This is a genomic window from Sediminibacterium sp. GW821-FHT12F12 (genome assembly GCF_058806635.1).
This window is the reverse complement of record NZ_JBXAPW010000001.1, coordinates 10195-67865: the sequence shown is the minus strand read 5'-3', so window position 1 is coordinate 67865 and position 57671 is coordinate 10195. Positions and strand designations below refer to the sequence as shown.

At 45.8% G+C, this 57671-nt stretch carries 46 protein-coding genes (1 of these 46 running past the window's edge); 17 read left to right on the top strand and 29 right to left on the bottom strand.

The annotated features are described in order from the left end of the window. The 3 genes from ileS to hemH all read right to left on the bottom strand — a co-directional run. Positions 1–2920, bottom strand: the 5' portion of a protein-coding gene (gene ileS, locus AC1RNB_RS00275) for an isoleucine--tRNA ligase (RefSeq protein ID WP_493079683.1). 581 nt of this gene lie to the left of the window's left edge; only the first 2920 of its 3501 coding nucleotides appear in the window; it begins with the start codon at positions 2918–2920; the stop codon falls past the left edge of the window. Positions 2921–3097: 177 nt separating this feature from the next. Further along, on the bottom strand, positions 3098–3643 hold the full coding sequence (locus tag AC1RNB_RS00270) for a CopD family protein (RefSeq protein WP_493079682.1): 546 nt from the start codon (positions 3641–3643) through the stop codon (positions 3098–3100). A gap of 127 nt (positions 3644–3770) precedes the next feature. Beyond that, positions 3771–4829 carry a ferrochelatase gene (gene hemH / locus AC1RNB_RS00265; protein ID WP_493079681.1) on the bottom strand — a complete coding sequence of 353 codons (1059 nt, stop codon included), beginning with the start codon at positions 4827–4829 and terminating at the stop codon, positions 3771–3773. A 236-nt stretch (positions 4830–5065) separates the two neighbouring features. Here hemH and hemA point away from each other — a divergent pair, with 236 nt between their 5' ends. The 10 genes from hemA to AC1RNB_RS00215 all read left to right on the top strand — a co-directional run bounded on the left by hemA (position 5066) and on the right by AC1RNB_RS00215 (position 15279). After that, positions 5066–6268, top strand: coding sequence for a glutamyl-tRNA reductase (gene hemA, locus AC1RNB_RS00260; protein ID WP_493079679.1), 1203 nt, complete (start codon positions 5066–5068; stop codon positions 6266–6268). 3 nt (positions 6269–6271) lie between these two features. After that, a complete protein-coding gene (locus AC1RNB_RS00255; protein ID WP_493079678.1) occupies positions 6272–7252 on the top strand; it encodes a hydroxymethylbilane synthase in 981 nt (326 codons plus the stop codon). Further along, complete coding sequence (locus AC1RNB_RS00250; protein WP_493079676.1) at positions 7245–7946, top strand: uroporphyrinogen-III synthase; 702 nt, start codon at positions 7245–7247, stop codon at positions 7944–7946. Before AC1RNB_RS00255 ends, AC1RNB_RS00250 begins: the two co-directional genes overlap by 8 nt. 153 nt (positions 7947–8099) lie before the next feature. Next, positions 8100–9131, top strand: coding sequence for a uroporphyrinogen decarboxylase (gene hemE, locus AC1RNB_RS00245; protein WP_493079675.1), 1032 nt, complete (start codon positions 8100–8102; stop codon positions 9129–9131). A 25-nt stretch (positions 9132–9156) separates the two neighbouring features. Next, positions 9157–10074, top strand: coding sequence for an oxygen-dependent coproporphyrinogen oxidase (gene hemF, locus AC1RNB_RS00240; protein WP_493079673.1), 918 nt, complete (start codon positions 9157–9159; stop codon positions 10072–10074). Between the two features lie 10 nt (positions 10075–10084). Beyond that, the gene (hemB, locus tag AC1RNB_RS00235; protein WP_493079672.1) at positions 10085–11059 is read left to right on the top strand and encodes a porphobilinogen synthase; all 975 of its coding nucleotides are present in this window, start codon (positions 10085–10087) and stop codon (positions 11057–11059) included. 127 nt (positions 11060–11186) lie between these two features. Further along, positions 11187–11546, top strand: coding sequence for a four helix bundle protein (locus tag AC1RNB_RS00230; protein WP_493079670.1), 360 nt, complete (start codon positions 11187–11189; stop codon positions 11544–11546). 38 nt (positions 11547–11584) lie between these two features. Further along, complete coding sequence (gene hemL, locus AC1RNB_RS00225; protein ID WP_493079668.1) at positions 11585–12862, top strand: glutamate-1-semialdehyde 2,1-aminomutase; 1278 nt, start codon at positions 11585–11587, stop codon at positions 12860–12862. Positions 12863–13188: 326 nt separating this feature from the next. Further along, a complete protein-coding gene (locus AC1RNB_RS00220) occupies positions 13189–14184 on the top strand; it encodes a 2-hydroxyacid dehydrogenase (protein ID WP_493079667.1) in 996 nt (331 codons plus the stop codon). Positions 14185–14214: 30 nt separating this feature from the next. Further along, on the top strand, positions 14215–15279 hold the full coding sequence (locus AC1RNB_RS00215) for a hypothetical protein (RefSeq protein WP_493079666.1): 1065 nt from the start codon (positions 14215–14217) through the stop codon (positions 15277–15279). Between the two features lie 83 nt (positions 15280–15362). On the opposite strand, the gene AC1RNB_RS00210 is transcribed toward AC1RNB_RS00215, so the two are convergent. The 5 genes from AC1RNB_RS00210 to gldF form a co-directional block, all read right to left on the bottom strand. Then, the gene (locus AC1RNB_RS00210; RefSeq protein ID WP_493079665.1) at positions 15363–16040 is read right to left on the bottom strand and encodes a lipoprotein signal peptidase; all 678 of its coding nucleotides are present in this window, start codon (positions 16038–16040) and stop codon (positions 15363–15365) included. 115 nt (positions 16041–16155) lie between these two features. Next, positions 16156–18648 carry a bifunctional UDP-N-acetylmuramoyl-tripeptide:D-alanyl-D-alanine ligase/alanine racemase gene (locus tag AC1RNB_RS00205; RefSeq protein ID WP_493079664.1) on the bottom strand — a complete coding sequence of 831 codons (2493 nt, stop codon included), beginning with the start codon at positions 18646–18648 and terminating at the stop codon, positions 16156–16158. Between the two features lie 15 nt (positions 18649–18663). Then, complete coding sequence (locus AC1RNB_RS00200) at positions 18664–19680, bottom strand: TerC/Alx family metal homeostasis membrane protein (RefSeq protein WP_493079663.1); 1017 nt, start codon at positions 19678–19680, stop codon at positions 18664–18666. Positions 19681–19730: 50 nt separating this feature from the next. Then, on the bottom strand, positions 19731–21479 hold the full coding sequence (gldG, locus tag AC1RNB_RS00195) for a gliding motility-associated ABC transporter substrate-binding protein GldG (protein WP_493079662.1): 1749 nt from the start codon (positions 21477–21479) through the stop codon (positions 19731–19733). A gap of 10 nt (positions 21480–21489) precedes the next feature. Continuing rightward, positions 21490–22212, bottom strand: a complete 723-nt coding sequence (gene gldF / locus AC1RNB_RS00190; protein WP_493079661.1) for a gliding motility-associated ABC transporter permease subunit GldF — start codon at positions 22210–22212, stop codon at positions 21490–21492. Between the two features lie 104 nt (positions 22213–22316). On the opposite strand from gldF, the gene AC1RNB_RS00185 reads away from it, so the two are divergent. After that, on the top strand, positions 22317–22655 hold the full coding sequence (locus AC1RNB_RS00185; protein WP_493079659.1) for a hypothetical protein: 339 nt from the start codon (positions 22317–22319) through the stop codon (positions 22653–22655). A 445-nt stretch (positions 22656–23100) separates the two neighbouring features. On the opposite strand, the gene AC1RNB_RS00180 is transcribed toward AC1RNB_RS00185, so the two are convergent. The 3 genes from AC1RNB_RS00180 to AC1RNB_RS00170 all read right to left on the bottom strand — a co-directional run bounded on the left by AC1RNB_RS00180 (position 23101) and on the right by AC1RNB_RS00170 (position 25195). Continuing rightward, positions 23101–23451: a HesB/IscA family protein gene (locus AC1RNB_RS00180; RefSeq protein WP_493079657.1), complete on the bottom strand. Its 351-nt coding sequence runs from the start codon at positions 23449–23451 to the stop codon at positions 23101–23103. A gap of 68 nt (positions 23452–23519) precedes the next feature. Next, entirely contained in the window at positions 23520–23936 is a 417-nt protein-coding gene (iscU, locus tag AC1RNB_RS00175; RefSeq protein WP_490834645.1) for a Fe-S cluster assembly scaffold IscU, read from the bottom strand. A 41-nt stretch (positions 23937–23977) separates the two neighbouring features. Next, positions 23978–25195, bottom strand: a complete 1218-nt coding sequence (locus tag AC1RNB_RS00170) for an IscS subfamily cysteine desulfurase (RefSeq protein WP_493079654.1) — start codon at positions 25193–25195, stop codon at positions 23978–23980. A 127-nt stretch (positions 25196–25322) separates the two neighbouring features. Here AC1RNB_RS00170 and mce point away from each other — a divergent pair, with 127 nt between their 5' ends. Next, positions 25323–25724: a methylmalonyl-CoA epimerase gene (gene mce / locus AC1RNB_RS00165; RefSeq protein ID WP_493079652.1), complete on the top strand. Its 402-nt coding sequence runs from the start codon at positions 25323–25325 to the stop codon at positions 25722–25724. 135 nt (positions 25725–25859) lie between these two features. Here mce and rnc read toward each other — a convergent pair whose 3' ends face one another. From rnc to AC1RNB_RS00150, 3 genes are all read right to left on the bottom strand, one after another. Then, positions 25860–26570: a ribonuclease III gene (gene rnc, locus AC1RNB_RS00160; RefSeq protein WP_493079650.1), complete on the bottom strand. Its 711-nt coding sequence runs from the start codon at positions 26568–26570 to the stop codon at positions 25860–25862. Positions 26571–26574: 4 nt separating this feature from the next. Continuing rightward, entirely contained in the window at positions 26575–27828 is a 1254-nt protein-coding gene (gene fabF, locus AC1RNB_RS00155; protein ID WP_493079648.1) for a beta-ketoacyl-ACP synthase II, read from the bottom strand. A gap of 94 nt (positions 27829–27922) precedes the next feature. Beyond that, entirely contained in the window at positions 27923–28159 is a 237-nt protein-coding gene (locus tag AC1RNB_RS00150; protein WP_026751146.1) for an acyl carrier protein, read from the bottom strand. Between the two features lie 168 nt (positions 28160–28327). On the opposite strand from AC1RNB_RS00150, the gene AC1RNB_RS00145 reads away from it, so the two are divergent. Then, the gene (locus tag AC1RNB_RS00145) at positions 28328–28756 is read left to right on the top strand and encodes a GNAT family N-acetyltransferase (RefSeq protein WP_493079645.1); all 429 of its coding nucleotides are present in this window, start codon (positions 28328–28330) and stop codon (positions 28754–28756) included. 114 nt (positions 28757–28870) lie between these two features. Here AC1RNB_RS00145 and AC1RNB_RS00140 read toward each other — a convergent pair whose 3' ends face one another. The 4 genes from AC1RNB_RS00140 to AC1RNB_RS00125 all read right to left on the bottom strand — a co-directional run bounded on the left by AC1RNB_RS00140 (position 28871) and on the right by AC1RNB_RS00125 (position 33260). Beyond that, positions 28871–29347: a YcxB family protein gene (locus AC1RNB_RS00140; protein ID WP_493079643.1), complete on the bottom strand. Its 477-nt coding sequence runs from the start codon at positions 29345–29347 to the stop codon at positions 28871–28873. Between the two features lie 582 nt (positions 29348–29929). After that, positions 29930–30970 carry a DUF6807 domain-containing protein gene (locus AC1RNB_RS00135; protein ID WP_493079641.1) on the bottom strand — a complete coding sequence of 347 codons (1041 nt, stop codon included), beginning with the start codon at positions 30968–30970 and terminating at the stop codon, positions 29930–29932. A gap of 41 nt (positions 30971–31011) precedes the next feature. Further along, complete coding sequence (locus AC1RNB_RS00130) at positions 31012–32595, bottom strand: MFS transporter (protein ID WP_493079639.1); 1584 nt, start codon at positions 32593–32595, stop codon at positions 31012–31014. A gap of 2 nt (positions 32596–32597) precedes the next feature. Beyond that, positions 32598–33260: a beta/alpha barrel domain-containing protein gene (locus tag AC1RNB_RS00125; RefSeq protein ID WP_493079637.1), complete on the bottom strand. Its 663-nt coding sequence runs from the start codon at positions 33258–33260 to the stop codon at positions 32598–32600. Positions 33261–33461: 201 nt separating this feature from the next. Here AC1RNB_RS00125 and AC1RNB_RS00120 point away from each other — a divergent pair, with 201 nt between their 5' ends. Beyond that, positions 33462–34487, top strand: coding sequence for a PfkB family carbohydrate kinase (locus AC1RNB_RS00120; RefSeq protein ID WP_493079635.1), 1026 nt, complete (start codon positions 33462–33464; stop codon positions 34485–34487). Between the two features lie 43 nt (positions 34488–34530). Then, a complete protein-coding gene (locus AC1RNB_RS00115) occupies positions 34531–34983 on the top strand; it encodes a NanQ anomerase/TabA/YiaL family protein (RefSeq protein ID WP_493079633.1) in 453 nt (150 codons plus the stop codon). A gap of 67 nt (positions 34984–35050) precedes the next feature. On the opposite strand, the gene kduI is transcribed toward AC1RNB_RS00115, so the two are convergent. The 8 genes from kduI to AC1RNB_RS00075 all read right to left on the bottom strand — a co-directional run bounded on the left by kduI (position 35051) and on the right by AC1RNB_RS00075 (position 48053). Next, a complete protein-coding gene (kduI, locus tag AC1RNB_RS00110; RefSeq protein ID WP_493079631.1) occupies positions 35051–35881 on the bottom strand; it encodes a 5-dehydro-4-deoxy-D-glucuronate isomerase in 831 nt (276 codons plus the stop codon). A gap of 190 nt (positions 35882–36071) precedes the next feature. Further along, a complete protein-coding gene (locus AC1RNB_RS00105; RefSeq protein ID WP_493079629.1) occupies positions 36072–36836 on the bottom strand; it encodes an SDR family oxidoreductase in 765 nt (254 codons plus the stop codon). Positions 36837–36940: 104 nt separating this feature from the next. Then, positions 36941–38365, bottom strand: coding sequence for a glucuronate isomerase (gene uxaC / locus AC1RNB_RS00100; RefSeq protein ID WP_493079627.1), 1425 nt, complete (start codon positions 38363–38365; stop codon positions 36941–36943). 127 nt (positions 38366–38492) lie between these two features. Continuing rightward, positions 38493–40142, bottom strand: a complete 1650-nt coding sequence (locus AC1RNB_RS00095; protein ID WP_493079625.1) for a UxaA family hydrolase — start codon at positions 40140–40142, stop codon at positions 38493–38495. Further along, a complete protein-coding gene (locus tag AC1RNB_RS00090; RefSeq protein WP_493079623.1) occupies positions 40139–41665 on the bottom strand; it encodes a tagaturonate reductase in 1527 nt (508 codons plus the stop codon). The genes AC1RNB_RS00095 and AC1RNB_RS00090 overlap by 4 nt, the downstream gene beginning before the upstream one ends. 3 nt (positions 41666–41668) lie before the next feature. Further along, entirely contained in the window at positions 41669–43777 is a 2109-nt protein-coding gene (gene pelA / locus AC1RNB_RS00085) for a pectate lyase (RefSeq protein WP_493079621.1), read from the bottom strand. After that, a complete protein-coding gene (locus tag AC1RNB_RS00080; protein ID WP_493079620.1) occupies positions 43774–45711 on the bottom strand; it encodes a glycoside hydrolase family 88 protein in 1938 nt (645 codons plus the stop codon). Before AC1RNB_RS00080 ends, pelA begins: the two co-directional genes overlap by 4 nt. A 5-nt stretch (positions 45712–45716) precedes the next feature. Next, the gene (locus tag AC1RNB_RS00075; RefSeq protein ID WP_493079618.1) at positions 45717–48053 is read right to left on the bottom strand and encodes a glycosyl hydrolase family 28 protein; all 2337 of its coding nucleotides are present in this window, start codon (positions 48051–48053) and stop codon (positions 45717–45719) included. Between the two features lie 527 nt (positions 48054–48580). On the opposite strand from AC1RNB_RS00075, the gene AC1RNB_RS00070 reads away from it, so the two are divergent. Then, the gene (locus AC1RNB_RS00070) at positions 48581–49621 is read left to right on the top strand and encodes a LacI family DNA-binding transcriptional regulator (RefSeq protein ID WP_493079616.1); all 1041 of its coding nucleotides are present in this window, start codon (positions 48581–48583) and stop codon (positions 49619–49621) included. On the opposite strand, the gene AC1RNB_RS00065 is transcribed toward AC1RNB_RS00070, so the two are convergent. From AC1RNB_RS00065 to AC1RNB_RS00055, 3 genes are all read right to left on the bottom strand, one after another. Continuing rightward, positions 49610–50041: a nuclear transport factor 2 family protein gene (locus AC1RNB_RS00065; protein WP_493079614.1), complete on the bottom strand. Its 432-nt coding sequence runs from the start codon at positions 50039–50041 to the stop codon at positions 49610–49612. The genes AC1RNB_RS00070 and AC1RNB_RS00065 overlap by 12 nt on opposite strands. A gap of 156 nt (positions 50042–50197) precedes the next feature. After that, positions 50198–52018, bottom strand: a complete 1821-nt coding sequence (locus AC1RNB_RS00060) for a RagB/SusD family nutrient uptake outer membrane protein (protein ID WP_493079613.1) — start codon at positions 52016–52018, stop codon at positions 50198–50200. Between the two features lie 24 nt (positions 52019–52042). Continuing rightward, positions 52043–55414 carry a SusC/RagA family TonB-linked outer membrane protein gene (locus AC1RNB_RS00055; RefSeq protein ID WP_493079611.1) on the bottom strand — a complete coding sequence of 1124 codons (3372 nt, stop codon included), beginning with the start codon at positions 55412–55414 and terminating at the stop codon, positions 52043–52045. 255 nt (positions 55415–55669) lie between these two features. Between AC1RNB_RS00055 and AC1RNB_RS00050 the strand changes: the two genes are divergently transcribed. Further along, complete coding sequence (locus tag AC1RNB_RS00050; RefSeq protein WP_493079609.1) at positions 55670–57010, top strand: MFS transporter; 1341 nt, start codon at positions 55670–55672, stop codon at positions 57008–57010. The last annotated feature ends 661 nt before the right edge of the window (positions 57011–57671 follow it).

Here is a 57671-nt window from a genome sequence, read left to right as displayed (position 1 = left end):
CCTGTCTAAATTTAAGATCAAAATCATCAGAATTCATTGTCTGAATAAATTCGACATTGGTTTCATGCATGACAATCTCACGTACTTCTTTTTTCAATTGATATTTAATTTCTGAAGAACCCAATACCTGAGTAGGTTCAAAAAACTTCATTTTAGGATCAGATTCACCTGATACTAGTATTAATGCACTATAAAGTGGTTGTCTAACTTTGATGTTTTTGTCCTTCCGGATTGATAGAACCAATGAACAAACATCCTGAGCAAACATCATCATTTCTTCCAAATTCTTATCAATAACAGCTTCATTGGCCACCGGAAAATCGGCATGGTGTACAGAACTTACCTGAAACTTACCGGTTACCGCATTCAGGTTACGGAATACCGCGTCGCTGAAGAACGGAGAAATAGGGGCCATCAGTCGAACGATGGTTTCGAGACATTCGTACAGGGTCTGGTAGGCACTGATCTTATCCTGCTCATATTCTCCCTTCCAGAACCGGCGGCGGCAGAGACGCACGTACCAGTTACTGAGGTGTTCATCTACAAATTCTTCAATGGCGCGACCGGCCAGTGTAGGCTCATACTCATCCATCGAACGGGTAACCCTTTTCACCAATGTGTTCAGGGAAGAAAGGATCCAGCGGTCGATCTCCGGACGTTCTGCCAACGGTACCGGTGCCTGCTCAAAAGCAAAACCGTCAACATTGGCATAGAGGGCAAAGAACTGGTAGGTATTGTATAAGGTTCCGAAGAACTTACGCTGTACTTCCTGTATCCCTGCCAGGTCAAACTTGAGGTTATCCCAGGGTGATGCATTGGTGATGAGGTACCAGCGGGTTGCATCGGCCCCGTATTTTTCAATGGTCTCAAAAGGATTCACCACGTTGCCGAGGCGTTTACTCATTTTGTTGCCATCTTTATCGAGTACCAGTCCGTTACTAACTACCGCTTTATAAGCCACACTGTCGAACAGCATTACGCCCAGCGCATGCAGGGTATAAAACCAACCACGGGTCTGGTCAACACCTTCTGCAATAAAATCTGCCGGAAATGCCTGTCCCTTATCTATAAAATCTTTGTTCTCGAATGGATAATGCCATTGTGCATAAGGCATGGCGCCGCTGTCGAACCATACATCGATCAGGTCAGGCACCCGCTTCATCGGTTTGCCGGAAGTGCTTACGAGGATAATATCATCCACAAAAGGTTTATGCAGGTCAAGAATACCTTCGTGTAGGTAATTTTTATTGACATCACCGCCCAATACTTCATTTGCTTTGCGGATGCCCTCGTTCAGTTCTTCGATAGAGCCGATACAAACTTCTTCCTCTCCATCTTCTGTTCTCCATACCGGTAACGGCGTTCCCCAGTAGCGGCTGCGACTCAGGTTCCAGTCTACCATATTCTCTAACCAGTTACCAAAACGGCCTTCGCCCGTAGAGCGGGGTTTCCAGTTGATGGTTTTGTTCAGTTCCACCATCCGGTCTTTTACGGCTGTGGTTTTAATGAACCAGGCATCCAGCGGATAGTAGAGGATCGGTTTATCTGTTCTCCAGCAATGCGGATAACTGTGTTCGTATTTTTCTACTTTGAAAGCGCGGTTCTCTTTTTTGAGTTTTACGCTGATGTCTACATTCACATCCACGTAATCCTTCTCGTCTTTGTAATTTTTTACATAGCGGTTACTGAACTCGCCCAGACCATCCACAAATTTTCCCTGCTTATCTACCATGGTCAGGATCCCGATATTGTATTTCTTTCCTACGCGATAGTCATCTGCACCAAAAGCCGGAGCAGTATGTACGATACCGGTACCATCTTCTGTGGTAACAAAATCGCCCACAATCACCCGGAAGGGTTGCGCATCGGGAGTGATTTCTTTGATGGCTGCCAGTGAGTTGGCTTCATAAGCCAGCAGTTGTTCGTATTCACAGTTTTCAATCTGTGAGCCTTTGAATTCGGTCAGTATTTTCCAGGGCAGCAGTTTTGCTTTTTCGTCATACCCCGCAAAATCCCCGTTCTCTCCTTCCGGCTTGAAATACTTGCCCAGCAAGGCTTTGGCCAAAACCACATTTACGGGAAGATGGGTGTAGGGATTGAATGTGTTGACCAATACATAATTGATATTGGGGCCTACCGTCAGACCGAGGTTGGAGGGCAAAGTCCATGGCGTAGTGGTCCAGGCCATAAAAAATACCTCACCCTGGCCCTCTCCACTGCGTGGAGAAGGAGTGATTTCTTTGAAAAGAAATTCACTCTTCTCATTTCTGATGGCTTTGAACATGGCCACCGCACTGGTATCTTTCACATCCTTGTACGTACCGGGCTGGTTCAGTTCATGCGAACTTAAGCCGGTACCGGCTGCAGGTGAATAAGGCTGTATACTCACACTTTCGTAGAGATACCCTTTTTTATAGAGTTCACTCAGGATCCACCAAAGGGTTTCGATGTATTTGTTATCGTAAGTGATGTAGGGATCGTTCAGGTCTACCCAATAACCCATTTTCATGGTCAGCTCATCCCATTTGCCCTTGTACCGAAGCACGGCTTCGCGGCATTTCTGGTTATACTCTTCTACCGATATTTTTTTTCCGATATCTTCTTTGGTGATACCCAGTTCTTTTTCTACACCCAGCTCAATCGGCAAACCGTGCGTATCCCATCCGCCTTTCCGTTTTACCTGAAAACCCTGCATGGTTTTATAGCGGCAAACCATATCCTTCAGCGTACGCGAAATCACGTGGTGAATACCGGGCATACCGTTAGCGCTGGGAGGCCCTTCGTAAAACACGAACGGGGTCTTACCCTCGCGCAGCGAAACACTTTGCTCAAATGCCTGTCCATCCTTCCATTTGGCCAGGATCTCCTGTTCTATGGCCGGGAGGTTTAATCCGGAAAATTCTGGGTATTTAACACTCATATCCTGAAAATCGCTTGAAAAGTCCTACCCACCGGGTAAAAGGCGGGTTTTAAAGGGTGCAAAGGTAAGAAATATAAGGACGTGAATCGTGCGTCGTGAGTGGTCAGTCGTGAGTCGTGAGTCGTGAGTAGAAATTTCTTTTTAGAACACGAACCACTCATTACTGCCTACTCACTACTACCTGTCTCTCAACAGTTTATAAATGCGGATCGCGCTCATAAGTAAGCCGATGAACAGAACCAGTCCCACCACTCCCCAGACCAGGCTGATGCTCTGTTTTACCACTACCAGCATTACGATAGCGATCAGGAGAACGGTAGCACCTTCATTCCAGATGCGGAGTTGTTGGGAACTGTATCGGTAGATGCCCCTGATCTCCTGATGCAGGATCACCTGGAGTGTCCAGTGGTAGGCGTAGAGTAAAACCACAAATGCCAGCTTGATCAGCAGCCAGCGGCCTTCTGGGGCAAAGAGCTGCAGGTACCAGTTACCATTGATGAGCACCCAGGTTCCGAAAATAAGGGTAAGGATAGCCGAAGGCCAGGTAATACCGTACCAGAGCCGTTTCATCATGATGGTAAATTGGTCGCGCAGCACTTTCTTTTCTGCCTCTGGTTTCTCACCCGCTTCGGTTGCATAAATGAACAAACGAGGCAGGTAGAAAAGGCCCGCAAACCAGGTTACGATGAATATAATATGAAGGGCCTTGATATAGGAGTACATAGGGGGAAATTAAAAATTAAAAATTAAAAATTAAAAATTTCCCGGAGAACAGGCATCTTCAGTTCTGTGTTCTGGGTTCTATGTTCTTTGTTCGATGTTCAACATTCGGTGTTCGATATTCCTCTGTTCATCTGTTCAATATCATCTCTCTGCTACCTTGCTTAAACTCATTCATCCAGTTGGCCAGGGTATCTACCCACATCGGATGGGTATTCAGGCAGGGGATCATTTCGTAGGATTCGCCGCCGGCTTCCATAAAAGTTTCTTTTCCTCTTTCGGCGATCTCTTCCAGGGTTTCGAGGCAATCACTGATAAAAGCAGGACAGATGACGAGTAATTTTTTGATGCCTTCTTTCGGCATCTGTTCCAGACGGATATCTGTAAACGGTTCCAGCCAGCCTTTACCCAGTCTTGACTGGAAAGAAATGCTGTATTTGTCTTTGGGTAGTCCTAATTTTTCTGCTACCAGACGGGTAGTGGTAAATACCTGGTGACGATAACAGGTAGCATGGGCCACCGTATTTACTTCGCAACAGTTGGCTATTTTCATACAGTTACAACCATTACTGCCACCGGTTTTACGGAGATGGCGCTCGGGTATGCCGTGGTAACTGAACAGGATATGATCGTAGTCTTTCTCCAGCCAGGGTTGCATGCTCGTTGCCAGTGCGTTCAGGTAGTTTTCTTCGTTATAAAACGGTTTGACGAAAGAAATGCTGAACGGATAATTGCCCGCTTCATATTGTTCCTGCGCCTGCACCAGGGCTGTTTCGTAACTGCTCATGGCATAGTGTGGATACAAGGGTACTATCAGAATTTCTTTCAGGTCGGGATTGTTCTGCAGCAGCTCATCATAAGCCTGTTTGGGCGATGGGGTACCATAACGCATGGCAATGGATACCGGTTCTTCTACCTGCTGCTGCAGGGCCTGTTGTAATTCTTTGGTGAGCACAATCAAAGGAGAACCTTCGTTGGTCCAGATAGTACGATAGGCTTCTGCCGATTTGGGTGCCCGGAAGGGAACTATGATGCCCCTTACGAGCAAAGCCCTGGCAATGAACGGAATATCGATGACACGGCCATCCATTAAAAACTCATTCAGGTATTTTCTGACATCTTTTACTGAAGTGGAATCAGGTGAACCGAGGTTCATTAGCAGGATGGCTCTTTGGGCTGACTGTGGCATATCTTTATTGTGTTGGCAAAGGTATAGTAACAATCTACATACGGGAAAGTTTTGCAAAACGATTGCCCGGTGGCCGCAAATAGGCATGAACAAAGGGTTTGATCGGTTTGTCAGGAATTGTCATGCAAAAACATGACAGAGAAATGACAATGGAATGACGAATCTCATGTTTTAGAAGAAACCATGGAAGATACCTTTGCGTAAGTTAAAAGTGAATACCGAAAAAGAGCCGTTACATGCAGATCAATCATTTTTTCACAGCGGGGATCAACTACAAAAAGACAGATGCGGCTATCCGCGGTGAATTTGCGATCGGTGCAGCGCAATATGCTTTCCTGCTGGAAAAAGCGACTGGGGCAGGTGTAAGAGAAATGTTCGTATTAAGCACCTGTAACCGTACCGAGATTTATGGTGTAGCAGATAATGTAAATGTGCTGATAGACCTGCTCTGCAGCGAAACGGCCGGCGAGGCGGATACTTTCCGCCAGTTATGTTATACCAAACAGGGTAATGAAGCTATCCAGCATATTTTTGAAGTAGGCGCCGGCCTGGACTCACAGATCCTCGGCGATTATGAAATTGTGGGCCAGATGAAGCTGGCAGTGAAGTTTGCACGTGAGAGAGGATTTATCGGTGCTTTTATGGAGCGGTTGTTCAATACCGTATTACAATCATCCAAAGCCATTAAAAACGGAACTGCCCTGAGTGGCGGTACCATTTCGGTATCATTTGCCGCCATCCAGTTTATCAGGCAGCAGTTACCAGACACAAAAGATAAAAAAATCGTTTTACTCGGCACCGGCAAGATCGGCCGTAATACCTGTAAGAACCTGATCGATTACCTCGATACGACACAGATCACACTTATCAACCGTACCGACGAAACGGCCCGTGAACTGGCGGCAGAACTCGGTATTCAATCCGCTCCCTTTACAGACATGTATGCAGCGGTAAACGAAGCTGATATTGTGATTGTGGCCACCAATGCCAACAAACCCATGCTTACCAAAGCGGATCTGCTGCATAGTGGTCCGAAAATACTGATCGACCTCTCTATCCCCAATAATATAGAGCCGGCAGCCGGTACATTACCGCAGATCATCCTCGCCAATGTGGATGATCTGTCGGTAATCAATGATCTTACCCTGCAGAAAAGAAAAGCAGAAGTGCCCAAAGCACGCCAGATCATCCAGCAACACCGGCAGGAACTGGCAGAATGGTGGTTGCTGCGCAGTCATGTACCGGTATTAAAAGCCGTAAAACAGAAACTGCATGACATGCATTCCTGCAATATGTTCCTCGCTACTACCCAAAATACTACCATCGATCAGGTAGCGATTCAGAAAGTAGTGAATACAGTGGCCGTAAAAATGCGTAGCCAACATCAGCCCGGATGTTATTATATTGAGGCTATCAATGATTTCATGACCATCAATTAATCCATGACACAACAGCCCTTACGAATCGGCACACGCGACAGTCAGCTGGCAGTGTGGCAGGCTACTTTAGTTCAGCAGCAGCTCCACCAGAAAGGTGTAGCGGCAGAACTCATCTATATTAAAAGTGACGGGGATATTGACCTGGTTACACCATTGTATGAGTTAGGTGTACAGGGTATTTTTACCAAAACACTGGATGCCGCTTTACTGAGTAACCGGATTGATATAGCCGTACACTCTATGAAAGATGTGCCCACCCAACTGGCAAAAGGATTACAGCAGGCAGCCGTATTACCCAGAGCTTCTTACAAAGACATTCTGGTGTATAAAGGGGATAAGGATGCATTACTCGAATCATTAGGCTACGCGAATGGAAAGTGGTCCACGGCCGGCAACAATAGTTCTCTCACCACTCACCACTCACCACTCACCATTGCCACCAGCAGTGTTCGCCGAAAAGCACAATGGCTGAACCGTTATCCGGATCATGTGCTGGATAACCTGCGCGGTAATGTAAATACCCGGCTGCGCAAACTGGAAGAGAGCCATTGGAATGGTGCTATTTTTGCCGGAGCAGGTCTGGAAAGAATTGGGCTTCGTCCGCAGAATTCCATAAACCTCGATTGGATGTTGCCCGCCCCCTCACAGGGAGCGATCATGATTACCTGCCGCGAGAATGATACCGCCAGTTTTGAAGCAGTGTATCCGCTAAACGATGACCATACGGCTATCTGTACCCGGATAGAAAAAGATTTTCTGCGTGTGCTGATGGGAGGTTGTACAACACCTATCAGTGCATTGGCAGTTATTAATAACGACAAATTATTATTCAGAGGTAATATCCTTTCACTGGATGGAAAAGAAAAAGCAGAAATAGAATCAGAAGTACCAATGTCAAAAGCAGAAGGACTGGGTGAAAGATCTGCCCGAACCTTATTAGAGAATGGTGGCGAAAAAATCATCGAATCCATACGCAATGCCTGATAAGCGTATCCAGATATTATCTACCCGGCCCATAACCGCTGCGCAACTGGACAATGCCCGTAAAAAAGGCATTGACATTACCGTGCAGTCATTCATAGAAACCACCGCCCTGCAGGATGTTGCCGTACAGCAGGAAATAGAATGGGCTTCTGTGCAGGAAACCGTTGTGGTGTTTACCAGTATGAACGCCGTAGTGGCCGTTACTGATATGCTGGATGGCCATATACCTTCCTGGCGTATTTACTGCATGGGATATGCTACCCAGAAACTGGTAACCGAATATTTCGGCGAAGCTAGTATTGCCGGAACCGGTGCCAGTGCAGCGGAACTGGCAGAAACCATTATCGAAGAAGAAGAACCTGATGAACTGATCTTTTTCTGCGGCAATATCCGGAGAGATGAATTACCGGTCAAACTAAGCAGACAGGCTATTACAGTACACGAGATCTGTGTATATGAAACCCTGGCCACACCACATAAAGTAGAAAAAACATTTGATGGCATTCTGTTCTTTAGTCCAAGTACTGCCGAAAGTTTTTTTTCAAACAATACTGTAGCGCCGGATACCGTGCTGTTTGCCATCGGACAAACCACACGCGACACAATAGCTCGTTTTACCAATAACAAAATTCTGGTAAGCAAAGAGCCCGGAAAGGATGAGATGGTGGAGCAGGCGGTGAGGTATTTTTCGTGAGGCGTGAATCGTGAGTGGTGAGTAGTGAGTAGGTAGGCAGATCATCAAGATAGAATTAACATAAGAACTATAATCGTTATTAAAAAAGAGAGAGAAGTTGTAGTGTTTTACTACGTAACTCACTACTGACTACTCACCACTCACTTACACGCTATGTTACAGAATGACCTCTTACTCAGAACCCTCCGTGGAGAAGCTACAGAAAGAACCCCTGTTTGGATGATGCGCCAGGCGGGCCGTTACCTGCCGGAATACATGGTGCTGAGAGAAAAATATGGTTTCTTCGAAAGATGCCAGACACCTGAACTGGCTTGTGCCATTACCTTACAACCGGTAGATATTATAGGGGTTGACGCAGCTATCCTTTTCTCGGATATATTGGTGGTGCCACAAGCCATGGGACTGGAAGTACAGCTCATCGAAAGCAAGGGTCCGGTATTGCCCGATCCCATCAAAAATAGTAATGACCTGAATCGTGTGCGTGTGCCAGATGTGAATGAAACACTGGGGTATGTATTTGATGCCATCAAACTTATTAAACAGGAATTGAATGGCCGTGTGCCGCTGATCGGTTTTGCAGGCGCCCCCTGGACACTGCTCTGTTATATGGTACAGGGCAAGGGTTCCAAAACCTTCGACGAAGCCAAAGCATTCTGCTATACCCAACCCGAACTGGCTCACCATTTATTACAGATGATCACCGATACTACCATTGCTTACCTGAAAGAACAGGTAAAAGCCGGTGCAGATACGGTGCAGTTGTTTGATAGCTGGGGCGGTTTATTGAGTCCGGGTGATTTTGAGAATCTTTCTTTACAGTATATGCGCCAGATTGTAGCGGCATTAAAAGACAGTGTACCCACGATTGTTTTTGCCAAAGGTGCCTGGCATAGTCTGGATGCCATGGCCGCCACAGGTGCGCAGGGTTTAGGCATTGACTGGTGTATCAAACCAGTACTGGCAAGACAGTTCGCTGGAAATAAGGTAACCCTGCAGGGTAATTTTGATCCGGCTAAATTATTGTCGCCCATCCCCGTTATCAAAAAAGAAGTGACCGCTATGCTGGATGCATTTGGTCCGGGACGACATATTGCCAATCTCGGTCATGGCATTTTACCCAATGTACCGGTTGATCATGCAAGGGCTTTTGTAGATACCGTTAAAGAATACAGGCACAAAAAATAATCACTGACGATTCACGCATCTGTATATGGACAGTATTAAAACACAATGGATCAGTCTTATTCATCAGTTACAGGATCAGATCTGTGCCGCACTGGAAGGATGCGATGGAAAAGCGGTGTTTGCAGAAGACAAATGGGAAAGACCTGAAGGAGGCGGTGGAAAAACAAGGGTGATCAGTCAGGGCGATGTGTTTGAGAAAGGAGGCGTAAATACATCGGTGGTTTTTGGAAAAGTAACAGACACCATGCGGGCACAACTCAAGATCAACGGCGATCAATGGTTTGCCTGCGGGATGAGTATTGTAATACATCCGCTGAATCCGTTTGTGCCTACGGTACATTGCAACTACCGCATGTTCGAACTCTATGACGCAGACAACAACGTAATCGATCGCTGGTTTGGTGGCGGTACGGATCTGACGCCTTATTACCTGTTTGAAGAAGATGCCCGTCATTTTCACCAGACCTACAAAGCCGTATGTGATGGTTTTGATCAAAGCTTCTATCCCCTCTTCAAACAGGAATGCGATGATTATTTTGTGAACCGGCACCGCAACAATGAACGACGTGGCATTGGCGGCATTTTTTATGACCACCAGCGGCCCGATGCCACCAAAGATGTTCAATGCTGGATCAGTTTTGCCAAAGCCTGCGGGGAAGCTTTTATTGATTCGTATATTCCGATAGCAGAAAAAAGAAAACAACTTCCCTACCAGCCCGAACATAAATACTGGCAGGAGATCAGGAGAGGAAGATATACAGAATTCAACCTTGTACACGATCGCGGAACTATCTTTGGTCTGAAAACCAATGGCAGAACAGAAAGCATTTTAATGAGCTTACCCCCTACGGTAAGATTTGAATACAATCATCAACCAGCCGAAGGAAGCGCAGAAGCCGCATTGTTAGATGCCTGTCTGCATCCCCGCAACTGGGTTAACTAAAACAGTTCCTATGTACCTCCAGAGAAGAAACAGGATCTTACGCCAATCACCCGCTATCCGTTCCATGGTGGCTGAGACCATTTTACACCCTGCTGATTTTATTGCACCCTTATTCATTGATGAAGGTGAAAATATACAAACAGAAATCGCTTCTATGCCCGGTTATTACCGCCGTTCGATTGATCTGACAGTGAAAGAAGTGAAAGAACTCTGGAGCATGGGCATCCGTTCTGTTTTGATTTTCATCAAATGTAAAGACGAGTGGAAAGACAATACCGGCAAAGAAGCCTGGAACCCGGATGGACTGATGCAGAGAAGCATCAAAACTATCAAAGATGCTGTTCCTGAAATGGTGGTGATGACCGATGTGGCGCTGGATCCCTACTCTTCTTATGGTCATGACGGCATTGTACTTAATGGCGAGATCGTGAATGATGCAACAGTGGAAGCACTGGTGCAGATGAGTATCAGTCATGCAAAAGCCGGAGCCGATTTTGTTGCCCCCAGCGATATGATGGATGGTCGTATTGGTGCCATCCGTAAAGGACTGGAAGAAAACAGGTTTACACAAACAGGTATCATGAGTTACAGTGCCAAATATGCTTCCTGCTTTTACGGACCCTTTAGAGATGCCCTGGATAGTACACCGGGATTTGGTGATAAAAAAACGTACCAGATGGATTATGCCAACCGCACCGAAGCCATCAAAGAAACTCTGATGGATATAGAAGAAGGGGCCGATATCGTAATGGTAAAACCAGCACTGGCTTACCTCGATATCATCCGCGAAATCAAAAATGCAGTAACGGTTCCGATAAGTGCTTACCAGGTAAGTGGCGAATATGCGATGATCAAAGCTTCTGCTAAAATGGGGTGGCTAGATGAGAACAAAGCAGTGCTGGAGACATTAACCTCTATCAAAAGAGCAGGTGCAGATCTGATTGCTACTTATTTTGCGAAAGATGTGGTGAGGTTGCTGGGGTAGAGCGTATTTATACGGTGGAAAAGAAGGGTGTTAAAACGGAATTTATGTGAATGGGCAATGGTGAATGGTGAATATGATTTGTTTTGCATAATGGCAGTACAATTCATATTCAATCAAAACCATTTATATGTTCCTTTCATTAAATCACCAGAAACTCGATATTTATGGAACATCCAGGTTATTTGTTCGTGAGTGTTATCGATTAACAAATTGTTTACCTGCTGAGGAAAGATATGGAATGATTTCACAGATCAGAAGAGCTGCTTTATCCGTTCATTTGAATATTGCTGAGGGCGCTTCCAGAAAATCGAATGCAGAGAGAAAAAGATATTACGAGATTGCAAGAGGGTCTGTAATTGAGATAGATGCAGCACTCGACGTTGCACAGGATTTATCGTATTTACAAAATACACAAACCGACAAGCTGGGAACATTAATGATAACTTGTTTTAAAATGTTATCAGGAATGATAACAACAAAAAAATAAACCTATTCACCATTCACCATTGCCAATTGACAAAAACCATGTACGAAAAAAGCAAAGCCCTCTTCGAACGCGCACAAAAATCTATCCCGGGTGGCGTAAACTCACCGGTACGGGCATTTAAAAGTGTTGGCGGAACACCTTTATTTATTGAGAAAGCAAAAGGTGCTTATCTGTTTGATGCAGATGGCAACAAGTATATCGACTTTATTGCCTCATGGGGGCCGATGATCTTAGGACATGCATACGAACCTGTTGTAAAAGTCATCCAGGAAAAAGCTTTGCTCTCAACTTCTTACGGTGCTCCTACCGAGTTAGAAATAGAAATGGCCGAGCTGATCAAAAGCATGGCGCCCAATGTAGACCTCATCAGAATGGTGAGCAGTGGTACCGAAGCCTGTATGAGTGCTTTGCGTTTGGCGAGGGGGTATACCGGTAAAAATAAATTCATCAAGTTTGAAGGATGTTATCATGGACATGCAGATGCGTTCCTCGTAAAAGCCGGTAGCGGACTGGCTACTTTTGATATACAAACGGTACCTGGTATTACAGCCGGTGTGGCCAATGATACACTGACCTGTGCCTTTAACGACCTGGCCGCGGTTGAACAGCTGGTGGCCGAAAACAAAAACCAGATCGCTGCCATTATCACTGAACCGGTGGTAGGTAATATGGGTTGTATTTTACCGCAACCCGGTTTTCTCGAAGGCCTGCGTACCATCTGCAACAGGGAAGGTATCGTATTGATTTTTGATGAAGTGATGACGGGTTTCCGGCTGGCAGCCGGTGGTGCCCAGGAGCGTTTACAGATCAATGCCGATCTGGTTACCTATGGCAAAGTAATTGGGGGGGGTATGCCCGTGGGTGCTTTTGGTGGAAAAAGAGAGATCATGGAAAAGATCGCTCCACTTGGCAATGTTTACCAGGCTGGTACCCTTAGTGGCAATCCCATTGCCATGATAGCTGGTTTTACCATGCTGAACGAATTAAAAAACAACCCGCAGATCTATACAGAACTGGATGCCAAAACCGCTTACCTGCACGATGGCCTCGCAACAGTACTCAAGACTTCCGGTATTCCTTATGTGATCAATCGCCTCGGTTCTATGATCAGTCTGCACTTCAGCGATCATGCTGTTACCGATTTTGCATCTGCCGCTTCGGCCAATAACCAGTTCTTCAATACCTTTTTCCACGCCATGCTGCAACGCGGTATTTACCTGCCGCCTTCTGCCTATGAAAGCTGGTTTTTGAATAACGCATTGTCGTATGCCGATCTGGACAAAACGATTGCGGCAGCGGCAGAGAGCTTGAAGTAATAGCGTGAGTTTGTGAATGGGCAATGGTGAATTGTCAATATAAGACCTGATTGGAGTTTCTCGGCTTACTGATTGCGCAGAGAATCAGCAATTCAAAAAACTGAACATCTCTGCGATTCTCTGTTGCTCCAAGCCTCTGTGTTAAAAAATAAAATAGATGCCATTAGGTAATTTTGATATAGTAGTGTTTTTCAACACAGAGGCTCGGAGATAGGGAGTTACACAGAGAAAGGCAGCTGTTTTCACCACACAACAATGGTTAACAATTCACCATTGCCCATTCACCATTGCCAAGTTTCCCCCCGCCTCCGTATCTTTAATCCATTATGAAAATCATCTTCTTTTCCGCCCAGCCTTACGATAAAGAGTTCTTTAACCGTTTTAACGATAGTGTCGGTTTTGAACTGGTGTATCATAAATCACAGTTGAATGATCAAACGGTAGGTTTGGTAGATCAGGCCGAAGCGGTTTGTGTATTTGTAAACGATAAAGTAACCGCACTGGTTTGCCAGCAACTGGCCGATAAAGGCGTAAAAGTAATTGCACTCCGCTGTGCGGGTTTTAATAATGTGGATCTGGAAGCTGCCAAAAAACTGGGACTGAAAGTATGCCGCGTTCCCGCTTATTCGCCCGAAGCAGTGGCAGAACATGCGTTGGCCCTGATGATGACGCTGAACCGGAAAACACACAAAGCCTATAACCGGGTACGGGAGCAGAATTTTGCCCTGAACGGATTGCTTGGGTTTAACCTGCATGGTAAGAGCGTTGGCGTAATTGGTACCGGAAATATTGGCCAGGCTTTTTGCCGGATGATGGTTGGCCTGGGCTGCCAGGTAAAAGCCTTTGACCTTATCGCCAATAAAGACCTGGAAGCGATGGGTGTTAGTTATCACCCATTGACAGAAATACTGCAAACCGATATCATTTCTCTGCATTGTCCGCTGAACGAACAGACCAAACACCTGATCAACGATACCACCATTGGTATGATGAAAGATGGGGTAATGCTGATCAACACCAGCCGGGGCGGATTGGTGGATACCAAAGCCGCTATTAAAGGACTGAAAGCCGGCCGGATCGGTTATCTGGGCATTGATGTGTATGAGCAGGAAGAACACCTGTTTTTCCGCGATTTATCGGGTGAAGTGATACAGGACGATGAAATTCAACGCTTAATGAGCTTTCCCAATGTACTGATCACCGCTCACCAGGCCTTTTTTACCGATGAAGCCCTGTCGCAGATAGCTACAACAACGTTAAATAACGTAGATCAGTTATTAAAAAACAGTATTTTGACTAACCGGGCAGCGTTATTAGTATAAATTTTATCTGATATTCGTATAAGCGAGAAAATGCGAAAAACAAACATGATCAAATTAACCCTACGTTTTGGCCTCATCTTAGCTGTATTCTTTGCCTTCCAGGCCTGTAAAAAAGAGTTCAGTGTGGAAAGAGGTGGCTTTAATGGTACGGCCCAGGGAGAACTGGTTGATTCGCTGGGAAACTGCAAATCGGCAGAAGTGAAGGGTGACTACAAAGTAGATACTGCATTAGTGCCTACCTATAACTATGTAAACATCAATGTCAACTTTACTGCACAGGGTAAATACAAGATCTATTCAGATACCGTAAATGGTATGTGGTTCCTGGATTCCGGTTTCGCTGTAAGTACCGGCCCGGCTGTGATCAAGCTGAAAGGATATGGCACCCCCATCCTTCCCAAAACAACCGATTTTGTGCTGATCTTCAATAACAATATCTGCAGTTTCTCTGTTCCCGTATCCGGCAGCGGCACAGGTGGTTCAGGGGGCGGCACCGGTTCTGGCGGCGATTATTTCCCTACTACAGAAGGATCCAGCTGGGTATACCAATACGTTCCCAAACTGGGCACCATTGACACTTTTTCTGTGAAAGTAGCAGCCGGACAGATCGTACGCGATACCCTCAGTTATGCACAGTTCGCTACCCGCCTGCAGGATACTTTCTATTTTGCCAAAGATGGTAAAGGCACCTATTATGCCTTAAGCACGGTAGACTTTGATTATACCCTGATATTTGACACGATCCCTAATTTCTTCATCAGTTACCCATTCCTGAAAGAGAGTGCCAATGTGGGCGAGAGCTGGTCGTCTACGGCACAGCCCGGCTACTGGACGGGAGGTCAGAAAGGAACTGCCAAAGCCGTATTCACTATCATATCCAAAAACACGAGTAACTATACCATTGGTGGAAAACAATATTCCAATGTGATCAATGTGAAACGGGAGATCATGTTCCTGCCCGATAATGGAACCAGTTACCAGACACTGATGTCGGGCAACAGTTATTACGCAAAAGGATATGGCCTCATAGACCAGGTATTCAATACCACTCCTGCACAAAGCTTATCGCTGTTTAATGTGCCGGTGATCAAATAAATAATATTACACTATCATAAAGAGAAGCCCCGGCAATCACTGTCGGGGCTTCTCTTTGATAGTAGTGTATAGTTACAGTACAATTAGAATATCTGCGTTTTATCATTCACCACACTATCTGTTTCAATGGTATGGTGTTGTACTGCTTCCTGTTTTTTGAAATAGCGGTTCTGAAATAAAAGAATCACGATCACACCGGTAGAAATGGAAGCATCCGCCAGATTAAATACAGGACGGAAGAACTCAAACTCTTCACCACCATATAAAGGAACCCAGGAGGGGAAATGCGCATTGGTAATGATGGGGAAATAAAACATATCTACCACTTTTCCGTGCAGGAAACCTGCATACCCACCTCCGGGCGGAAAGAAACGGGCCACATTCTGTGAGAAAGGATTGCTCTGCTCAAAAATGATCCCGTAAAACAGGCTATCAATCAGGTTGCCCAGTGCACCTGCGTAAATCAGGGCCGCACAGATGATAAAACCTTTGTGGTATTTTTTACGGATAAAATCGCGCAGCAGAAAACTACCCCAGATCACCGCTACCAGACGGAACAGGGTCAGAATGATTTTTCCGAACCCACCGCCGAATTTCCAACCCCAGGCCATGCCCTCGTTCTCTACAAAATGCAGTCGGAACCAGCTGCCCAGCACCTGGTGTTCTTCACCGGCATAATAATTCAGTTTGATATAAAACTTCAAAGCCTGGTCGGCAAAAATGATCAGTAGTATCAGGAATATGATTTGTCTGGCTTTCACTGCATGTTTTTTATGGTGGGCAAAGATAGGGCTTTGTGGTATTTTGGAATTTGAGGGTCGGGAATTTGGGAAATCTTTGGAGGATGGTATGCCATTACCCAGCGCGGAGAGGGTCTTATTCTTCGAGATACACCCGCTTTACCCGCTGGCTGATACCCGTCATGATCTCATAAGCAATGGTTCCGGCCCATCTGGCCATTTGCTGCACAGGAAGGTGTTTGCCAAAAATCTCTACTTCCATGCCCTCTTTTACACCGGCAATCCCGGTTACATCAATCATGGTCATATCCATACAAACATTGCCTACCACGGGGGCTAACTGGCCATTCACATACACAGAAGCCCTGCCATTACCCAGCTCCCGGCCAAAACCATCCGCATACCCGATCCGGATAGTGGCTATCAGGCTATCGCGCTGCAAAACACCTTTCCGGTTATACCCCACACTCTCCCCGGCTTTTACCGGACGTAACTGTGCAATAGTGGAACGGAGGGTAGCTACTGTCTGAAGCGAAAGGGTATCGCCATCGGCACTGTCTACCCCATATAATCCAATACCGAGACGTACCATATCGAACTGGTATTGCGGGTAACGGAAAATAGCGGCCGTATTGGCGATATGACGAACAAAATGATAACCCAGTATTTGCTGCAAACTGGTACAGGCCTCGTTAAAACGGCTCACCTGTGTTTCGGTAAAATGATCATGGTCGGCGGCTTCACTGGCTACCAGGTGACTGAACACCGTTTTCACGGCCATTGTTTGTTGTGTATGTAAAAGTTTTGCCAGTGCCGCTGCCTCCTCTACTTCAAATCCCAGGCGGTTCATGCCTGTATTGAATTTGATATGAACAGGAAACTGTTGTATCCCCTGCTGATCCAGGTAATGATGAAAAGCCTGGTAAATCGGAAATGAATAGATCTCCGGTTCCAGGTCGTAACTAACCAGTGAATCAAAACCGGCGGCATCTACATTCATCACCATAATAGGCAGGCTTATACCGGCCTTTCGCAGTTCAACACCTTCGTCTGCATAAGCTACTGCGAGATAATCCACTTTGTGAAACTGCAGGATGCGCGCTACTTCTGCACTACCGCTGCCATAACTGAACGCTTTTACCATGGCCATCAGTTTGGTGGCGGGTTTCAGCTGCTGCTGGTATTGTTTCAGGTTATGCACCATGGCCGTGAGGTTGATCTCCATCACCGTTTGGTGAACCTTCTGCTCCAGCATGGCCGAAATGCGTTCAAACGCAAATACGCGGGCGCCTTTCAGTAAAATATATTCGTTCGAAAAATCGTGTGTGTTTGCCTGCTGCAGAAAAACTTCTGTAGATGGATATATCTCAACCTTATCCAGTACAGCAGAAGTATGAAACAGTTCCTTACACCGGCTGATAGCAGGACCAATTCCGATAAACCGATGAATACCCCGCACAGTCAGCTGTGCGGCTATATCGCGGTACAAAGCTTCTTCGTATTGTCCCGACTGCAGAATATCAGATAGTATAACCGTAGTACGATGTTTGCCCGCCTGCTGCTGCAGGTGTTCGATAGCCAGATCAAGGGAGGAGAGATCATTACTGTAACTATCGTTGAGCAGGTAACAGTTATTACTCGCTTTTTTCAGCTGCATACGCATATCTACCGGTTCAAGCAACAGCATTCGTTCGCTGATAACCGATGCCGGATAATTCATCTGCAGCATCACAGACCAGCAGGTAATCGCGTTATCAATAGAAATACGGTCTGTGAAGGGAATACTGATGGTTATTGTTTCACCGCGATACACGGCAGTGATAAGGGTACTGTTCTCAGTTCTTTGTTCTGTTGTTACAGAAAGCGTAGCCGCTGATTCGCGGCTCCAGGAAAAGAAATCCTGAGTAGCAGCAAAAAATTGTTTGTCTGCCCCATCCGGATCCAGCTGGTTCTGCAAACCATCTCTGCCAAATACAAGTGAACGACAATTCCGGAACAGCATGGCTTTCTCCATGGCTTTCTGCCGCAGGTTTTCAAAACCTTCGCTATGCGGATCTGCGAGATTAGTAAACACGCCGATTGTAGGTTGTATAATAGCAGCCAGTTGCTCCATCTCGCCGGTGGTGGAAATACCCGCTTCAAAAATGCCGAGCGTATGCCGCTCATGCAACTGCCAAACACTCAGGGGTACACCAACCTGCGAATTATAGCTTCGCGGACTTCTTACAATTACATGGTCATGTTGTAACAACTGGTAAAGCCATTCTTTAACGATGGTTTTCCCATTACTACCGGTAATACCAATGACGGGGATGGAGAAACGACTGCGGTGATGAGCTGCCAGTTGCTGTAAAGCCTGCAACACATTCTCTACCTGTAAAAAACTGGCATCGTTGTAAGGTGAATGATCAAAGCCCTTCCGTACCACAAAATTTCTGACACCACGTTCATATACTTCTTTGATGAACTGATGCCCATCGCGACGGGGACCGCTGATGGCGAAGAAAAGTGATGTGGCCGGGAAAACGATCTTACGGCTGTCTATCAGCAAATGTTCCATCGGGGCATCAGCCTGTATGATTGCTTCTGCCCGGAGAATCTGTGCAATATCCTGAATACGATAAGCCAAGTATATACGTAGGTTTTATAAAGTACCGTCATTCACTTCTTCGGGTGTTCCTTTTTTGGTCTTGAACATGGAATAAAATATGGACCCCGAAATGCAAATCATGATCACACCCAGCGAAAGAAATACCTGTGATGATTTAGACATCCACATGCTCAGGTAATGCTCTCCCAGCATTTTTACACCAATAAATACCAGTACAATGGCAATTCCCTGTTGCAGGTAGTCGAATTTACTTACCGCACCCCTTAAAAGGAAGAACAGGGAGCGAAGTCCCAGCACTGCAAAAATATTGGAAGTATAAATTACCAGCGGATCTTTGGAAATACCCATTACCGCAGGAATAGAATCCAGTGCAAACACCAGGTCAATGGCAGCCAGTAATACCACTACCACGAACAGGGAAGTATACACGGGTTTACCATTTTCACGCATCACATATTTGCCATCACCATCGTGGTTTACCAGCGGAAGGAATTTTTTCAGGAACTTATATACTTTGGAATCATGCGGATCAAATTCTTCCTCTTCATTACTCGTAAACATTTTATATCCCGTATATACCAGGAAAACACCAAAAATGTAAAGGATCCAGGAGAACTTGGCTACCAATACCACTCCAACCGTAATGAATATGATCCGGAACAGGATCGCCATCAGGATCCCCACGAGCAATACACGGGGATAATGTTTTTCTTTCACACCAAAGGATGAGAAGATGAGAATGAACACGAAAATATTATCAATACTCAGGCTCCACTCCATCAGGTAAGCACTCAGAAATTCCAGTGCCAGTTGCGAGCCTGTAACAGCCAGTCCGGTCTTTGTATCAACCGATTCAGCAGCCAGCGAAGGACCTTCTATCCACATGAATACAAAAAATACCAATGCCAGTCCCACCCAGAAAACCGTCTGGTAAAAAGCCTGTTTAATGGTTACGCTTTGGTTTTTTTTACTGAGTAATCCCAGATCAAATACCAGTGCTATAACCAATACAATCGCAAATACTAAATAAACAAGTTGGTGGGTAGACATGCAAAGGGTTTAATGCGTAAGTGTAAATATAGGCAGACTGGCCCAATCCATCAGGACTGGTACTGCTTTTTCCGGCGCCATTGAAAAACAAGACCGAATGCGATAATAACAAGCAGGGGCAGTACGATGTTCAGGAATTGCCAGAGGCTTTTCTGTTCGGTTACTTTGGTTTTATCGAGCAGGCGCAGCACAAAATCCTTGTTCCGGCTTTCAAAGAGGTTGTTTCTGCTAACGAGGTAATCGATGGAGTTGAGAAAGAACTCCCGGTTGGCAAAACGGTAATTTTCCAGCGGCAGTAACCCCATGGGCAAGGGGCCCGCCGTTTGGCTGATGGAATTGGTTACAATATCCGCATCGGCCACCACGATCTGTTTGCCTTCTTTGCCGGCATGCGCCAGATAAGGTTTTCCGGTAACACGTTGTACAGAATCCATTACCTGTTGACTGAGACGGTTACTGTACAGAGAGTTGAACTTACCTTCCAGCAGAACGGCTACGGGCACATAACTTTTGGTGAAAGAGAGCAGGTCGTTATCATCTTTTACACTGTTGATGGAAACGATAGCGGGTGAGCTGATGCGCCGACTATTGGTATCGCTGGTCAACAGAATGGTTTTGCGGATGCCGGGTGCTTTTACTGTATCAATACTTGAGGGGAAAACAGGCAATACCCGCTCCAGGTTTTTGCTGATGGGATTATTATCTCTGGAAGAAAGAAACGGATAATAGGGCCAGGGTACCCGCTGCATCTTAGGGCTGCCATCTGCATTCGTACCGATCACGATCGGGATCTTGGAGCAGTTCAGATCCTGCAGCAGGTCGGGGTTGATGCGTACGCCATATTTGAAGAGGATATCGTCCAGTTCCAGCCCCCTGTCGAAAGCAGTGTATTCTGCCTGACTGCGCATCAGGCTGTCCAGCTCGGCGTGCAGTTTGTCGATGAACCAGATCACATGTCCGCCATTCATTACGTACTGATCGATCTTCAGTTTATCTTCTTCTGTAAAGGGTTGTGTGGGTTTAACGATAATCAATGCATCGATCATGGCGGGATCGGGATATCCCTGTTTGATATCAAACACAGCCAGGCGGTATTCATTTCGGAGACTTTCGCCCAGATCGTTCACTTTAAAATCAACCGGTTCTCCGTTACCCACGAGGTAGGCAACAGTAGGTACGTATTTACGGGTAAGTTTATCAATAGCATCTGCAAATTTGAATTCGAGCAATGCTTCTGCTGCATTACGGGTGGCTTCCACATCTTCCTGCGGACTGTTATCGTTCACCACATTGAACTGTTTGAAGATCTTGCGGCTGCTGCGCAGATCAACGGCAATGGGTTTCTGGCCTTTTCGGAAACTCACCAGGGCAGAAGGAATGATCAACTGGTTGGTTTCTTTTTCAGACTCCACACTTTCGGCTCTTTCAAAAACCACGCCCAACCGGGAGAGGCTATCGTAGAATTTTACTTTTAATGTATCGTTGATAATATCTTCTCCGGGTTTTTCAAAACTGACGTGTACCAGGTTACCAGATAAAGAGCGGAATTCATCCAGCAGGTCTTTGGTGGCGATACTGAGTTTTTTATAATCAGCAGGCAGATCGCCGGTAAGAAATACCTGAATGTTGATGACGCTGTCTACGTTCTCCAATAAGGTTTGGGTAGCGGTGGTTACACTGTATCTTTTTTCAGCGGTGAGATCGACCCGGTAGAAAAAAGAGGTAGACAGGTACACTATGGCCACAAACAAAGCGGTCAGCGCCAATACACCATATTTATGTTGCCTGATTTGCTGCATGGCTAAGCGCTTATCGTTTAATGAGGTTTCGTTGGGTAATAAACAGGAACAATACAATGATACCAATAAAATAAATCAGGTCACGGCTATCTACCACTCCCCTGCTGATACTCCGGTAATGAAAATTGATGCCCAGCATTTCGATATAATAATCCAGTCCGGCATTGAATACGGGCAGTTTGCTGATAGCATCAAACCCATTGTACAAAGCAAAACAGATAAACGCTGCTGCAATAAAAGCAACCACTGTATTATTGGTATAACTACTGGCACAGATACCGATGGCGGTAAATACGGCTCCCAACAAAACAAGTCCGATATAACTGCCTGCCGTAGCCCCGATATCAATGCCGCCGGTTACACTTAACTGTTGCACCGAAACGGCATAAATGAGCGTAGGTACCAGTGCCGTAACCACGATAATCAGCGAGCCAAAAAATTTACCCCAAACAATCTGTGAGGGGGTTAAAGGAAGCGTCTTTAATAATTCAAAGGTACCGGTCTTGTATTCATCTGCCAGGCTGCGCATGGTAATAGTGGGCACGAGGAATAATAAGATCCAGGGGGCGAGGTTAAAAAAACTGCTCAGCGAAGCATAGCCGAAATCAAGAATACTGGTATCCGGAAACACAAAGAGGAACAAACCGTTCAGCAGTAAAAAAACAACGAGGGCAATATAGCCGGTGAGGCTGCTGAAAAACTGTTGCCATTCCTTTTTACAGATCATCCACATGGCTTCAAAACTAAATGTTATTAGGCAATCGCCCTATTTCAACCGGCATTTTAGCCGCACTTTATGGATTTTCTCACATTTCGCATCTCACTATAAACCTATATATGAAACTACGACTAAGCCTGCTCTTGTTCTGCCTGCTGGGAATCGGCGTTTTCAGTCATGCACAGCAACCCAAAAAAGCGCCCGCCAAACCTACCGTAGAAAATGGCCCTGATGCCATCCCTGTTACGGTTACCAGTAGCAAAAAGGCACACAAACAACTGCCTCCTCCACCGCCGCCACCCAAAGTGGAAGTAACTAAGTTTACCCCACCCAAAATCGTGAAAAACGGAGAGAAACTTCCACCACCACCTCCGCCACCTCTCCGGCCTGCAAAAGTAAAAACAGCGAAACCTCCTAAACCTGATGCACCGCCAGTATTGGATGAAAAAGCAGAGTAGTATCTTTTTCTACGGTTTAGACAAATCAAGCACAAAACGCTGAGTTAATAGCAGTTACTCTATTTACTTTTTTGTCTTGATACAAAAAAGTAACAAAAAAAATCAATCCCGCCTAGGCGGGATGAAAAAAAGCTAAAATTTACTGCATTCCGCTAAAATGAACGAAGTCTAAAGCCTGGCATATATTCATTAATGGAACAAATGAGCCCTTCAACTAATATGGAAAGCCCAACATCGTTCATTTCTTAACGCTCCATTCCGTAAATTTCTTAACGCTTTTTTTCAGAGGCCGGCTGAATAAGTGATAAGATTATATACTTATTTCCCTAATCCATATTAAGCATATTCGGGCTTTGCAGCTTCTTCCTGTATAACTACCAAAAAAAATAGCCGCACAACTGTGCGGCTATCCTATTATTTTTAATATCTACTTCTGCAGTAGCTGTTACACAGCAAAACTCTCTCCACAGCCGCAGCTTCTGCTGGCATTGGGGTTATTGAAATAGAAACCTTTTCCATTCAGTCCATCAGAAAAGTCCAGTTCGGTATTTACGAGGTAGAGAAAACTTTTCAGGTCTGTTACCACTTTCACACCATTGTCTTCGAACACCTGGTCCATGGGTTTGATCTCGTTATCGAAATCCAGTTTATAACTCAACCCAGAGCAACCACCTCCTACCACGCCCACTCGCAGGAAATAAGAAGCATCTCCGGCCACACCAGCGTCTTCCATTAACTGCTGTACTTTCTTTTTGGCTTTCTCGCTTACGTATATGCTGTTCTCTGTTGCAACCATATTAATTAGTAGTTAGTAATTAGCAGTTGGTAATTACACATTACTAACTACTAATTATTAATTCAATTCTAGTGTATCCTTTCTTCAAACACCAGTTCTTCCAGGCCGTTCTTTTTACGGTAGTCGTTGATGGCGGATTTGATCGCATCTTCGGCCAGTACAGAACAGTGGATTTTAACCGGAGGCAGGTTCAGTTCTTCTACCAGATCCATATTATCGATCTGAACAGCCTGGTCAACGGTTTTACCTTTGAGCCACTCTGTAGCGAGTGAGGAAGAAGCAATAGCGGATCCGCAACCAAAGGTCTTGAATTTTGCATCGGTAATCACACCGGTAGCATCATCCACTTCAATCTGCAGGCGCATTACATCGCCACACTCAGGGGCACCTACTAAACCGGTACCTACGTTTTTCTTTGATTTATCCAGCGTTCCTACATTCTTAGGATTGCTGTAGTGATCAATCACTTTTTCTGAATATGCCATGGTTGAAATTATTAATTGTAAATTTTTAATTTTTAATTGATTTAGTGGTGCGCCCACTCAATCTTATCCATATCCACGCCCTCTTTGAACATTTCCCAAAGCGGACTCATATCTCTCAGTTTCAGAACGGTATCGCTCACCGCTTTAATGGTGTAGTCGATCTGTTCTTCGGTGGTAAAACGTCCCAACCCAAAACGCAGCGAACTGTGTGCCAGATCATCGCCCAGGCCCAGTGCTTTTAACACATAACTGGGTTCAAGTGATGCCGAGGTACAGGCAGAACCGGAAGATAAAGCGATGTTCTTGTTAAAGCCCATCAGCAAACCTTCGCCTTCTACGTATTTGAAAGAGATATTGGCTACATGCGGTAAGCGGTGTTCGCGGTTACCGTTCACATAGGCTTCTTCCAGTTTCAGTAAAGCTGTTTCCAGTTTATCACGGAGTTTGCTTAAGCGGGCGGCATCATCGGCCATTTCCAGACGGGCCAGTTCGCATGCTTTACCAAAGCCTACAATACCGGGTACGTTCAGCGTACCGCTACGCATCCCTCTCTCGTGGCCACCGCCATCCATCTGTGCGGTAACTTTTACACGAGGGTTTTTACGGCGAACATACAAGGCACCGATCCCTTTCGGACCATACATTTTATGGGCTGTGAAAGCCATGATATCAATACCGTCTTTGTTTACATCCACCGGAATTTTTCCAACGGCCTGTACCGCATCGGAGAAAAACAGGATCCCGTTTTTCTTGGCAATGGCACTGATTTCTTTTACGGGCTGAATCACACCAATTTCGTTATTGGCATACATGATCGCGATCAGAATGGTAGTAGGCTTGATGGCCGCTTCCAGTTCTTTCAGGTCAATCAGTCCATCGGGTTTCACTTCCAGGTAGGTAACTTCTCCACCCTGGCGTTCAATATGTTTACAGGTATCCAGTACGGCTTTATGTTCTGTGGTACAGGTAATGATATGGTTACCCTTACTGGCATACATTTCAAATACCCCTTTGATACCCAGGTTGTCGCCTTCAGTGGCACCGGAAGTGAAAATGATCTCTTTGGGATCGGCTCCGATCAGTTTGGCCACCTGCTCGCGGGCATAATCCACGGCTTCTTCCGCTTCCCATCCAAAAGGGTGGTTACGGCTGGCGGCATTACCGAAATGCTCGGTGAAATAAGGTATCATCGCTTCAAGCACACGCGGATCCATGGGCGTGGTGGCATTGTTATCGAGGTAAATCGGTAATTTCAACATATTCACGTACTTTTTATAGCTCTATTAAACACAAAAATAGGTCAATAGGTTCTATAAATTCGGGCATTCAGGCCGGTCTGGCTTGTTTTTCCGACTTTCGTAAAGGATTGATATTAAAATAAGATATATGTTAAAAGTTGAGCATATCGGTATTGCGGTAAAAGGCTTTTCTACAGCCATCCCTTTATATGAAAAGCTGTTGAATACCCCCTGTTACAAAACAGAAACCGTTGATTCTGAGAAGGTAAACACGGCTTTCTTTCGCCAGGGCGATACCAAGATCGAATTACTGGAAAGCACCGACCCGGATGGGGTAATTGCCCGTTTTATCGAAAAAAAGGGGGAAGGCATCCACCATATTGCTTTTGAAGTAACCGATATCGAGGTCGAAATGGCCCGTTTACAGGCGGAAGGGTTTACTCTTTTGAACGAGACACCCAAAAAAGGGGCAGATAATAAGCTGGTTTGTTTCCTTCACCCGAAGGGTACGAATGGGGTGTTGGTGGAGTTGTGCCAGGAGAGAGGATAGTCTGGAGTTAAAAGTTAAAAGTCTGGAATTACTTTTTTAGACCGAAATAGAGGATGGCGAGGATGCCGATGAGGAGTATGCTGCCAAACAGGATGCCTTTTTTCTTGAGCTGGAAATTGAATTGGTCACGGGAACTCATACCAGCCCCAGTTTTTCTACCGCTACCTGGGCAGCTACCTGGCTGGCATCTTTTTTATTGTAGCCTTTGCCCATGGCCAGTAACTGGCCATCCAGCATGGCATTGATGGTGAAGAGGCGGCGGCTGCCTTCCATTTTTTCGTTGGCCAGCTCAAAAGTCAGGGTTTTGCCGTTTTTATTGGCCCAGCCGATCAGTTTGTTCTTGAGGTTGATATCGATCAGCTCCAGGTCATCTACAAACATATGCGGGATCACGATCTGGCGCAGCACCCAGTTATGGGTTTTCTGGTAACCTTTATCAAGGTAAACGGCGCCTACCAGGGCTTCCAGGGTATTACCAAAGATCTGGCTGCCTTTGAGGGCATTATCGAACTTATTGTAGAAAGTTAATTTGCGGAGTCCCATTTTCAGGGCAATATCGTTCAGCTGCTGGCGGTTCACCATTTTGCTGCGCATTTCGGTAAGGAATCCTTCACCTTTGTATGGATAACGTTTAAAGAGATAATCGGCCACGATGGCGCTCAGTACGGCATCTCCGAGGTATTCCAGGCGCTCGTTATTCTCATCGGGCGTTTCCTTTACGGAACGGTGACTCAGGGCAGTGCGGTAAAGCGTGGCATTACCGGTCTTGATACCGAGCACGTTTTTCAGCTGTTTTTCGAACGATGAATCGTCTGACTTCTTAAAAATCTTTTTGAGGAATTGCACGAACTTAAGCTACGTATTTTTTTACAATCACACAAGCATTGTGACCTCCAAAACCGAAAGTGTTGCTTAAGGCTGCACGTACCACCCTTTTCTGGGGTTGGTTGAACGTGAAGTTCAGTTTGGGATCCAGGGTAGGATCATCAGTAAAGTGATTGATAGTAGGCGGAACGATATCATGTATCACACTCTGGATACAGGCAATGGCTTCAATGACCCCGGCGGCACCCAAACAGTGACCCGTCATGGATTTGGTGGCGCTGATATTGAGGTTATAGGCATGTTCACCAAATACTTCGGTGATGGCTTTGGCCTCGGCACCATCGCCCAGCGGGGTGGATGTACCATGGGTATTGATATAATCTATTTCGTCGGGGCGCATGCCGGCATCTTTTAATGCGGCAATCATCACATTCCGGGCACCCAGTCCTTCCGGATGCGGGGCGGTTAAATGATAGGCATCGGCTGTTGCACCGCCACCTGCCACTTCACAGTAGATTTTAGCTCCCCTTTTAATGGCATGTTCGTATTCTTCCAGTACCACTACACCGGCAGCTTCTCCCATCACAAAACCGTCGCGGTCCTTATCGTAAGGGCGACTGGCCGTTTTGGGATCGTCGTTGCGCTCACTCATGGCTTTCATGGCGTTAAAACCGCCAACGCCTGCCATGCTGATCACGGCTTCAGATCCGCCACTGATGATGATATCGGCTTTTCCCAAACGGATGGTGTCTACTCCGGCAATCATACCATTGGTGCTGGAAGCGCAGGCGCTTACCACCGCATAGTTAGGACCGCGGAAACCATGCCGCATAGAAATCTGGCCGGCAGCAATATCGAGAATCATTTTGGGAATGAAGAAGGGATTGAACCGGGGGGTACCATCGCCCTGGGCAAAATTGATCATTTCGTCCTGGAAAGTGGTTAAACCACCAATACCACTGGCAAAAATGACACCGGTACGGTCCACATCTACATTGTCTTTACTGATTCCTGCATCCTGAACGGCCATGTCGCTGGCTACGAGTGCCAGCTGTGCAAAACGGTCTAATTTGCGGGCTTCTTTCCTGTCCATGAACTGGGTAGGATCAAATCCCTTTACCTCACAGGCAAAGCGGGTTTTGAATTTACTGGCATCAAACAAAGTGATGGCATCAGCACCGGAAACACCATTGAGCAGACCGTTCCAATAATCTTCGAGATTATTTCCGAGCGGTGTCAGTGTTCCAATACCTGTTACAACAACTCTTTTCAATTGCATATTCATTACCTGTTTCAAGTGATAATCCGCCTTTTGTGGCATTGTCTGCCGCAAAAAGGCGGATTAAAATTATTCCATTTGGAGGAGTAAGATCTTACTTGGCGTGCTCTTCAAGGTAAGCTACAGCCTGACCAACAGTTGTGATGGTTTCAGCCTGCTCATCAGGGATGGAGATGTTGAATTCTTTTTCGAATTCCATAATCAACTCAACGGTATCCAAAGAATCGGCACCGAGATCGTTAGTGAAAGAAGCTTCGTTGGTTACTTCCGCTTCATCAACACCTAACTTGTCAACTATGATTTTCTTAACTCTTGTAGCGATGTCTGACATTGTAAAAAGTTTTTGTTACAGGCGCAAAAATATACTTTTTGTCAAATAAGCAATCTTTTCGGGCATTTTTGTTTTCAAGGCCCGTAAACTGCGTTTCCCGGCCAAATCCGGTTTTATGGGTAATTTTTAAGAAAATGATCATTATCTTGTACATCCTAGTTATTACACATGGCATTAAAACAGATAGATCACGGTTCCAAAGAATACCAGCAAATGGTAGATCTCCGGTTTCAAATCCTGCGAAAACCGCTGGGATTATCCTTTTCTGAGGAAGATCTGGCCGCCGAAACAGAAGATATTTTGCTGGGCTGCTTTGAAGATGACAGGCTGGAAGCCTGTTGTGTATTAACCAAAACAGACCCTAAAACGGTTCGCCTCAGACAAATGGCCGTTAGTGCCAACCTGCAGGGAAAAGGGATCGGAAGGGTGCTGATGAGCTTTGCCGAGAATGTGGCCCGCGACCATGGCTACCGCCGTCTTACCATGCATGCCCGCAAATCGGCCCTCGGCTTCTACGAAAAAAACGGCTACCGCATCTGCAGCGATGAATTTAATGAAGTGACCATCCCGCATTATGTGATGGAGAAGGAGTTATAAGTTCTGGGTTGTAAGTTTTAGATTCTATGTTCTGGGTTCTATGTTCTGCAGACCATTGTTTATCAGAATGAGATTCTACCTGGGATGTACAACTTAGAACTTAACACTTAGCATTTACTTACTTCCTATCTTACTGTTCAACATCCCTCTCAGTTCATGTCTGAACTCATCTCCCATTCCTTCTTTGGGTACGAGGAAAAAAGATTTGCTATCGAAATAAAGATGAAAAAAATGCGGGCTTTCGAAGAAGCGGGTGAATTTGTTCCAGGGCCATTGTACGGCACCCCGTTCATTCTCCAGCTGGATCTCATCCGGCAGAAAACTGATAATGAATGAATCCCGGAAAGTAGCCGATTTTTTATAGATGCTGTTGGGCAGGATATACCAGAAAGTAGCCATGAGCAGCAGCCAGATGACTGAGCCCAGTAAAAAAGGTTCGGGGCGGATCTTTTTCATGTAAAACAGCACAGCCGAAAGAATGGCAAATACATTCACCATCACAATCAACACCCGCACTTCGGGACGCTGCACAAAGTGATAACGGAGCGCCTGTATCACTTTCTTTTTTTCGTAGGAGAAACTATGCTGCATACAATAACAATGACCGCAAAAGTATAGAAATAACGCGTTGTGCTATTAAAAATCAAACACCCAGTAACTCAAAAACCCTTGTCGCTCACGGCCGCTGGGCCCCGTCCCTGTTATCCCGCCGATGGCGGGACTGCATTGGCCTCTGATCAGATCTGCTACGCATGATCTGATCTGTCTTCTCCCGCTTTAAGCGGGATTGACACCGACCCCAATGAGGCCCGTCCGCCAAAGGCGGACTGATTAGAAATTTTTCATCGAACACCCTGTGAAAACAATTTTATTCAACTAATCAAATAAACTTTGAATTATCCAATAGCACAAGACGTTAGAAATATCTGTGGCAACAACCATCTCCATGCTGGAAGCTTCGCAAATTAAAACAGGCAATACCATACTTGTATAATCGCACAAAACCCTCTTTTGCTCTTTTTCTCTTGTCCTTCTCTTAGCGAAACCTTCTGCAAAATCAGTCATTTAGATGATGAAGTAGGATGTTTCAATAAGAGCTAAAAAAGAAAAAGAGCAAAAGAGGAAGAACCGTTGTACAGACTACAAAATTATATTCAGGAACTCCTTGTTTGATCAGTGTTCTGAAAAATCAATCACCAGCTGATCCAGTAAGGGCATGGCCAGCCGCTCTTTCCCCGAAGCAATCACAATACGGTAACGGAACGTTTTGGATTGACCCTTGTCTAGTTTGAAATTGAGCGTTTCTTTACCATTGGAGAATACTTTTTGTCCGAGCGGGTTAGCCGCAAACAATCCATAATTACGGGCATGCCAATAGGTAGGATAACCGATATTATCCGGATGATCGATGATGGCGATGCTGATGGTATCTCCTCCTTTTTTTCCATAGAGCATACACCAGTTGGCACGGGTGGCCCAGGCGGCATCTCCTTCCTTACCTGCTGAAGTGATATAGTTACCGGTTACACTCGTATTTCTGGTGGCTTTTACTTTGGTGATGATGCCCTTATCATCTTTGTATTCTTTGGGTTCCATCACCGGCAATTCCAGCTCATGCGCCACGCGCAAACCCAGCATGCCATCTTTTACATCCGGGAATGAAACGTCCTGCACCGCGGTTAATTCTGTTTTACGGTCTATGACGCGGTTATTGCCCACTACGAAGAAAGTATAGGTTGTTTTTTCTGTAAGCAGGTTCGCTTTCTCCTGGTTGGTCCAGTGGGCCGTATACACCAGTTTACCTGTTGTACCACTTTTGGTTTCTACGATCTTATCCGTACGGATCCAGCCATATTGTTTTTTCTTCTCTGCAGGAATATTATAGGAGTTGTTCCAGAAATCCAGCCCGTTCACGTTCTCATAATTGAACCAGAGACCGATATGATGCGGATGATCTGTAGGATCATTGGGCTGGGGATTCCAGGGAAACCCACGAGTGATGGTTTCTCCGTTGGGAGCCATGATAGGATAGAGAAAAGGTTTCTCCATCGTATCCGTAAAAATAAATTCGGTAAAGGGCTGACCACCGATGGTGATCGTCACTTTTTGCTGTACGGCATCTTTTTTAACCTGCACTTTGGGTTGTGCCTGCGCACCAGCAACAGCAGCCATGGTCAAACAGCTCCCCAAAAAGAGTTTCTTAAGTAGTTGCATAGGATTATCTGTTACGGTACAATATAAAGTCTGTACCGGTTTTATAAACGAACCTGTTTTTCTCTGGGCACCAGTGCCTTCATAATACTCCATGCAATCAGGTAAGCGATGGCACAGAAGGTGAACATGATGGTATAAGAAGTTGACATAGATGCCAGTACCAGCTGTTTCTGCAAAACCAGGAACTGGGCAAACTGTTCGGGATTAACCTGCTGCAATTGTGCCTGCAGATCTTTCGAAAGATTAAATACTTCTTTGTGTGTGATATCGATCACATCTCCATGTTTATCTGCCAGTGGTAATAATTTGATCTTATCGAGATAGCCACCCAGGCCATTGGCGGTAGCCTGCTCCCATGACTGGCGGATACCGGCCAGTTTATAACTATCAAACAGCCAGCCACCTATTTTAGAGATGATAACACCACCAATGCCACCGGCCATACCTCCAATCCCGATCACCGAAGCGATCGCCTTTTTGGGGAACATATCTGATACCGTTGTAAAAATATTGGCCGACCATGCCTGGTGGGCAGAAGTACCAATACCGATCAGCAGCACAGGCACCCAGAAACTATAACCACCCAGTGGCTGCGAAGCCAATACCACCAGCGGGATACAGGCAATCACCAGCATCGCTTTCATTCTGGCCTCGTAAGGACTAAGTCCTTTATTAATGAAATAGGTAGGAAACCAGCCACCGCCTACACTACCTACCATGGTCATGCTGTATAATACTGCGAGTGGCAACATTACCTGTGTGCCTTCCATCGCATATTGATCTTTGAGGTAACCGGGCAACCAGAACAGATAAAACCACCATACACCATCGGTCAGAAATTTTCCGATCACAAATGCCCATGTCTGGTTAAATCCAAGCAACACCATCCAGGGCGTTTTTGCAGTTGATTTCTCATTTTCTGTTTCGTCGATAACTTTATCGCTATTGATATACTCGAGCTCTTCTGCTGATAAACGTTTCTGTTTTGTCGGGATTTCGTAATAAACCATCCAGAAAATCAGCCAGATAAAACCGATGGCGCCAATGATAATAAATGCGGCTTCCCAACCCCAATGCAAAGCGATCCATGGCACGGATAAGGGTGCCAATACAGCACCGATATTGGCACCGGAATTAAAAATACCGGTAGCAAATGATCTTTCTTTTTTAGGAAAATATTCAGCTGTGGCTTTGATGGCTGCCGGAAAATTACCCGCTTCACCAAAACCCAGGATGGCCCTTGATAACATAAAACCAATGATCGACACCGGCACCGCCGTAATACCCACCCAGCCCAGCACCGCGGCCACACCCGTACCCAATGGCACCGCATACGCGTGAATGATGGCACCGAGAGACCAGATCACGATTGCCCAGGCATAGCCTTTTTTGGTGCCCAGTTTATCCACGATCCTGCCGGCGAATAACATGGAAATAGCATACACAAACTGGAAAACGGAAGCGATGTTGGCGTAGTCTGAATTACTCCAGTTGAATTCATTTTCCAACGTAGTCTTCAGTAAACTCAGTACCTGCCTGTCTAAATAATTCACCGTGGTGGCGAAAAATAACAAGGCGCAGACTGTCCACCTGTACTTACCTATTTTTTCTGCTATAGCTGTCATGGTTATGATTTGATGGATTGAATGATCGCCAATACTTTTTCTGTATCCTGTGAGATCTGTGCGTAGTTTCCTGTTTCGAGTAATTGTTTGGTGATGAGTTTGCTGCCCATACCCACTGCACAAACACCGGCTTTGAACCAGCCGGCAATATTGTCTTTATCCAGTTCTACCCCACCGGTAGGCATAAACAATAACCCCGGGAAGATCTCTTTAATGGCCGAGAGAAAACCAGGCCCCAGTATATTTCCCGGAAACAGTTTGATCATTTTGGCTCCCAGGGTTTCTGCCTGGATAATCTCGGAAGGTGTCATACAACCGGGCACCCATAACATCTTGTTTTTGTCGGCCACGGCCGCTACGGATGCAACCAGTCCGGGACAAATAATATAGTCCGTACCCGCATCAATGAAGGTCTGGGCCATCTCTCCGTTTTTGATGGTACCGATACCGAGGTACATGCCTTTCAGTTCTGTATCGCAGACTTTACGCATTTCTTTGAAATTCTGGAGGGCCGCTTCACCGCGGTTGGTGTATTCCACGGCACGGATACCGGCGCTGTATAAGGCTTTCAGCACTTCAATGCTGACTCTGGTGTCTTTATAAAAATAGAGAGGAAGGATGCCCTGTTGCGGAATCAGGGCCAGAATAGCGTCTTTCTTTTCCATATAGCAATTTTTCTTCCAGCAATGTTATCTGAAAAGGCTAAAACAGCGGTATTTTCTTACGCAAACGTTTGCGTATTTTTATGACAGAAAACAACCTTATTTCTTTTCTTCCCACCGATTATTAACCAACTTCGCAGGAAGGGCTTTCAAGTTAATTAATAATTTCCCGTAACCCATCCTAATTTAAAAATACGTTTGATCATGGCAAAAAAAGTAGTTACCCTCGGAGAGATCATGATGCGCCTCTCCACACCCGGATTTGAAAGGTTTGTGCAGAGCGATAGTTTTGATGTAACCTATGGAGGTGGTGAAGCCAATGTGGCTGTTGCCCTCTCTAATTACGGACTGGACGGCACTTTTGTAACCAAAGTTCCTGATAATGCATTGGGACAGGCGGCTATTAACCATATCCGCCGGTATGGTGTGGATACACAGTTCATTGCCCGTGGTGGCAAACGTCTGGGGATCTATTTCCTCGAAACAGGTGCTTCTATGCGCGCCTCGCAGGTGATCTATGATCGTGCCGGCGCTTCTATTGCCGATGTGGAGATCAGTGAATTTGATTTTGATAAGATCCTGGACGGTGCCAGCTGGTTTCACACCACCGGTATCACACCCGCCCTCAGCGATAAAGCTGCGGCCTTAACCGAAGCGGCCCTGAAAGCCGCCAAAGCCAAAGGCATTACCACCAGTATTGACCTGAACTACCGTAAAAAATTATGGAGCAAGGAAAAAGCAAGGGAAGTGATGACACGTCTCTGCCAATATGTGGATGTATGTATCGGCAATGAAGAAGATGCTGATACCACCCTTGGTTTCAAAGCAGAAGGTACCGATGTAACCAAGGGCGAGCTGAACCTGGATGGTTACAAAAGTGTGTTCACACAAATGAAGGAAAAATTCGGATTCAAATACATTGCCTCCACCTTACGCGAAAGCCATAGCGCTTCTGATAACGGCTGGAGTGCATTGGTATACGATGGAGCCGAATTCTATCATACCAAACAATACGAAGTTCGTATTGTAGACCGTGTAGGCAGTGGCGATTCTTTTGCCAGCGGATTTATTTACGGATTGGTAAGCGATATGCCCATGCCCGAAGCGGCAGAATTTGGCGTAGCTGCTTCTGCCCTTAAACACACCATTCCGGGAGATCTGAACCATGCTACTTTGACGGAAGTGAAGGAATTGATGAAGGGAGATGGATCGGGAAGGGTGCAGAGATAATTTGAAAATGAGAGGAATTTGAAAATTTGAAAATATATGTCTTATGATTTTAGATAGTTTGTCGAATGCGGGTAAGTATGCAGGATTGAATCCTTTGTTTGCGAAAGCCTTTGCGTATATCAGTTCTGTAGACCTGGCTTCGCTGGAAGTGGGCAAGTTTGACATTGATGGTGATAACCTGTGGGGCATTGTATCAGATAAAAATGGTGTGAAGGCGGAAGAGTCTACGGCTAAATTTGAGTGCCACAATGCACATATTGATATCCAGGTTTGTATCAGGGGTAAAGAAACCCTGGGCTGGAAACCACGCAATACCTGTGTATCTCCCAGGGGAGAATATAATGCAGAAAAGGATGTGTTGTTTTACAATGATGAACCGGATATGTTCTTTGGCATGACAGACAACCAGTTCGCCATCTTTTACCCGGAAGATGTACATGCCCCGATGATTGGGGAAGGACCGATCAAGAAACTGGTGATTAAAGTGAAAATATAACTATTTTTTGTTGTGAGTATAAACCGCATCTCCAAAGGATGCGGTTTTTTAGTTTTATGGATGTGACTTATTTCATATCGGCAATTGCTACCGGATCCATATCAGTGAATGTATAATTCTCTCCTGCCATGGCCCAGATAAAACCGTAGTTGGTGGTACCGGGTCCGCAGTGTACCGACCAGGGCGGCGAGATCACAGCTTCGTGGTTAGCCATTACAATATGACGGGTTTCTGTTGGTTCACCCATCAAATGAAAAATGCGGTGTTGGGCAGGTACATCAAAATAGAAATATACTTCCATACGGCGTGTATGGGTATGCGGCGGAACCGAGTTCCATACACTGCCTTCTTTCAAAACCGTTAATCCCATCACCAACTGGCAGCTCTGTATCCCGTCCTGGTGAATATATTTATAGATGGTTCTTTCGTTGGCCGTTGCTTTTTCGCCCAGGTTAACAGGAGAGGCTTCTTCTTTGGTCATCTTCCTGTTAGGATAACTATGATGCGCTGTAGTGGACATCAGAAAAAAACTAGCCGGGCTGTCCGCAGAAATACTGGCAAAATGAACATCTCTGGTTCCTTTACCCAGGTAAACGGTATCCAGTTTGTTCAGTTCGTAACTAACCCCATCCGCTATCACTTTACCAGGCCCTCCCACGTTGATGATCCCCAGTTCCCTTCGCTCCAGAAAATACTCAGCCCGGAGTTCGGCCTCATTGTGCAAAGGCACTTCCTGTTTTAAGGGTTGTACACCACCGATGATTACGCGGTCGTAATGAGAATACACCAACGTTAGGGTATCGGCTTTCATCAGTTCCGGCACTAAAAAGTTCTCCCGCAATTCTGCCGTGCTCATTCCCTTTACTTCTTTGGGACTGGATTGAAACCTGATTTGCATACGTAGTAGTTTATTAGTTGCTGGTTACTGGATGCTGGTTTATTGGTTTACTGACCGATTTGGGTAAATGACTATGAACGCCCCCGAATAAACCAGTAAACCAATAAACATCTACACCCGCTATCTTCTTATACCTATATACTTATTTACTTATATACTTATTTACTTATATACTTATTTACCAATCCACCTACCTCCCCATCCACCCCCCATCTACCACCAAAATGGTTCCGTTAACATAAGCGGAAGCATCTGAAGCAAGGAATACGGTGGGTCCTTTGAAATCTTCGGGTTGTCCCCAGCGTGCGGCGGGTATGCGCGAAAGAATGGAAGCACTTCTCTCCGGATCGTTACGTAAGGCTTCGGTATTATCGGTAGCGATGTATCCGGGTGCGATCCCATTCACAGTTACGCCTTTCGATGCCCATTCGTTGGCCAGTGCTTTTACCAGGCTGCTCAGCGCTCCTTTACTGGCAGCGTATCCGGGTACATTGATCCCTCCCTGAAAACTTAAGAGCGAGCAGGTAAAAATAATTTTTCCGGCGCCTCTTTCTATCATTTTTTTCCCGATCTCCCTTGCGAGAATAAAGGGTGCGTCCAGGTTAAGCGCCAGTACGGTATCCCAATATTCATCCGGGTGTTCGGCAGCAGGTTTGCGCATGATGGTGCCGGCATTGTTCACTAGGATATCGATCACCGGATTTTCTGCCTGCAGTTTTTTAATGAACGCATATAAAGCTTCCCTATCAGAAAGATTGGCGGCATAGGATGTGAATGATCTGCCCAGCGAAAGCACATCTTTTTCGATATCACTTCCCGGTGCCAGCGAACCCGACACACCAATGATATCTGCCCCGGCTTCAGCCAGGCCCAGGGCCATGGCTTTACCGATGCCTTTGTTACAGCCTGTTACCAGGGCTGTTTTTCCACTGAGATCAAATAAGGATGCAGCCATAGAAAGAGTTCAATTAATAAGACTTATCAGGTTCGTTACACTGCAAAACTGGCATTTCTCCGGCAACTAATCACCGGAAACTACGAAAACGTTTGCACGCTGCTTTATTTACCATCCGGCAGGATGGATTGCCAGCCAAAATAAGAACGGGCATTATAATAGCAGATATCTTTTACCAGTTTACCCACCCATTCCACATCATTCGGCAATTCGCCGTTTTCGATCTCCTCCCCGAACAGGTTGCAGAGAATGCGGCGGAAATATTCGTGGCGCGGGAAAGACAAAAAACTTCTTGAATCGGTCAGCATACCTACAAACTTGCTCAGCAAACCCATATTGGATAAGGCATTCAGCTGTTTCACCATCCCATCTTTCTGGTCAAGGAACCACCAGGCAGAACCAAACTGCACTTTACCGGCAACCGATCCGTCGTTGTAATTACCGATCATGGTGGCCATCACTTCATTGTCTGCCGGATTCAGGTTATAGATAATGGTTTTGGCGAGTTTGTTATCGCTGTCCAGTTTATTCAGGAAAATAGAGAGACTTTTCGCCTGCGAAAAATCGCCGATAGAATCCCAACCCGTATCCGGACCCAGCTGCTGCAGCCTGCGTGCATTATTATTACGCAAGGCACCGAGATGAAATTGTTGTACCCAGCCTTTTTCCCAATCCCACTCAGCAAAATGGATCAGCATGGCTGAGCGGAATTTGCGTTGTTCGGTTTCATTCAGTTCTTTACCCGAATGTATTTTCGCAAACAGGGTATCAATTTCTGATCCTGTAAAATCATCCGCGTAAATTTCTTCCAGTCCATGATCCGATACTTTGCAACCCACGGATGCAAAGAAATCATGCCGGTTCTGTAATGCATACAGAAAATCATCAAAAGTAGAAACGGCAATACCTGTGATGGCTTCCAGTTTCTTAATATAGTTATTGAAGTTTACGGAACTGCTCACATTCATGGCCTGGTCAGGACGAAAAGCGGGCAGGATCGGGATCTCAAATCCATCCTTCTTTAATTGCAGGTGATGTTCCAGAGAGTCTACCGGATCATCGGTGGTACATACCAGGGCCACGTTCATTTTACGCAACAGGTTTTGTACCGAATAGTCTTTGGTTTGCAGCAGGCCCGTACAGGTGTCATAAATTTTCTGCGCACTTCGTGGATCCAGTATATCCTGAACACCAAAATACCGCTGTAGCTCCAGGTGTGTCCAGTGATACAATGGATTACGTAAGGTATAGGGAACAGTAGCTGCCCACTGTTCAAATTTTTGCCAATCCGTTTTATCTCCTGTACAAAAACTTTCATCAATTCCATTGGTACGCATGGCACGCCACTTGTAATGGTCGCCCGATAACCATACTTCCGACAGGTTCCTGAACTGGTGATCAGTGGCGATCAGCTGCGGCGATAAATGACAATGGTAATCGATAATCGGCATCCCCGCCGCATAACCATGGTACAGTTCCTGCGCCGTACGGTTACTCAATAAAAAATCTTCGTCCAAAAATTGTTTCATGCTTATTCATTAATTCATTGATCATTCTCTCCCGACCTTTACCCTCGCAAAAAAAACTCACGACTCACGACTCACGACTCACGACTCACGACTCACCACTCACCACTCACCACTCACCACTCACTACTCACAAACTCACCCCCCTCTTCCACGGAATAAAATCATCCTGGTTCAGTAACACTGCTTTCGGTATCACTTCTCCGCTGGCCGCACGGATACAATATTCCAAGATCTCTTCTCCCATTTGCTGAATGGTTTTTTCTCCTTCAATAATGGGACCGGTATTGATATCTATGATATCGCCCATTCGTTTGGTCAATGCCGAATTGGTGGCTACTTTAATGGTAGGGCAAACAGGATTACCCGTAGGCGTACCCAAACCCGTAGTGAACAGGATCAGCGTAGCGCCACTGGCCGCTTTTCCGGTAGTGGCTTCTACGTCATTGCCGGGTGTACATACCAGGCTAAGACCTGGTTTGGTAGCGGGTTCTGTATAATCCAGCACATCTACTACCGGCGACTCTCCTCCTTTTTTAGCGGCACCATTACTTTTAATAGCATCGGTGATCAAACCATCTTTGATATTACCGGGCGATGGGTTCATATCAAAACCGGAACCCGCTCTTTCTGCCGCATCGCTATAGGTTTGCATCAGGTGGATGAATTTTTTCGCCACCGCTTCTTCTTTTGTACGGTCGATCAGTTGTTGCTCAGCCCCGCATAATTCCGGAAATTCTGCCAGAAGGATTTTTCCTCCCAAACCCACCAGGAGATCAGAGCAATAACCTACAGCAGGATTAGCAGAGATCCCGCTGAAACCATCGCTGCCGCCGCATTTTACGCCAATGCATAATTTATCAAGGGTTGCAGGTTTTCTTTCCAGTTTATTAATCTGCACCAGACCTTCAAAAGTGGTGCGGATGGCTTCTGTTACCAGTTGGTCCTCGCTCTGTGATTGCTGTTGTTCAAAAATGTGCAGTGGTTTGTCAAAATTCGGGTTTCTTTTTTTGATATCATCCAACAGTTCCTGTGTCTGCATGTGCTGACAACCCAGGCTCAGAATGGTTACACCTGCCACATTGGGATGATCGGCATAGGCGGCCAGTAATTTACTGAGTACAGCCGCATCCTGGCGGGTGCCGCCACAACCTCCCTGGTGGTTCAGGAATTTGATACCATCCACATTCTTGAACACACGCTGTGTGTGTACCATCGATTCGCGGATGGTCAGATCAGCATGATGAATATCGGCACCGCTTTTATATAATTCTACCAGTAACTGTGTTTTCTGCTTGTATTTATCTGTTACCGCATACCCCAGTTGTGTATGCAATGCTTCCCTGATCACATCCAGGTTACGGTTCTCGCAGAATACCGTAGGGATGAATAACCAGTAATTGGCCGTACCCACCCTTCCGTCTGAACGATGGTAACCATTGAACGTGCGACCCGCAAAGCGGGATGTGTCTGGCGCCTGCCACTGGTAATGACTGGGTCTGTACGCATAGGGTTCGGCCGCATGTTTGGTATTTTCGGTACTCATGCGGCTTCCCTTGGCAACCGCTACCTGGGCTTTACCCACCAGTACACCGTACATAATGATCCCATCACCAGGTTGCAGATCCTGCATAAAGAATTTATGCTTGGCAGCGATATCTTCTGTGAGTATATAAGTAACACCATTAAACGATAGCTCTTCGCCTTTGGAAAGATCTGTTAATGCTACCAGCACATTATCGCCTGGGTTTACCTGCAGTATGCGTTGTTTTTGACTCATGCCAATGCTTTTTTTGCTAAGATAGAACTAACTGTTTTCTCCGGTCCTTCAGCTATCAATAATTCTACTATTCCCAGAACGGCTTCTGTAAATGCAGTGTAAGCAGAAAGATCCTCTCCAAAAATAGGTATGCTGCGTAAACTATCCCGCACAACCACCCCGAGATCACCTGATTGCCATTCCTGATACATCAGGCTGGCTTTGTCATCCTGTATGGGATAGGTTTTACCGTGATAGTTACCGTAAAACTGATTTTTTTCTTTCTGATCCGACCGCATAAATAACAGAAAGCAGGCGAAACCGGTAGCCATGCAAACCGGTACTTCCTGATTTACTGAAAAATGTTTTTTCACCAATGGAACCACCCGCATCTGCATTTTAGAACTGTACTGCGCGGTAATATTTAACCAGAGATGTTCGATATGTGGGTTGCGGAATCGGTCTAATACCTGTTTACCAAAAGCTACCGCTTCTTCAACTGAGATCGTTGGGCCCGTAACCAACGGAACAATTTCCTTGAATACCAGCGTGGAGATAAAGGATTCAAACAATGGATCCTGCATGGCAGCTTTTACGGTAGCAAATCCGGATAAATGGGCCAGTCCGCAGGAAAGGGTATGTGTGGCATTCAGCAACCGCAGTTTCAGTTCGCGGAACTTGTTGATATCGGCGGCCAGTATCACTTCCTCGTTACAGGTGCTGAAAGAAAGTATCTCTTTGGTACGCTGCCGGCTGGTTTCGATGGCCCAAAGGCGGTAGGGTTCCGACATGATCATCAGTTCATCCTGGTAATGCAATTGCTCTTCGGCTTTTGCCTGCTCGGCAGCTGCTAATTTACCGGGCACAATACAATCTACCAGCGAATTGCAGAACTCATTTGCATGGGTCAGCCAATCAATAAATGCTGCCGGTAATTCTTTCTTTGCGGCCAGAGACATTACAATTTCCCGGAGTTTGGTTCCGTTATCTACGATCAATTCTGTAGGAACAATTACCATACCCGCTTCTGTAGCGCCTTTCATTACGCGGTATCTTTCTTCGAGAAAGGCCAATAGTCTTCCGGGAAAAGATACCGGTATAACAGCTGTAACATCCGCTTCTTCCCATACAATGCCTACTTCTGTTGTATTGGAAATGATGATCTGTAAATGGGGGTTAGCAGCCGCGGCCAGAATTTCCGGCCATTGTTCCGCAGCAGATACTACACGGCTGATAGCTGCATTGATATAGGTATGCTCTTGCACTTCTCCATTCACCACCCCTTTTTCCAGAATCGTGTATAATCCATCTTGTCTGGCAAAAGCATCCGTAGCACCGGTGGCGGTAGATTTTACCACTAGCACCCTTCCGTTAAAGATGCCCTGTTTATTGGCCTGGTCAATAAAATGATCCGGCAGTCCGCGCAGCAACACGCCCGTACCAAACTGTAGCACCCGTTCAGGCAGATCAAATACAGTAACCAACGGTACAGAATTATTTTCTGCCGGAAGCTGCTGCAATATTTTTTTCGACAATGTATTCATCACTTATAACTTCTTCTGTTTTTGCAACCACGCAGGATATTCTGCCTGCACTAATTTCTGTGGCCAAACACCATACCAGGCATAACCGGTTCTTCTTTCATTTTCAATCTCTTTCAGTTCATATTTTTTCTCACTATTCCTGCCGCTGAAAAAAGGACGGTTGGTACCAATCTCATAAAACCTTGCCCAGATGGTACTGCCGGCATCAGGCTGAATAATGCGGTCTTTGCCATTCGGTTGTTCCGGCGCAATCACATCTCCGTATTTGTATCCTGCAATCTTTACCTTTTCAAACCAGGCGATAGCGGCCTGTATGGCTTTCTGTACCGCAGCAGAGGGATTTGGTAAACGCATCAGGAAGCGGGTAATACCTACCGACTCACTGCCGCTGATAGATACCAGTTCAAATTTCCTCGCCATTTCAGGTAACAGGGTAATATGATTGTATTGTGCACACCAGGCAGTAAGTTGCCCATTCACCAGGATCTGTGTGTTAAGTATACAATCAACGCCTTTTCGTACAGCCTCCCTGCAAAGAGGGATCAATGATGGATGAACCAGTTCGAAATGATTTTTCCCTTCCACAATATCCTGCAGAATATTCAGCACATTCACCATCGCATCATCATTATACGTGATCTGGCTGCGGTAAATAGAAGAATCCGGATAATACTGCGGCCAGCCTCCGTTGGCATACTGTGCCTTCAAACAGTAACGGATCCCTTTTTCAGCCGCAGCGAGATAAGCGGGATTGTTTGTTTGCCGGTAGGCATTCACCAGGTAACGGATCTCGCGGCTGGTGGCGCTGTTATCAATCGTGGCATCTTTGTGTGCAGAATCATCGCGTATGGCTTTCTTTTCTGCCTCACTCAATAGTTTGCTGTAATTCACTTTTACTTCATGAATGGCTTTGGGCCAGCCACCCACAGCTCTTTGATACAACAACATATTCTCCGCAATAGAATCAACAGAAGGGTTAGATGCTACAGGTGTTTTCTTGTGGGAGGAAGCCGTCAGCCATTTCTTATCTATTTTCACCGGCACTGTAGCAGGTTGCCATTTACCGGCAAACGTCCAGTGGATGGTAATATCTTCAGGTTTGGGTGAACCTTCGGCACCAGAAAGATTATCTGCATGCCAGGCATAATCGCCACCCTTTCTGTGTGCGTTATAAAAATAGACCCTATGTCCCCAACGGATCAGGTTCTGCGGATTAGATGGATTGAGATAAATGGGTGCATCCGCCATATTCTCCGGGAAAGAAGCATTGAGAATATAGAACTGTGCATCGCGGTGATAACGGCCCAGTTTAAATCCATCATCGCCACTGAACCGGCAGTTCATCAATACGGTTTTGGAATCTTTGTGTACAGAACCATCATGCCAGATCGCCGCTGTTTTACTATGTGCCACAAATTCGCAGTTCTCGGCCCAGGCCCAGCCGCGTGGACAATAAAAATCAACCCCACCTTCCATCAGGCAGTCTTTGAAATAGAACATACCGTTATCGGTATTCCACGGACTCACCGTATCGCCACCATAGGCACGCAGAATACAGTTTCGAACGATCAACCGGGTGGTTTCAAAACTGCGCAAAGCCATCTGGTGGCTATCGCGTTTAACCGTTTTAAAGGGATTGAGGCTATCTGCACGGCAATCTACATGTACACCTTCGGTATCAGTAACATGATCTAATCCGAATGTATTGGAAATGGTGAGGTTCTCCAGCGTAATATCACTGCCTTTGAGGTTAATGGTAGCCACGCCCCAATCATCCGGGTTCTCGCAGCGCCAGATCTCGCGGGCCAGGGAGATTTGCAACAGGGTCTTGTTCTTATCTTCCCCTACCAACGTGATAAAATCTTTTTCGATAAAGATCTTCTCCTGGTACAGACCATTACGGATAAAAATGATCCTCGGTGCTGTTGCTTTATCAGGTAAACTATTGATCGCATCCTGGATGCTCGTAAAATCGCCGTTGCCTGCCTGATCTACAATGATGGCTTTAACAGGAGGTTGTGCCGTAGCAGGTACCATGATACAACTGCTACAGAAAATGTAACAGGCTACCACCCATACGAACCGGATAATATGCCATGAATGGATTCTCATTTCTTTTTACGGACCTCCTTACCAGGTATCTGTTTGATCAGCCAGGAAACCAACTGCTGTGCAGCTGGAAAATTTTCGTATTCGGCGGGCAGCTTTCGGCCATCTGTATACTCGTTGTATAACCAGGGATCACCGGTAGCAAAAACAGTTCCCTTACCGATTTTGGCCACCGCAAAAATAACGGTACCATCTTCCTTGGTCAGCAGCGCTTTGGCCGGTGCTTGCAACAATAGGCTGCTGATCTCTTTCTGGTATATCTTTTTTACAGAAGGCAGAATCGGGTTACCCGCAGGGATCTCGATCTTACCACCACTGTATTCATTACCGATCACGCGGTTACGGCTGTCTTCATTAAAATGGATCCCGAATTTTTCTGCCAGCTGGTTAAAGTGTTCAAATTCCGCGTTGCCCTTATCATTATGCATCAATACCAATACCCCGCCGGCTTTTACCCAGTTATATACTTCTTCCGCATCTTTTGGTTGCACATAATTGGGGGTAGGGTTATCAGTTGTATTATCTGCATCTACGATCAGGTAGATATCTGCATCGCGCAGATTCTTGGCGGTGGGCGCTTCGCTCAATGTTTGTGTGGCCACGCCCTTACTTCTGAAGACCTGGCCCAGTAAAGAGAAGCCGTTGTTGTATAACTCATACCATTTGTAATGATAAGGTTTTACCGTTCCGAGTATGTCTTTCTTTTTTTCAGCATTAAAATAATCATCGAGCAACACAGTTTTTCCTTTTCCTTCGGGTAATGTTTTCAGCAATGCCATTTCGTTGGCCGCCTGTAAAAAAGCACCTACCCCTTTCGGATCATTCACCACTACCGGTTCGCTCATGTAATAACCGTAACTGCCATCGCGGTAAGGATTACCGCCCAAACCACTTACACTTACCGTACCATGCAGATTGGTTTGTCCGTTGGCATCAGTTTTTACAAATTCTTTGAGTATGCCGGCAAATCCTTTTTGAGCAACCGGGAGATAAGAAGCTGGTAAATGTCCCAACCTAACCGCTTTGGCGATGGCACATACAAACATGGAACTGGCCGAAGCTTCGAAGTAGTTACCTTTTTCTTTGGGTAGATTAATGATATCGTACCACAAACCGGTAGCAGGGTCTTGTACTTTTCTGATAGCGTTTGCAAAACGCTGGAGAATAGCCCTGAGTGTATCTCTTCCGGGATGATCTGCGGGAAAATTCTCCAGCACATCTACCAAAGCCATGCCATACCAGGCCATGGCCCTGGCCCAGAAATGCGGCGATAAGCCTGTTTGCGGGTTGGCCCATTTCTGGGTTTTGCTTTCGTCCCAGCCATGGTACAACAAACCTGTTTTGGCATCGCGGGCGTGTAACTCCATCCAGCGGAACTGGTTCACAATATCATTCAACGCGTCGGGCTCGTTATAGGTAACCGCATATTCTGTGTAAAATGCCTCGGCCATATACAATCCATCGAGCCACATCTGGTAAGGGTAGATTTTCTTGTGCCAGAAACCGCCTTCGTTGGTGCGGGGTTGGTTACGCAACTGCTCACGCAGGGTTTGAGCAGCTTTAAAATATTTTTCTTTACCGGTTACATGGTAAAGCGTGAGCAGTATCCTGCCACAAAGCACATTGTCGAGGTTATAATCAGCCTGCTTGTAGGTTCTGATCTCTCCTTTTTCATTCACAAAAAAATCCATGCATTTCTGCATGTAAGCAAAATATTTACCATCGCCTGTCTGGTACCAAAGCCCTTCTATTCCTTTCAGGATCACACCCTGGTCATAGGTCCATTTGGCGGGTTTGGCAGGATTGGTATACAAAGAATCCTTCCAGATGGTCATAACGGTTTTAGCCATTTTCTCAGACCAGTTCTGTGCCTGCAGTGCCGGAAGCAGGGCTATCAGCAAACTAAGAACAAGACTAAAACGGATGATTTTTTTCATAATAGTTACTTAATGATCAGGGATGAAGATTGTGCACCAAACCCGAAACTGGTTTTGCTTTTGGCTTTGGAAAAATCTGTCTCGCTAACTTTGATATTGGCCGACCTATCTCCATTTACACTGAACAACAGATCCGTTGGCAAATCATACATCAGGTTATCAAACGAAACGCCGTTGCTATTCTGGATATATATCAGCGGCGATGGTTCCGCTGTTACCAGCCGGATATTTTTCAATGCCACACCGGTAGCTTCTGTACATTCAATGCCTTTGCGCGATTGCAATACCGCATTACTGATCTGTACGTTCCGGATATTCATTTCGGGAATACCGCGGATAAAAATCGCTTTCTCAGCTCCTTTACAAACAATATCATTAAAAAAGAAATCCCGGAAAACCGGTGTGCCTTCATTTACGGGCAGGGTTTCGATCTTCGGCATCTCTGCTTTTTCGCCCGCCAATGGAACCGGATCTTTGGCCATATAATACATATCAAACAGTATCGCTTCGCCGGCTATATCTTTCATCTGGATATGGGATGCATAGATCTTTTCTACCACACCCCCTCTGCCGCGGGTAGTTTTAAACCGCAGACCTATATCCGATCCGATAAACGTACAGTTGGATACAAAAATATTCCGGGCACCGCCACTCATTTCACTGCCGATCACAAAACCGCCATGCGAATGATATACGGTTGTATTCTGTGCAATCACATTTTCAGTAGGTATACCGCGTTTCCGGCCTTCCTCATCGCGACCGGATTTGATGCAGATCCCATCATCACCCGTATCAAACGAACAACCATCAATCAATACATTGGCACAGGATTCCAGGTCGAGCGCATCGGTATTCTGTCCGTACCAGGGATTTTTTACCGTTACATTTTTGATGGTGATATGCTGGCTTACAGCGAGATGCATGGTCCAGGCAGGTGAGTTTTCAAAAGTGACTCCTTCCAGCAAAACATTTTTACACTGGCTGATACGCAGAAAATTAGGCCGTAAAAAATCGCGCACATCTTCAAAATCGGATAGCTTTTTACCGGAGCTGAGTTTACCTACATCCCCCGTTACGGAACCCCTTAAGGCAGATGCGGATGGATACCAGCTGGATTTATCGGCCGATAAAAAACCGGTGCGCTGTAAATTCTTCCACTCCGAATCAGTGATCTTTCCTTTTTTCACAGGCCGCCATACATTGCCCGATCCGTTAAAGATGCCGGCACCGGTGATCGCAATATTTTCTGCATCCGTAGCTGAGATGGGCGATTGGCAGCGGGCCGCTTCAACACCTTCAAAAGAAGAAGCTACCAGCGGGTATTGGGTTTTATCTTCTGTAAACGACACCAGTGCACCCCTTACGGCGTGTAAGTCTATATTACTCTTTAATACGATCGGTCCGGTAAGCCATAAGCCGGCAGGTATCAAAACAGTACCACCACCATTTTTTTCGCAGGCATCAATGGTAGCCTGGATGGCTTTGGTATTCAGGGTAACACCATCACTTACGGCTCCGAAACGGAGGATATGAAAAGTATCTTTTTTGAAATGAGGTTGGCAGATCTTGGGTAATTCATACGCCAGCTTTTCCGGATGTGCGGAAGGTTTCAGGTATTGAGCCAGTGGAAAATTCTTTTCATTTATTTCTGCACAAACCAACGATGCCACCTGGGCAGCACCATAAGCAGAAAAATGTGTGTCGTCTTTTTTCCCGTCAGCAGCAGCTTTAAAATGTTTCGGATCGATCCATAAGAATAGTTTCTTTGAACCTTCCACGCCTTCTCTCTCAATCAGGGCCTGGCTGCTTTTATGCAGATCAATGAGTAATACATTCATGTCTTTGGCTACCGCTCTTACCACTGCCGGGTATTCTCCGTGCTGGTCCACAAATTTTCCATTCGCATCAAATTTTCTCCGCATTACCGGCGTAACCAGGATCGGTATAGCGCCTTTTAACCGGGTTTCTTTTACAAAACGGATCAGGTTATCGCGGTACAAACCCTGCGGAGCAGCGTAACGGTTACTATCTTCTTTTTTCTGATCGTTATGACCAAACTGGATAAACACATAATCATTGGCCTGCAGATTTTTCATCACAGAATCCCAACGGCCTTCTCTGATAAAACTTTTGGTGCTTCTGCCATTAACGGCATAGTTTTTTACCTGCACCGCTTCTGTTAAAAAATCAGGAAACAGTTGTCCCCAGCCTCTCTCCGGATTATCGGCCAAGGGTTTATCGGCCATGGTAGAATCACCGATCAGAAAGATCCGGATCTTTTTTTCAGGCATACCAAAAGCCATCAACATAAGTAAAGATGCAAATGCAATTATCTTTTTCATCAACAGGTTCTGGGTTTAGCTAAATAAAAAGGAAAGGATACACGCAAAAGCAAGCTACACAGCTTTCGCTGCATAGCTTCTTTCGATTGCTTGCTTGTATATACCAATAAAAAGGAAGAAATAAGGTGGTTTGCCGTTACCCTATACGCATAGCGGTCACTGTGCGGAACAGCGAAACCTTTTGTTTTTTTTTGTAACAGGATGGTAAGCATAATTGTCATGGCATTCCCCTGGATCTTAGCTCGTTAGCTGGTACAAGTCTACTCAGTAATTCAGCAGTTTCCCGCAGAAAACACCTATTTATTTACGCAAACGTTCCCGGTTTAAAGTATATACAAACCCTTTACAAACAAGCTTCTCAGGCCATCGGAACCCGATTTGATCTACCTCAGCAAATCCACTCCCACCCTTCAAAAAAAACACACCATTCCGGCCTCCCGGAAGGCTGTAATGGCGCTCTTCCATAAATAGCGTATTTTTAAAGTTCCGAAAGGTATCCGGCTGTAAAAAGCCTTAAACCGCCCGCTATGAAGTTTGAAGCTGTTACCATCAAAGATATTGCCAAAGCATTGGGACTTTCCACTTCAACCGTATCCCGGGCATTGCGTGATAGTTATGAGATCAGCCCGGAGACCAAAAAGAAAGTGCTGGAATATTCCGAAAAGATCAACTACCGGCCCAACCCCATTGCTTTAAGTCTGAAAGAGAAAAGAAGCCGCTCCATCGGGATCATCGTTTGCGAGATCGCCAATAGCTTTTTTTCCCAGACCATCAACGGCATCGAATCCATTGCCTACGATATGGGCTACAATGTGATCATTGCCCAAAGCCATGAATCTTACGAACGAGAAGTGCTTAACGTACAATACCTCGCTTCCCGCTCTATTGATGGTTTGCTGGTGTCTGTTTCATCAGAGACCAAAGACCTTGAACACCTGCGTAACCTGCACGACCGGGGTTTTCCCATTGTATTTTTTGACCGGGTGGTAGATGAAATGGAAACACATAAAGTGATCGTTGATAATTTCAAAGGCGCTTACGATGCCACCATTCACCTGGTGCAGTGCGGCTACCGGCATATTGCCGCACTTGCCGGTTCTGAATACCTCTCTATTACCAAGGAAAGATTAGGTGGTTACCGGAAGGCGCTGGAAGACAGCGGACTTGCTTACAACGAAAACTATGTGCAGCACTGCCTGCATGGCGGTATGCTGTACGACGAAGTGGAAGATTCCCTAACCGCCTTACTGCAACAGCCGCAAAAACCAGACGCCATCATGGCATCTGCCGATAAACTTACTACCAATTGTCTCCGTTACTTCAAAAAGCGAAAGATCCGCGTGCCGGATGATGTAGCATTGATCGGTTTCTCCAACCTGGATCTGACCGATCTTTTATCACCCTCTTTGTCGGTTGTTCGCCAGCCGGCTTTTGAAATGGGCCAGTTATCTACAGAATTACTGATACACCAGATAGAAAGTAAAAGACCCGTAAAAGAATTTGAACAGCGCATCCTGCCGCCTCAATTATTTATCCGCGAGTCTACCGACAGAACCCTAGCTCGTTAGTTTCACTGCCTGCCGGGCCAGTAATTTCCATTCGCCTTTTTCTTTTACCCATACCAGCAACACTTTCAGTTTTACTACGGCGGGTTTGCCACCATCGTTGATATTGGCCAACAGTGTATGACGTACAATGGCATTTTTATTAACTACAGAAACCGTTTGTTCAGATAACTCGATGGTTACAAAATCTGATTTACCAGAAGCGATATTCTCTACAAAAGAGGTTTTGTTCTCTGCCTTACCGCCGGAATGGCCATAACTGAGACTATCCATGGCAATATTCTCGAGCGAAGTTCTGTCGCCACTGATCATGGCCTGGCGGAGTTTTTCTACAGCTTCCACCACGGCTTTTTCATCTTTTGACTGGGCAATGGCAGCAAACGAAAACAAAGACAGTATTCCTAACAGATACAGGTATTTCATATGGTTTAATTTGAAGAACTAATATAAACTTTCTTTGGGGCTGTTAATACAATAACTACGCAAACGTTGTCGCAACGGATAGTATTGGTTTTGCTGGTATACTTAAAAAAACAAGACCGCCGTGCAGGGCGGTCTTGTTATATCATTTATCTGTGTTTAGTAACCGGGATTCTGCGAGAGGTTCAGGTTCGCATCTCTTGCCGGCTGTGGCAGTGGAAGCAATTCAGATTTACCTGTTACAAATCCGGTGGCATACCGCGAAAGGGCGGTTGTATTGATAGCCGCACTTAACCAAACCACCCTTGTAGTTCCGGCAGGTGCCGAACCGGGTGCCGCTTTATAAAAGGAATTGGCCCACAAACCACCGGTATAGGTATTATCATCAGAAGTAGAACCTGTTCTGTAATACATCGATACCGGTAAAGTATTGTAAGGTGCCGCCAGGGTAGACATGGCCAGCAGTGCTGTTTTGGTGGCTGCAATTTTGGAAGCCAGCAGGTTCCAGCGAATCAGGTCAAATTTGCGGATGCCTTCTCCACCCAGTTCCAGTGAGCGCTCTTTTACGATGGCATCGAAGAAAGCAGTTTTGTTTAAACCGGCAGGCAGATCAACAGTAGCGTCTACGGTGCCGATCGCTTTTCCGTACCCTCTTCTTCTTACCTGGTTAACGGCGTTGTAAGCGGCTGCAGTGGGTCCGTTCAGTTCATTCTCTGCTTCTGCAAACATGAGCAATACATCGGAGTAACGAAGGATCTGCCATTTTAATCCAAAATACTGGATAGCATTGGTGGGCGCAAAAGAAGGATTGGTGATCCAGTCTCTTCTGTATTTACCATCACAGATAGCCGTAATAGCCTGCCCTATTTTAGTGGTACCATCTGCCGCCACATTGTATACGGCACAGGTTACATCCCTGCGCTGGTCGGTTGAATCGAATGCATAGAAATAAGTAGGTAATACGTTGATACTTTTATTGCCAAGGTTATTCACGGTGGGTCCGTTATAATAACCCAGTTTGGTATCTTCTGCCGCAACCCCACCAATGGCACTTGCCTGGAACATCAGTTCTCCCTGCGGATCGGCAACAGCATGTGCATTTACCTGGTTCTTCCAGAGATTTTTGAAACTGGGGTTTAAAGCATGTTGTGCAGAATTGATGATATCATTACACTCATCTTTCGCTACCTGGTAATATGTCTGGTAATCAGAAGCACGTTTCATGGTTCCATCACTGCGCAAAGAAAATCCTCCCCTGAACAAAGCAATACGGGCACGTAATCCTTTTACCGCTCCTTTGGTAATACGCTCATCTACCTGATCGCCGATAGCGGTCACTTCATTTTTCCAGGGCACCAGGTCAGCAGCTGTTTTCAGATCAGCCAGCAGTCGGTTGTACAAAGTATCTCGGTCCGTTCTCGCAGGGAAAGGGTTGCCGGATGCGAGTGAAGAAGCCGGACTGAAATGCGCCGGCAGATCGCCCCAATGTTTGATGGCTTCAAAATAGAACTGGGCACGTAAGGTCAACGCTTCGCCGTACATACGCTGCAGCTGTTTTTTCTGCTGATCGGTTCCGCTGTTATACATGGCCATCTTAGGGATATTGGCGATACAGATATTGGCATACTCAATACCGGTAAATAACTGGTTAAACGGATTGGTGATCTGCGCATTACCCGGTGTGGCGCTGTAACGGGCAATATCACGGCGGTCGTTATCTGCATTGCCGGTAGGCCCCTGCATCTCATCTGTATCTACGGTATAATACAAACTCAAACGGATACCAAAACCCGCATCACCCACCAGCCGGCTGTATACACCGGCCAATGCTTTGTAGGCACTGGGCACATCGCTGAATACCACTTCGGCACTCACATCGGTGATGGGTTGCTGGTCGAGAAATTTCTTACAACTGGCAAACAACAACAGGAAACCTGCTGCGGTAAGGATTGTCAGTTTATAAAAATGTTTCGTATTCATATCAGAACATTTAGTTGGGTTATATTAAAAGGTTGCATTTACGCCGAAAATAAAACTGCGGCTTTTGGGATAGGCTGAATAATCCAGGCCGGGGGTAAGCGGACTGTTACGCACACTCACTTCCGGATCATATCCTGTGTAACTGGTAAATACAGCCAGGTTATTAGCGGTGAAATAGAACCTTAGTTTGTTGATCTTCATTTTAGCGAGTGTTGCAGAAGGCAGTGTATAACCAATCGTCAGGTTATTCACGCGCAGGAAAGATCCTTTTTCAATGGCCCATGAACTGGGATAGAACGCACCGGCACTCTTGATCGGCTGCCAGATAGTGGCATTGGCATTTAAGGCAGCCAACTGATCAGGTGCAATACCTACTGCCTGACCTGAACCATTTACCCACTGGGCAGTTTGCCCTGTTTCGGTTACCACTTTCCAGCGGTTAGCCATCAGGGCCAGCATATTGGAGTTAGCGGTATACCCGTTGGTGAACTCGATCTTGTTGGCATTATAAATATCATTACCGTAAGAGAAGTTCACAAATACACTCATATCCCAGTTTTTGTAAGTAAACTGGTTGTTCCATCCACCCGTAAACTTAGGCGTTGGGTTACCAATGATGGTACGGTCTTTATCGAGATTAATCACACCATCCCCATCCAGGTCTTTAAACTTAACCGAACCCGGCTGCACAGTGCCAATGATACCCGAATTGTTTACTACTCCGGCTTTCAGCGTGTAAACAGAAGTAGCGGCGTTATAATCAAAATCAGATACTTTGTAGAATCCATCATTCACCAATCCCCACATAGCGCCTACCGGATCTCCGATACGCACAATATAATCGGTTGGCTGACCGGATACACCCCAGCTGGCAGCAGGGTAAAACAGCTTTTGATTCTGTCCCAAAGCTTCTACCCGGTTGGTATTAAAAGCCATATTAAAATTAGACGACCAGCTGAAAGCTGCTTTTTTGATCACAATCGCATTCAATTGGATCTCTACACCCTTATTGGATGTTTTCCCGATATTCTGCAGCTGAGTAGAATAACCGTAAGTAGAAGCGATCGGTACATTCAGCAACAGGTTCTTTGCATTGTTGTTGTAATAATCCACACTCAGACTGATCCTGTCGCTCAGGAAACTGATGTCCATACCGTAGTTACGGCTCACATTCGACTCCCACTGTAAACCTTCATTCACCAGGCCGGAAGAATAATAAGCCGTGATGGCCTGGTTATTCAATCCATAGTAATAAGCACCATCGTTACGGAAAGTGGTCAGGAAGAGATAATCGTTGATGCGGTTATTACCCACGGTACCCATACCCACCCTGAACTTCAGGTCGCTGATCGCTTTTACGTTCTCGAGGAATTTCTCATTCTTCACCCTCCATGCCACAGAACCGGATGGGAAATAACCCCACTGTTTGCCCGGTGCAAATTTGGAAGCACCATCGGCACGTACGTTGAAAGAGAAATAGTATTTGTTCATATAGGTATAATTCACCCTGCTGAAGAATGACAGGTTGGTATACCTTGTTTTATTCAGTTTCGGATAGCCGGTAAAAGGAACACCCAATCCTGTTTTATTAAATGCATCATCGGGCGAAGTGTTGGTAGGATATAAGCGGATCAGCTGCGTATGCAGTTCTGTACGCAGGTCATAGGTTTCCTGTCCAACGAGGAAATCAAAATCATGTTTGCCCTTGAATTTGCTGACCGAATACGTTAACACATTGGAATTAGTCAGTGTTTTCCTGGTCAATGAATCCAGCTGTGCAATGGGTTTTCTCGAACCCTGGATCACAGAATACGGCGTAATGGAATCACTGAACTGGCGGTCTATCAGGTTACTGTAATCATACCCGAAAGTAGACTTGAAAGTCAGGTTACGGGTAATATTGTAGGTAAGGCTGGTAGTGATATTAAATACATCGGTTGATTTTCTGCGGTATTCTGCATTGGCCAATGAGATCGGGTTCACGAGGTTCAGTCCATTACCCACATTCGGATCGGCCAGCGGATCGGCATCTTCGAGATCCTGGTTGGCAGAAAGAAAGGGACGGTACTTCACCGCATTACGCAAACGGCTGTATGAAGAACCCTGCTCTGAAGAGATCCCGGCACCATATACATCGGTACGGGTATAACGCGCAGATACACCGAGCCTGAGTTTTTCGGTTATACGATAATCCGTTTTCAGGTTCAGCAAATGCCTTTTGTAATCAGAGTTGAGTACAATGGCTTTATCATTGTTGTAGGTATAACCGAAGTTGTAAGTGAGTTTTCTGCTGCCACCCATAGCTGATACATTGTGCGTTTGCATAATGCCTGTTCTGCCGGCTACTTCATTCTGCCAGTCAACCGCGGCAACATTCTTATAATTATTCAGGGTATCCCAGGTGGTACCGAAGTTGCGGGTAAAAGTGGTACTGTCTGTGCTGCTGCCGCGTGATCTTTCAGATTGATAGATAACATAATCATAAGGCGACAATACATCCAGTTTTTTAGCCAGCTTCTTAAACCCGATAAAACCATTATAGCTGAGGGTTAATCTGCCGGGCCTTCCGCTTTTGGTAGTGATTACCACTACCCCATTGGCACCACGGGCACCATAAATGGCGGTAGCGGCGGCATCTTTCAACACATCAATGGTTTGAATATTCTGGGGAGAGAGCGCTGATAAACCATTTTCTACCTGCACACCATCAACGATGTACAGCGGCGAGTTATCGCCGGTGATAGACATACCACCCCGGATCCTCACGCGGATATCAGCATCAGGCGAGCCTTCAGCTGTAGTAGCGGTAACACCTGCCAAACGACCGTTCAGCGCTTCTGCAGCAGAGTTAACGGGGATATCTTTCAGGTCTTTGGCACCCACACTCGATACGGAAGCCAGCAGGTTCTTTCGTTTGATGGTCTGGTAACCGATCACCACCACTTCTTCCGATTCTTTGGTTTCGGCGGTCATGGAAACATTTACCGTGTTTCTTCCTTTCACCGCTTCCTGGCGTTGGGCATAACCCACATAGGAGAAGGAAAGGGTAACATTACCATTGGCTACGAGAATGCGGTATTGACCGGACTGGTCTGTTACGGTACCGGCCTGCTGGCCTTTTACCGATACACTTACTCCTTCCAATGGCTGGTTATCGGTAGAAGTAACTTTACCTTTTACCTCAAATTTCTTTTCCTGTGCCAGCAGCGCCAAAGGCTGCAGCAGCAGCAAACCTGCCAGCAAAGCCATACACAGGTTTACCCGTTTCATAAGCATACGCAAACGTTTTAAACGATCCATAAAAAATAAGTTGGGAATGGAAGAAAGGACGGATATACTGTTGCGGAGAGGAGCAGCAACAGGCAAAACAGAGCAATGTTTGAGAGCTACAGACATGACAAGCAGTTTCTACAATCGTTATTTTGGCAAATCCACCGGTATCAAAGGCCCTTTTGTGAGGTCCGGGCCAGCATAGATACCAATCCAATGCTACACCTATAAAGACAATGCAGAAAGCGAAAACGATTTTTTTTCTACGCAATCGTTCCCGGTAACGTTACCAGCAAAACTAATTTGCCCGAAACCCTCAACAGGCGTCGGTTATACTCCCTGTTTTACCTATTTTTAGTAACACCTAACTAACCGATTGTTATGTCGTTATCCAAACCGCGCCTCAGTTTCATGCAGATCATTAACATGAACGTCGGATTCTTTGGGATCCAGTACAGTTTTGGCCTGCAGCAGAGCGCTGTTAACCCTATTTACGACTTCCTCGGTGCCAAACCCGATGAAATTCCCCTGCTGAACCTGGCAGGCCCCATGACGGGCCTCCTGATCCAGCCCATTATCGGCGCTTTAAGCGATAAAACCTGGCATCCCCGCTTTGGTCGTCGAAAACCCTATTTCTTTATTGGTGCCTTGTTTTGTAGTCTCTGTCTCTTCCTCTACCCCTTCAGCAGTTCTTTGTGGATGGCCGCCGGTTTGTTATGGGTACTCGATGCGGCCAACAATACCGCTATGGAACCCTATCGCGCTTTTATTGCCGATAAACTGCCCAGTTCACAAATGCCTACCGGTTTTTTAACGCAGAGTTTTTTTACCGGCCTTGGTATCACCCTCGCCAATGTTTCATTGTTTGTGTTTCAACAGGTAGGTTTTCTGAAACAGACACACGGGCAGATTCCTTACTGGGTATTCGGTTCTTTCTTTCTCGGTTCTCTCTGTTCCATCTCATCCGTATTATGGTCTATCAGTAAAACACCCGAGATCCCTCCTACCGAAGAAGAACTGGCCGCGCTCAAAGCCAATAAAAAAACTGTATTCGGCCCTTTTATCGAAATAGCCCATGCCATCAAAGACATGCCCAAAGTAATGTGGCAACTGGCACTGGTGTATCTGTTTCAATGGTATGCTCTCTTCTGTTACTGGCAGAATGCTTCTAAAAGCATTGCCCAGTCTGTATGGAAAACCTCACCATCAAAAGATCCCAGATTGTACGAAGAAGCCGTAGGCTGGGCCGGACTCGTTAACGGCTGGTACAATGTGGTTACTTTTTTGTCGGCTTTCGGATTGGTGATAGTGGCTAAAAAATACAGTCCCAAAGCTGTACATATAACTTGTTTGTTGTTAGCCGGGGTAGGTCTGCTCATCTTCCCGCATATCGAAAACAAATACGTATTATTCGCCCCCATGACCGGCTTCGGTATTGCCTGGGCCAGCATGATGGGCGTACCTTATCTGATGGTGGTGCACAATATTCCCAAAGAAAGATATGGGGTGTACATGGGTATCATTAACATGATGATCGTTATACCGATGATTCTACAAACCACCACTTTCGGATATGTACTGGAACATTTTCTGGACAATGATCCCGGCAAAGCCATCAGTTTTGGCGGTGTGTTATTACTGATTGCCTGTGCGGCCACTTTTCTGATCAAAGCAAGCAAAGTAAATGAGGAGGATGTGGTGATGCAGGGAGGCGGGCATTAGAATATCGAACATCGAATATCGAACAAGGAACGCCGAAGTGAAAAAATAAAATACTTCGACATTCGATATTTCCCGCCCTGGCGGGATTCGATATTCGATATTATTTCTGTTAGATAGAAGTTAGCTCATTGACCAGATACAAAACTTTAAAAAAATGAAAACTCTGTGCCCCTCTGTTTCTCCTAATCTCTGTGTTGAAAAAAGAAACAGTTGTTGTTGAGTGATTGAGAATGAGTAGTAATTTTCAACACAGAGACCACAGAGATGGGGAGTTGCACAGAGAAAAGCAGGCGGGTATTAGAAAAACGAATATCGAATATCGAACACCGAACAAGGAACGCCGAAGTGGAAAAACATAAGACACTTCGACATTCGATATTCCTTGTTCGATATTCGATATTCAAAAGGGCTTTATCAGAGCATATATATAACAAGCCTTATGCTATCTACTACTAAGTGGTAATAAGGCTTGTTATATGAAAAAAATCTGTGCCCCTCTGTTTCTCCCAATCTCTGTGTTGAAAAAGAAACAGCTGTTGTTGAGTGATTGAGGAAAAGTAGTGATTTTCAACACAGAGACCATAGAGATGGGGAGTTGCACAGAGAAAAGCAGGCGGGTATTAGAAAAACGAATATCGAATATCGAACACCGAACAAGGAA

Bases quoted from the DNA above. Each gene is read 5' to 3' on its own strand.
- AC1RNB_RS00125 (WP_493079637.1), bottom strand. From the start codon at position 33,260: ATGGAAAAGAAAGACGCTATTCTGGCCCTGATTCCGCAACAGGGCATC.
- AC1RNB_RS00145 (WP_493079645.1), top strand. From the start codon at position 28,328: ATGGCATTAAAACAGATAGATCACGGTTCCAAAGAATACCAGCAAATG.
- AC1RNB_RS00080 (WP_493079620.1), bottom strand. From the start codon at position 45,711: ATGAAAAAAATCATCCGTTTTAGTCTTGTTCTTAGTTTGCTGATAGCC.
- kduI (WP_493079631.1), bottom strand. From the start codon at position 35,881: ATGCAAATCAGGTTTCAATCCAGTCCCAAAGAAGTAAAGGGAATGAGC.
- uxaC (WP_493079627.1), bottom strand. From the start codon at position 38,365: ATGAAACAATTTTTGGACGAAGATTTTTTATTGAGTAACCGTACGGCG.
- pelA (WP_493079621.1), bottom strand. From the start codon at position 43,777: ATGAGAATCCATTCATGGCATATTATCCGGTTCGTATGGGTGGTAGCC.
- hemH (WP_493079681.1), bottom strand. From the start codon at position 4,829: ATGCCACAGTCAGCCCAAAGAGCCATCCTGCTAATGAACCTCGGTTCA.
- AC1RNB_RS00135 (WP_493079641.1), bottom strand. From the start codon at position 30,970: ATGCAACTACTTAAGAAACTCTTTTTGGGGAGCTGTTTGACCATGGCT.
- iscU (WP_490834645.1), bottom strand. From the start codon at position 23,936: ATGGCATATTCAGAAAAAGTGATTGATCACTACAGCAATCCTAAGAAT.
- hemL (WP_493079668.1), top strand. From the start codon at position 11,585: ATGTACGAAAAAAGCAAAGCCCTCTTCGAACGCGCACAAAAATCTATC.
- AC1RNB_RS00230 (WP_493079670.1), top strand. From the start codon at position 11,187: ATGTTCCTTTCATTAAATCACCAGAAACTCGATATTTATGGAACATCC.
- AC1RNB_RS00065 (WP_493079614.1), bottom strand. From the start codon at position 50,041: ATGAAATACCTGTATCTGTTAGGAATACTGTCTTTGTTTTCGTTTGCT.
- AC1RNB_RS00105 (WP_493079629.1), bottom strand. From the start codon at position 36,836: ATGGCTGCATCCTTATTTGATCTCAGTGGAAAAACAGCCCTGGTAACA.
- AC1RNB_RS00270 (WP_493079682.1), bottom strand. From the start codon at position 3,643: ATGTACTCCTATATCAAGGCCCTTCATATTATATTCATCGTAACCTGG.
- hemB (WP_493079672.1), top strand. From the start codon at position 10,085: ATGTACCTCCAGAGAAGAAACAGGATCTTACGCCAATCACCCGCTATC.
- AC1RNB_RS00200 (WP_493079663.1), bottom strand. From the start codon at position 19,680: ATGTCTACCCACCAACTTGTTTATTTAGTATTTGCGATTGTATTGGTT.
- AC1RNB_RS00075 (WP_493079618.1), bottom strand. From the start codon at position 48,053: ATGAAAAAGATAATTGCATTTGCATCTTTACTTATGTTGATGGCTTTT.
- AC1RNB_RS00115 (WP_493079633.1), top strand. From the start codon at position 34,531: ATGATTTTAGATAGTTTGTCGAATGCGGGTAAGTATGCAGGATTGAAT.
- AC1RNB_RS00130 (WP_493079639.1), bottom strand. From the start codon at position 32,595: ATGACAGCTATAGCAGAAAAAATAGGTAAGTACAGGTGGACAGTCTGC.
- hemF (WP_493079673.1), top strand. From the start codon at position 9,157: ATGGACAGTATTAAAACACAATGGATCAGTCTTATTCATCAGTTACAG.
- AC1RNB_RS00255 (WP_493079678.1), top strand. From the start codon at position 6,272: ATGACACAACAGCCCTTACGAATCGGCACACGCGACAGTCAGCTGGCA.
- AC1RNB_RS00050 (WP_493079609.1), top strand. From the start codon at position 55,670: ATGTCGTTATCCAAACCGCGCCTCAGTTTCATGCAGATCATTAACATG.
- AC1RNB_RS00070 (WP_493079616.1), top strand. From the start codon at position 48,581: ATGAAGTTTGAAGCTGTTACCATCAAAGATATTGCCAAAGCATTGGGA.
- AC1RNB_RS00140 (WP_493079643.1), bottom strand. From the start codon at position 29,347: ATGCAGCATAGTTTCTCCTACGAAAAAAAGAAAGTGATACAGGCGCTC.
- mce (WP_493079652.1), top strand. From the start codon at position 25,323: ATGTTAAAAGTTGAGCATATCGGTATTGCGGTAAAAGGCTTTTCTACA.
- AC1RNB_RS00250 (WP_493079676.1), top strand. From the start codon at position 7,245: ATGCCTGATAAGCGTATCCAGATATTATCTACCCGGCCCATAACCGCT.
- AC1RNB_RS00150 (WP_026751146.1), bottom strand. From the start codon at position 28,159: ATGTCAGACATCGCTACAAGAGTTAAGAAAATCATAGTTGACAAGTTA.
- AC1RNB_RS00215 (WP_493079666.1), top strand. From the start codon at position 14,215: ATGCGAAAAACAAACATGATCAAATTAACCCTACGTTTTGGCCTCATC.
- AC1RNB_RS00120 (WP_493079635.1), top strand. From the start codon at position 33,462: ATGGCAAAAAAAGTAGTTACCCTCGGAGAGATCATGATGCGCCTCTCC.
- AC1RNB_RS00060 (WP_493079613.1), bottom strand. From the start codon at position 52,018: ATGAATACGAAACATTTTTATAAACTGACAATCCTTACCGCAGCAGGT.
- AC1RNB_RS00055 (WP_493079611.1), bottom strand. From the start codon at position 55,414: ATGTCTGTAGCTCTCAAACATTGCTCTGTTTTGCCTGTTGCTGCTCCT.
- hemA (WP_493079679.1), top strand. From the start codon at position 5,066: ATGCAGATCAATCATTTTTTCACAGCGGGGATCAACTACAAAAAGACA.
- AC1RNB_RS00090 (WP_493079623.1), bottom strand. From the start codon at position 41,665: ATGAATACATTGTCGAAAAAAATATTGCAGCAGCTTCCGGCAGAAAAT.
- AC1RNB_RS00170 (WP_493079654.1), bottom strand. From the start codon at position 25,195: ATGTTGAAATTACCGATTTACCTCGATAACAATGCCACCACGCCCATG.
- gldG (WP_493079662.1), bottom strand. From the start codon at position 21,479: ATGCAGCAAATCAGGCAACATAAATATGGTGTATTGGCGCTGACCGCT.
- AC1RNB_RS00095 (WP_493079625.1), bottom strand. From the start codon at position 40,142: ATGAGTCAAAAACAACGCATACTGCAGGTAAACCCAGGCGATAATGTG.
- gldF (WP_493079661.1), bottom strand. From the start codon at position 22,212: ATGTGGATGATCTGTAAAAAGGAATGGCAACAGTTTTTCAGCAGCCTC.
- hemE (WP_493079675.1), top strand. From the start codon at position 8,100: ATGTTACAGAATGACCTCTTACTCAGAACCCTCCGTGGAGAAGCTACA.
- AC1RNB_RS00185 (WP_493079659.1), top strand. From the start codon at position 22,317: ATGAAACTACGACTAAGCCTGCTCTTGTTCTGCCTGCTGGGAATCGGC.
- AC1RNB_RS00180 (WP_493079657.1), bottom strand. From the start codon at position 23,451: ATGGTTGCAACAGAGAACAGCATATACGTAAGCGAGAAAGCCAAAAAG.
- fabF (WP_493079648.1), bottom strand. From the start codon at position 27,828: ATGCAATTGAAAAGAGTTGTTGTAACAGGTATTGGAACACTGACACCG.
- AC1RNB_RS00220 (WP_493079667.1), top strand. From the start codon at position 13,189: ATGAAAATCATCTTCTTTTCCGCCCAGCCTTACGATAAAGAGTTCTTT.